Origin of the sequence: Cupriavidus laharis, from assembly GCF_914271435.1 — a bacterium.
In the GTDB taxonomy this organism is placed as follows: domain Bacteria; phylum Pseudomonadota; class Gammaproteobacteria; order Burkholderiales; family Burkholderiaceae; genus Cupriavidus; species Cupriavidus laharis.
In genome coordinates this window covers 112,035-166,431 of sequence record NZ_CAJZAI010000002.1, presented here as the reverse complement: position 1 = coordinate 166,431, position 54,397 = coordinate 112,035, and the positions used below count along the sequence as shown (strand labels likewise).

General features: G+C 66.3%; 56 protein-coding genes (2 of these 56 only partly in view). 30 read left to right on the top strand and 26 right to left on the bottom strand.

Going from position 1 to position 54,397, the window contains the following annotated elements; all coding sequences use genetic code 11:
• From LDO29_RS04610 to LDO29_RS04585, 6 genes are all read left to right on the top strand, one after another.
• Positions 1-599, top strand: partial view of a CaiB/BaiF CoA transferase family protein gene (locus tag LDO29_RS04610; protein WP_224079106.1) — the 3' portion only. 553 nt of this gene lie to the left of the window's left edge; 599 of the gene's 1,152 nt are visible here — the last part of the coding sequence; the start codon falls outside the window, past its left edge; it ends in the stop codon at positions 597-599.
• 42 nt (positions 600-641) lie between these two features.
• On the top strand, positions 642-1,409 hold the full coding sequence (locus tag LDO29_RS04605; RefSeq protein ID WP_224078616.1) for an IclR family transcriptional regulator: 768 nt from the start codon (positions 642-644) through the stop codon (positions 1,407-1,409).
• 128 nt (positions 1,410-1,537) lie between these two features.
• Complete coding sequence (locus LDO29_RS04600; protein WP_224078615.1) at positions 1,538-2,146, top strand: TetR/AcrR family transcriptional regulator; 609 nt, start codon at positions 1,538-1,540, stop codon at positions 2,144-2,146.
• 10 nt (positions 2,147-2,156) lie between these two features.
• Positions 2,157-2,636 carry a nuclear transport factor 2 family protein gene (locus LDO29_RS04595; protein ID WP_224078614.1) on the top strand — a complete coding sequence of 160 codons (480 nt, stop codon included), beginning with the start codon at positions 2,157-2,159 and terminating at the stop codon, positions 2,634-2,636.
• A 163-nt stretch (positions 2,637-2,799) separates the two neighbouring features.
• Positions 2,800-3,066 carry a PepSY domain-containing protein gene (locus tag LDO29_RS04590; RefSeq protein WP_224078613.1) on the top strand — a complete coding sequence of 89 codons (267 nt, stop codon included), beginning with the start codon at positions 2,800-2,802 and terminating at the stop codon, positions 3,064-3,066.
• Positions 3,067-3,088: 22 nt separating this feature from the next.
• On the top strand, positions 3,089-3,622 hold the full coding sequence (locus LDO29_RS04585; protein WP_224078612.1) for a cytochrome b/b6 domain-containing protein: 534 nt from the start codon (positions 3,089-3,091) through the stop codon (positions 3,620-3,622).
• A gap of 16 nt (positions 3,623-3,638) precedes the next feature.
• Here LDO29_RS04585 and LDO29_RS04580 read toward each other — a convergent pair whose 3' ends face one another.
• The 5 genes from LDO29_RS04580 to LDO29_RS04560 form a co-directional block, all read right to left on the bottom strand.
• Positions 3,639-4,670 (bottom strand): class I fructose-bisphosphate aldolase, encoded by a 1,032-nt coding sequence (locus LDO29_RS04580; RefSeq protein WP_224078611.1) that lies wholly within the window; start codon positions 4,668-4,670, stop codon positions 3,639-3,641.
• Positions 4,671-4,689: 19 nt separating this feature from the next.
• Complete coding sequence (locus tag LDO29_RS04575) at positions 4,690-5,019, bottom strand: DUF3175 domain-containing protein (protein ID WP_224078610.1); 330 nt, start codon at positions 5,017-5,019, stop codon at positions 4,690-4,692.
• Positions 5,020-5,173: 154 nt separating this feature from the next.
• A complete protein-coding gene (locus LDO29_RS04570; RefSeq protein ID WP_224078609.1) occupies positions 5,174-6,142 on the bottom strand; it encodes a Bug family tripartite tricarboxylate transporter substrate binding protein in 969 nt (322 codons plus the stop codon).
• An 83-nt stretch (positions 6,143-6,225) separates the two neighbouring features.
• On the bottom strand, positions 6,226-8,370 hold the full coding sequence (locus LDO29_RS04565) for a 3-hydroxyacyl-CoA dehydrogenase NAD-binding domain-containing protein (RefSeq protein WP_224078608.1): 2,145 nt from the start codon (positions 8,368-8,370) through the stop codon (positions 6,226-6,228).
• A 24-nt stretch (positions 8,371-8,394) separates the two neighbouring features.
• Complete coding sequence (locus LDO29_RS04560; RefSeq protein WP_224078607.1) at positions 8,395-9,606, bottom strand: acetyl-CoA C-acetyltransferase; 1,212 nt, start codon at positions 9,604-9,606, stop codon at positions 8,395-8,397.
• 90 nt (positions 9,607-9,696) lie between these two features.
• Between LDO29_RS04560 and LDO29_RS04555 the strand changes: the two genes are divergently transcribed.
• Both LDO29_RS04555 and LDO29_RS04550 read left to right on the top strand, forming a co-directional pair.
• Positions 9,697-10,515, top strand: coding sequence for an IclR family transcriptional regulator (locus LDO29_RS04555; protein WP_224078606.1), 819 nt, complete (start codon positions 9,697-9,699; stop codon positions 10,513-10,515).
• Between the two features lie 97 nt (positions 10,516-10,612).
• Entirely contained in the window at positions 10,613-12,166 is a 1,554-nt protein-coding gene (locus tag LDO29_RS04550; protein WP_224078605.1) for an AMP-binding protein, read from the top strand.
• 75 nt (positions 12,167-12,241) lie between these two features.
• Here the strand turns inward: LDO29_RS04550 and LDO29_RS04545 are convergent, their stop codons facing one another.
• Positions 12,242-12,736: a hypothetical protein gene (locus tag LDO29_RS04545; protein ID WP_224078604.1), complete on the bottom strand. Its 495-nt coding sequence runs from the start codon at positions 12,734-12,736 to the stop codon at positions 12,242-12,244.
• A gap of 270 nt (positions 12,737-13,006) precedes the next feature.
• On the opposite strand from LDO29_RS04545, the gene LDO29_RS04540 reads away from it, so the two are divergent.
• The gene (locus LDO29_RS04540; RefSeq protein ID WP_224078603.1) at positions 13,007-13,186 is read left to right on the top strand and encodes a hypothetical protein; all 180 of its coding nucleotides are present in this window, start codon (positions 13,007-13,009) and stop codon (positions 13,184-13,186) included.
• Positions 13,187-13,300: 114 nt separating this feature from the next.
• Here LDO29_RS04540 and LDO29_RS04535 read toward each other — a convergent pair whose 3' ends face one another.
• From LDO29_RS04535 to hppD, 5 genes are all read right to left on the bottom strand, one after another.
• Entirely contained in the window at positions 13,301-14,149 is an 849-nt protein-coding gene (locus tag LDO29_RS04535; protein WP_224079105.1) for a MipA/OmpV family protein, read from the bottom strand.
• A gap of 223 nt (positions 14,150-14,372) precedes the next feature.
• Entirely contained in the window at positions 14,373-15,167 is a 795-nt protein-coding gene (locus LDO29_RS04530; protein ID WP_224078602.1) for an SDR family NAD(P)-dependent oxidoreductase, read from the bottom strand.
• Positions 15,168-15,409: 242 nt separating this feature from the next.
• Positions 15,410-16,609, bottom strand: a complete 1,200-nt coding sequence (locus LDO29_RS04525; RefSeq protein ID WP_224078601.1) for an amino acid aminotransferase — start codon at positions 16,607-16,609, stop codon at positions 15,410-15,412.
• A gap of 112 nt (positions 16,610-16,721) precedes the next feature.
• A complete protein-coding gene (locus tag LDO29_RS04520) occupies positions 16,722-18,107 on the bottom strand; it encodes an amino acid permease (protein WP_224078600.1) in 1,386 nt (461 codons plus the stop codon).
• A gap of 138 nt (positions 18,108-18,245) precedes the next feature.
• Entirely contained in the window at positions 18,246-19,325 is a 1,080-nt protein-coding gene (gene hppD / locus LDO29_RS04515) for a 4-hydroxyphenylpyruvate dioxygenase (RefSeq protein WP_224078599.1), read from the bottom strand.
• Positions 19,326-19,740: 415 nt separating this feature from the next.
• Between hppD and LDO29_RS04510 the strand changes: the two genes are divergently transcribed.
• Together LDO29_RS04510 and LDO29_RS04505 are read left to right on the top strand one after the other, a co-directional pair.
• Positions 19,741-20,214, top strand: a complete 474-nt coding sequence (locus LDO29_RS04510; RefSeq protein ID WP_224078598.1) for an Lrp/AsnC family transcriptional regulator — start codon at positions 19,741-19,743, stop codon at positions 20,212-20,214.
• A 79-nt stretch (positions 20,215-20,293) separates the two neighbouring features.
• Positions 20,294-21,097: a BPL-N domain-containing protein gene (locus LDO29_RS04505; protein ID WP_224078597.1), complete on the top strand. Its 804-nt coding sequence runs from the start codon at positions 20,294-20,296 to the stop codon at positions 21,095-21,097.
• Between the two features lie 45 nt (positions 21,098-21,142).
• Here LDO29_RS04505 and LDO29_RS04500 read toward each other — a convergent pair whose 3' ends face one another.
• Both LDO29_RS04500 and LDO29_RS04495 read right to left on the bottom strand, forming a co-directional pair.
• Positions 21,143-21,910 carry a ParA family protein gene (locus LDO29_RS04500; RefSeq protein WP_224078596.1) on the bottom strand — a complete coding sequence of 256 codons (768 nt, stop codon included), beginning with the start codon at positions 21,908-21,910 and terminating at the stop codon, positions 21,143-21,145.
• Between the two features lie 137 nt (positions 21,911-22,047).
• The gene (locus LDO29_RS04495) at positions 22,048-23,112 is read right to left on the bottom strand and encodes a VWA domain-containing protein (RefSeq protein WP_224078595.1); all 1,065 of its coding nucleotides are present in this window, start codon (positions 23,110-23,112) and stop codon (positions 22,048-22,050) included.
• 75 nt (positions 23,113-23,187) lie between these two features.
• On the opposite strand from LDO29_RS04495, the gene LDO29_RS04490 reads away from it, so the two are divergent.
• Genes LDO29_RS04490 through LDO29_RS04475 form a run of 4 tightly spaced genes read left to right on the top strand, consistent with a single transcriptional unit; the run spans position 23,188 to position 27,183 of the window.
• Positions 23,188-24,111 carry a S1C family serine protease gene (locus LDO29_RS04490; protein ID WP_224078594.1) on the top strand — a complete coding sequence of 308 codons (924 nt, stop codon included), beginning with the start codon at positions 23,188-23,190 and terminating at the stop codon, positions 24,109-24,111.
• A gap of 12 nt (positions 24,112-24,123) precedes the next feature.
• Positions 24,124-25,137 carry an AAA family ATPase gene (locus LDO29_RS04485; RefSeq protein ID WP_224078593.1) on the top strand — a complete coding sequence of 338 codons (1,014 nt, stop codon included), beginning with the start codon at positions 24,124-24,126 and terminating at the stop codon, positions 25,135-25,137.
• Positions 25,115-26,125 carry a DUF58 domain-containing protein gene (locus LDO29_RS04480; RefSeq protein WP_224078592.1) on the top strand — a complete coding sequence of 337 codons (1,011 nt, stop codon included), beginning with the start codon at positions 25,115-25,117 and terminating at the stop codon, positions 26,123-26,125. Before LDO29_RS04485 ends, LDO29_RS04480 begins: the two co-directional genes overlap by 23 nt.
• Complete coding sequence (locus LDO29_RS04475; RefSeq protein WP_224078591.1) at positions 26,122-27,183, top strand: VWA domain-containing protein; 1,062 nt, start codon at positions 26,122-26,124, stop codon at positions 27,181-27,183. Before LDO29_RS04480 ends, LDO29_RS04475 begins: the two co-directional genes overlap by 4 nt.
• A 33-nt stretch (positions 27,184-27,216) precedes the next feature.
• Here the strand turns inward: LDO29_RS04475 and LDO29_RS04470 are convergent, their stop codons facing one another.
• Positions 27,217-28,101 (bottom strand): isocitrate lyase/PEP mutase family protein, encoded by an 885-nt coding sequence (locus LDO29_RS04470; RefSeq protein ID WP_224078590.1) that lies wholly within the window; start codon positions 28,099-28,101, stop codon positions 27,217-27,219.
• A gap of 721 nt (positions 28,102-28,822) precedes the next feature.
• Here LDO29_RS04470 and LDO29_RS28175 point away from each other — a divergent pair.
• The gene (locus tag LDO29_RS28175) at positions 28,823-30,376 is read left to right on the top strand and encodes a methyl-accepting chemotaxis protein (protein ID WP_290369514.1); all 1,554 of its coding nucleotides are present in this window, start codon (positions 28,823-28,825) and stop codon (positions 30,374-30,376) included.
• Positions 30,377-30,416: 40 nt separating this feature from the next.
• Here the strand turns inward: LDO29_RS28175 and LDO29_RS04455 are convergent, their stop codons facing one another.
• The 5 genes from LDO29_RS04455 to LDO29_RS04435 form a co-directional block, all read right to left on the bottom strand.
• Positions 30,417-30,638: a DUF3820 family protein gene (locus LDO29_RS04455; RefSeq protein ID WP_224078589.1), complete on the bottom strand. Its 222-nt coding sequence runs from the start codon at positions 30,636-30,638 to the stop codon at positions 30,417-30,419.
• 72 nt (positions 30,639-30,710) lie between these two features.
• On the bottom strand, positions 30,711-31,025 hold the full coding sequence (locus LDO29_RS04450; RefSeq protein WP_224078588.1) for a non-heme iron oxygenase ferredoxin subunit: 315 nt from the start codon (positions 31,023-31,025) through the stop codon (positions 30,711-30,713).
• Positions 31,026-31,048: 23 nt separating this feature from the next.
• Positions 31,049-31,519, bottom strand: a complete 471-nt coding sequence (locus LDO29_RS04445; RefSeq protein ID WP_224078587.1) for an aromatic-ring-hydroxylating dioxygenase subunit beta — start codon at positions 31,517-31,519, stop codon at positions 31,049-31,051.
• A gap of 4 nt (positions 31,520-31,523) precedes the next feature.
• Positions 31,524-32,777 carry an aromatic ring-hydroxylating dioxygenase subunit alpha gene (locus LDO29_RS04440; protein WP_224078586.1) on the bottom strand — a complete coding sequence of 418 codons (1,254 nt, stop codon included), beginning with the start codon at positions 32,775-32,777 and terminating at the stop codon, positions 31,524-31,526.
• Between the two features lie 48 nt (positions 32,778-32,825).
• Entirely contained in the window at positions 32,826-33,815 is a 990-nt protein-coding gene (locus LDO29_RS04435; RefSeq protein WP_224078585.1) for a 2Fe-2S iron-sulfur cluster-binding protein, read from the bottom strand.
• Positions 33,816-33,931: 116 nt separating this feature from the next.
• Here LDO29_RS04435 and LDO29_RS04430 point away from each other — a divergent pair, with 116 nt between their 5' ends.
• The 3 genes from LDO29_RS04430 to LDO29_RS04420 all read left to right on the top strand — a co-directional run bounded on the left by LDO29_RS04430 (position 33,932) and on the right by LDO29_RS04420 (position 36,024).
• Positions 33,932-34,834, top strand: a complete 903-nt coding sequence (locus LDO29_RS04430) for a LysR family transcriptional regulator (RefSeq protein WP_224078584.1) — start codon at positions 33,932-33,934, stop codon at positions 34,832-34,834.
• A gap of 444 nt (positions 34,835-35,278) precedes the next feature.
• Positions 35,279-35,563: a hypothetical protein gene (locus tag LDO29_RS04425; protein ID WP_224078583.1), complete on the top strand. Its 285-nt coding sequence runs from the start codon at positions 35,279-35,281 to the stop codon at positions 35,561-35,563.
• An 86-nt stretch (positions 35,564-35,649) separates the two neighbouring features.
• Positions 35,650-36,024 carry a hypothetical protein gene (locus LDO29_RS04420; protein WP_224078582.1) on the top strand — a complete coding sequence of 125 codons (375 nt, stop codon included), beginning with the start codon at positions 35,650-35,652 and terminating at the stop codon, positions 36,022-36,024.
• 16 nt (positions 36,025-36,040) lie between these two features.
• Here the strand turns inward: LDO29_RS04420 and LDO29_RS04415 are convergent, their stop codons facing one another.
• From LDO29_RS04415 to LDO29_RS04405, 3 genes are all read right to left on the bottom strand, one after another.
• Complete coding sequence (locus LDO29_RS04415) at positions 36,041-36,295, bottom strand: translation initiation factor 1 (RefSeq protein WP_224078581.1); 255 nt, start codon at positions 36,293-36,295, stop codon at positions 36,041-36,043.
• A gap of 115 nt (positions 36,296-36,410) precedes the next feature.
• Positions 36,411-36,740, bottom strand: coding sequence for a hypothetical protein (locus LDO29_RS04410; protein WP_224078580.1), 330 nt, complete (start codon positions 36,738-36,740; stop codon positions 36,411-36,413).
• Between the two features lie 333 nt (positions 36,741-37,073).
• Positions 37,074-38,912: an ATP-binding protein gene (locus tag LDO29_RS04405; RefSeq protein WP_224078579.1), complete on the bottom strand. Its 1,839-nt coding sequence runs from the start codon at positions 38,910-38,912 to the stop codon at positions 37,074-37,076.
• Positions 38,913-39,162: 250 nt separating this feature from the next.
• Between LDO29_RS04405 and LDO29_RS04400 the strand changes: the two genes are divergently transcribed.
• The 6 genes from LDO29_RS04400 to LDO29_RS04375 all read left to right on the top strand — a co-directional run bounded on the left by LDO29_RS04400 (position 39,163) and on the right by LDO29_RS04375 (position 45,434).
• Positions 39,163-41,187, top strand: coding sequence for a hybrid sensor histidine kinase/response regulator (locus tag LDO29_RS04400; RefSeq protein ID WP_224078578.1), 2,025 nt, complete (start codon positions 39,163-39,165; stop codon positions 41,185-41,187).
• 215 nt (positions 41,188-41,402) lie between these two features.
• Positions 41,403-42,026 (top strand): response regulator transcription factor, encoded by a 624-nt coding sequence (locus tag LDO29_RS04395; protein ID WP_224078577.1) that lies wholly within the window; start codon positions 41,403-41,405, stop codon positions 42,024-42,026.
• 12 nt (positions 42,027-42,038) lie between these two features.
• Positions 42,039-42,701 (top strand): Hpt domain-containing protein, encoded by a 663-nt coding sequence (locus LDO29_RS04390; RefSeq protein WP_224078576.1) that lies wholly within the window; start codon positions 42,039-42,041, stop codon positions 42,699-42,701.
• A 235-nt stretch (positions 42,702-42,936) separates the two neighbouring features.
• Entirely contained in the window at positions 42,937-43,443 is a 507-nt protein-coding gene (locus tag LDO29_RS04385) for a hypothetical protein (protein ID WP_224078575.1), read from the top strand.
• A 98-nt stretch (positions 43,444-43,541) separates the two neighbouring features.
• Positions 43,542-44,240, top strand: coding sequence for an RraA family protein (locus LDO29_RS04380; protein ID WP_224078574.1), 699 nt, complete (start codon positions 43,542-43,544; stop codon positions 44,238-44,240).
• A gap of 384 nt (positions 44,241-44,624) precedes the next feature.
• Positions 44,625-45,434 (top strand): helix-turn-helix domain-containing protein, encoded by an 810-nt coding sequence (locus tag LDO29_RS04375; protein WP_224078573.1) that lies wholly within the window; start codon positions 44,625-44,627, stop codon positions 45,432-45,434.
• Here LDO29_RS04375 and LDO29_RS04370 read toward each other — a convergent pair.
• From LDO29_RS04370 to LDO29_RS04355, 4 genes are all read right to left on the bottom strand, one after another.
• Positions 45,422-46,708 (bottom strand): cytochrome-c peroxidase, encoded by a 1,287-nt coding sequence (locus tag LDO29_RS04370; RefSeq protein WP_224078572.1) that lies wholly within the window; start codon positions 46,706-46,708, stop codon positions 45,422-45,424. The two genes, LDO29_RS04375 and LDO29_RS04370, sit on opposite strands and share 13 nt — an antisense overlap.
• Positions 46,705-47,115 (bottom strand): FixH family protein, encoded by a 411-nt coding sequence (locus LDO29_RS04365; RefSeq protein ID WP_224078571.1) that lies wholly within the window; start codon positions 47,113-47,115, stop codon positions 46,705-46,707. Before LDO29_RS04365 ends, LDO29_RS04370 begins: the two co-directional genes overlap by 4 nt.
• Positions 47,116-47,162: 47 nt before the next feature.
• Positions 47,163-47,510 (bottom strand): DUF3703 domain-containing protein, encoded by a 348-nt coding sequence (locus LDO29_RS04360; RefSeq protein WP_224078570.1) that lies wholly within the window; start codon positions 47,508-47,510, stop codon positions 47,163-47,165.
• A gap of 175 nt (positions 47,511-47,685) precedes the next feature.
• Entirely contained in the window at positions 47,686-48,429 is a 744-nt protein-coding gene (locus tag LDO29_RS04355) for an IclR family transcriptional regulator (RefSeq protein WP_224078569.1), read from the bottom strand.
• Between the two features lie 128 nt (positions 48,430-48,557).
• Here LDO29_RS04355 and LDO29_RS04350 point away from each other — a divergent pair, with 128 nt between their 5' ends.
• From LDO29_RS04350 to LDO29_RS04330, 5 genes are all read left to right on the top strand, one after another.
• Positions 48,558-50,177 (top strand): acyl-CoA carboxylase subunit beta, encoded by a 1,620-nt coding sequence (locus tag LDO29_RS04350; protein ID WP_224078568.1) that lies wholly within the window; start codon positions 48,558-48,560, stop codon positions 50,175-50,177.
• A gap of 132 nt (positions 50,178-50,309) precedes the next feature.
• Entirely contained in the window at positions 50,310-51,470 is a 1,161-nt protein-coding gene (locus LDO29_RS04345) for an acyl-CoA dehydrogenase family protein (protein ID WP_224078567.1), read from the top strand.
• 33 nt (positions 51,471-51,503) lie between these two features.
• Positions 51,504-52,349: an enoyl-CoA hydratase/isomerase family protein gene (locus LDO29_RS04340; protein WP_224078566.1), complete on the top strand. Its 846-nt coding sequence runs from the start codon at positions 51,504-51,506 to the stop codon at positions 52,347-52,349.
• 28 nt (positions 52,350-52,377) lie between these two features.
• A complete protein-coding gene (locus LDO29_RS04335) occupies positions 52,378-54,381 on the top strand; it encodes an acetyl/propionyl/methylcrotonyl-CoA carboxylase subunit alpha (RefSeq protein WP_224078565.1) in 2,004 nt (667 codons plus the stop codon).
• A protein-coding gene (locus LDO29_RS04330) for an acyclic terpene utilization AtuA family protein (RefSeq protein ID WP_224078564.1) crosses the window boundary here: on the top strand, positions 54,378-54,397 show its beginning. It continues 1,789 nt past the right edge of the window; only the first 20 of its 1,809 coding nucleotides appear in the window; its start codon is at positions 54,378-54,380; its stop codon lies beyond the right edge, outside the window. Before LDO29_RS04335 ends, LDO29_RS04330 begins: the two co-directional genes overlap by 4 nt.

The following is a 54,397-nucleotide window of genomic DNA, read 5'->3' as shown; positions in this document are numbered from 1 at the left end:
TGGCCTACACCATCCCGATGGCACTGTACGAGCGCGAGCGCTCGGGGCAGGGCCAGGCCATCGAGGTGCCGATGTTCGAGACGCTGGTGTCGTTCCTGGCGGCGGAACAGCTGGCCGGGCATACGTTCGTGCCCGAGCAAGGCCCGTGCGGCTATCCGCGCGTGATGTCGCCGCACCGCAAGCCTTACCGCACGCTGGACGGCCATATTGCGCTGCTGCCGTACACCACGCCGCAATGGGCACGCTTCTTCGCGCTGGCTGGCCACCCGGAACTCGCGCAAGACCCGCGCTACATCGACCCGGCGGCGCGCAGCGCCAATATCGACGAGCTCTACGCCACGCTGGCCGATATCGTCAGCCGCAAGACCACGGCAGAGTGGCTCGCGCTGCTGGCCGATGCCGACATTCCGCACAGCGAGGTGCCGGCCTTCGAAGACGTGGTGCAGGATCCGCACCTGCGCGCCACCGGCATGGTGTTCGAGTACGAGCACTCGACCGAAGGGCGCCTGCGCGGCATCGGCATCCCCACGCGCTTTTCGCGCACGCCCGGCAATATCCGCACGTGGGCGCAGCCGCTGCCGGCGGCGGACGAAGCCTGAACGCGTACAATCCGCGCACGGCAAGGCTGACAGGAACAGGAGATGGCGGAATCCGAGACGGGCGACAAGGCAGGGCAGGCCAGCGTGAAAACGGCGCTGCGCGTGATCGAGATCATGGAGATCTACGCGCGCGAAGGGCGCTCGCTCACGCTGACGGAGCTGGCGAAGCTGCTCGGCGCGCCGATGTCGAGCTGCCTCGGCCTGATCCGCACGCTGGCGTCGCTCGGCTATCTCTATGAAACCGGGCGGCGGCAGGGCTATTACCCCACCAGCCGCCTGCTCGATATCGCCCAGCGTATCTCCCGCAACGACCCGTTGCTCGAGCGCGTGCAGCCCGTGCTCGAAGCGTTGCGCGATGCCACCGGCGAGACCGTCATCTTCGGCAAGCTGCAGGATGACGGGCGCGTGCTCTACCTGGAAGTGCGCGAGTCCCAGAACCCGGTGCGCTACACCGCCACGCCGGGCGAACTGCGCGACGTGCATATCAACTCGATCGGCCGGGCGATCCTTGGCGCCATGCCGGACCAGGCGCGCGACGCCTTGCTGGCGAAGGTTTCGTTTCAGCCCCGCACCGCACGCACGGTGGCCTCGCGCGAGGCGCTGGAGCGTGAGCTTGTACAGTGGCAGCAGCAGGGCTGGTATCCGAACTTCGGTGAATCGTTCCCGGACCTCGGGGCGATCGCGGTGCCAGTGGAAATCGGCGGCACCGTGTACGGAATGTCGGTGGCCGGGCCGATCCATCGCGTGGAATCGAGCGCGGCGCCGATTGTCGAGGCACTGCGTCGCGGGCAGGAATCGCTGCGCGCTTAGGCCACGCCACTTCCCCAATCCCTGGCGACGCGCGGTAGATCCACCGCGAGCGCATCCGCTCGAAATTTGTATTTGACCTTGGAGAATGATCGTTCTACCATCTCCTCAAGCGGAGAACGGTCATTCTCATGAAGGTCGACACCATGTCCGACGAATTCTCGATCCAGACCAGGCTGCTCGAAGCCACCGAACAGCTGGTCTATTCCGGCGGCATCCACGCCACCGGCATGGACGCCATCGTCAAGGCGTCGGGCGTGGCCCGCAAGAGCATCTACCGGCTCTATCCGACCAAGGAAGCGCTGGTCGCGGCCGCGTTGCTGAACCGCGATGCGCGCTGGATGGCGTGGTTCATCCGCTCGACCCCGCCCACGGACGATCCGCCTGCCCGCGTGATGTCGATCTTCCCGGCGCTGCGGCAGTGGTTCGAGTCCGATGGCTTCCACGGCTGTGCCTTCATCAACGCGGCAGGCGAGACGGAAGATCCGGACAGCGAGATCCGTGCGGTCTCCCGCTTCCACAAGCAGCGGCTGCTCGACTATCTCAACGAACTGACACAGGCCTGCGGCTTGCCTGATTCGCAGGAAACGGCGCGGCAGCTGCTCGTCCTGATCGACGGCGCCACCGCCGTCGCGCTGGTCAGCGGCGATGCCAGCGCCGCCGACAGTGCCGGCAGGGCAGCGGCGCTGCTGCTCGAAGCGTCCCGGTCCGGCAACGGGCCATCTTCCTCCCACCATTGAGGTGCTCCCTATGTCTTCCAATCCCGAAATCCGCCCGCCGCTTCCGCCGTTCACGCGCGAAACCGCCATCGAGAAAGTGCGCCTTGCCGAAGACGGCTGGAACACGCGCGACCCCATGAAGGTGTCCCTGGCCTATAGCCCGGATACGCGCTGGCGCAATCGCGCCGAGTTCGCCAACGGACGCGAAGAGGCCCGCGCGTTCCTGGAACGGAAATGGAAGAAGGAGCTCGACTACCGGCTCATCAAGGAGATGTGGGCCTTCGGCGGCAACCGCATCGCCGTGCGCTTTGCCTATGAATGGCACGACGACTCCGGCAACTGGTTCCGTTCCTACGGCAACGAGAACTGGGAATTCGGCGACGATGGCCTGATGATCAACCGGTACGCCAGCATCAACGACCTGCCGATCAAGGAGTCGGAACGCAAATACCATTGGCCGCTCGGCCGACGCCCCGATGACCATCCGGGGCTGTCGGATCTTGGGCTCTGAGGCACGTCACGGCTCGACCTCACCCACGAAGCGTTGCCCGTGCTCACCGGCCGGCAAGGCGCGGCCGGGGGCAGGGTAGGGAAATCCGGTATTGAGAACAATTCCTGTTTAAACGTAGGATTCTCCAATCGCCCGTCCCGGGCGATCCCTGCCGGAGATCCTTATGCTGAAGATCATTGCCTTCGCCGCGGCCGCCGCGGTTTCCACCGGTGCGCTTGCCAGCGCCAAATGCGAGGCCCATCCCAAGGCCGAATGGATGAAGGAGGCCGACGCCAGGGCAAAGATCGAGGCGCAGGGCTATGTCATCAAGAAGTTCAAGGTGGACGGCAACTGCTACGAGATCTACGGCACCACCAAGGACGGCAAGAAGGCCGAGATCTACTTCGATACCAAGACCCTGGACATCGTGAAGTCCGAGATCGAGAAGTAGCGCCTTCCGGTTCACTGTCGCCATGCCGGACACCGCATCGGTCCGTGTCTGGGACATTGTCGTCCGCGTCACGCACTGGGGCGTGGCTGCCATCGTCTTCTGGGACCTGATCGACGATTCCGGCGGCCGATTGCACCGGGTGCTCGGCTACGTGGCCGCAGGCCTTGTGCTGGCGCGCATTCTCTGGGGTTTCGTCGGCAGCGAACATGCGCGCTTCCGCGCATGGGTGCCGCGGCCGGCCGGCGTGCTGGCCTACAGCAAGGCGCTGGTGCGGCGCCGCGCGCCGCGATTCCTGAGCCACACGCCACTGGGCGCGGTCATGATGCTGCTGATGTGGGCGCTGATCCTCGCGCTCGCCGTTACCGGCTGGATGTCCAGGCTCGATGCGCTATGGGGCGAGGACTGGCCGATCGACATTCACGCCGTGCTGGCGGACATGCTGACCGGGCTGATCGTTCTCCACGTGTTCGCCGCCATCGTGTTCAGCGCGACCGGGAAGGAGAACCTGGTGCTGGCCATGGTGACCGGGCGCAAGCGCCGGAATCCCGGCGCCTAATCCACTGCCACTGCGGTCAGGCGACTTCCTTCATCGTTTCCTGCGCCGCTTCATACTGCCCCAGGCACGCCTTGCCATTCAGCAGCGAGCGGCGCAGCAGCGCCTGCTGCGCCTGGCCGAGGTTGGCCGCCTGCCCGTGCCATGCGGCCAGCGGCGGCTCCTGCAGCGCGCGCCCGTAGGAGAAGCTCAGCGCCCAAGGCAGCGGGCCCAGCCGGTTCATGGCATCCAGGTTCGCCGTCGCCTGTTCCGGCGTCTGGCCGCCGGACAGGAAGAAGATGCCGGGCACTGCGGCAGGCACCGTGCGCTTGAGCACGCGCACGGTTTCGCTCGCCACTTCCTGCACGGACGCCTGCTGTGCGCACTGCTTGCCCGCAATGACCATGCTGGGTTTGAGCACCATGTGTTCGAACACCACCCCATAGCGATGCAGCGCGTGGAACACCGCGTGCAGCACGCGCTCGGTCACGGCCGCGCAACGCGCCATGCCATGGCTGCCGTCCATCAGCACTTCCGGCTCGACAATGGGCACGATGCCGGATGCCTGGCAGATTGCCGCATACGCGGCCAGCACCTGCGCGTTGGCTTGCACCGCAAGCGCGCCTGGCAGCGTGTCCGAGACATTGAACACCGCGCGCCACTTGGCAAAGCGGGCCCCTTGCTGTCGGTAGCCGTCCAGCCGCTTGGGCAATCCATCCAGCCCTTCGGTGATCTCGTCGCCGGGCGCATTCGAGAGCGGTACCTTGCCCTTGTCTACCTTGATGCCCGGCACGATGCCCTGGCGCAGGCAGAGCTCCGGCAACGGCGTGCCGTCTTCGGCCCGCTGGCCGAGCGTTTCCTCGTACAGGATCACGCCGCTGATATGCGCGCCCAGCCCCGGCGTGGACAGCAGCAGGCTGCGCCACGCGCGGCGGTTCTCCTCATTCGATTCCACGCCGATAGTGGCGAAGCGCTTGGCAATGGTCGGGCCGCTTTCGTCGGCCGCGAGCAGTCCTTTGCCGGGCTGCACCATTGCGTTGACCGTGGCCTGCAGTTCGCTTGCGGTATCCATGGATTCTCCTGATGTCCTGTCACGCTGCGCGCCCGAAGGCCTCGCGCAGCTTGCCCTTGGCACGCTGCAGCGTGTCCAGCTGCGTCTTCGGCAGGTTACGGCCCGCGCGGTTGATGTAGAAATTGAGCATCGACATGGCCGACTGGAATGCCGTGCCCTTGCGCCGGCGGCTGTGTTCGGCCGAACGCTTCAGCGAAGCGGCAATTTCCGTCGGGTCGGTGCGTTTGAAGATGCCGGGTTCCAGGTCGAGCGCGTCACTGTGTTCGCTCACCTGCATTGACCAGCGGCGCGCATGGCGGCCGTGGCGGCGCTGCTTGCTGGACTGTCGTGCGGATCTGGCTGTGGCCACTGTGTTACCCCGAAGCGGCTGGTCTCTATCCCAGACTAGGCGATTTCAGGGGCAGCGGGAGTGCTTGCGACGCTCTTTTGCCAATCGGCGGTCACATCCGGTCAGCGGATCGCGGGCCTTGGCCCAAGGCTCGGGCGGGCCCGCAATGCCGTCTTCAGTTCACGCGGATCTTCGCCTGCTCCACGAGCTTGCCGAAGCGCACGTACTCGCTGCGCATTCTCTGCATGGTCGCGTCGCCGTCGACGAAGCTGGCCTGCACGCCAAGGTTGGCGAACTGGCGCTTCATCTCGGGGTCGTTCATCAGCTTGCGCACGGCATTGCTGAGCGCCGTGCGCGCGGCCGGCGGCGTGGCGGCCGGGGCGAACATACCCACCCAGGCAATCACTTCCGCCGACGGATAGCCCGCTTCGGTGATGCCAGGCACCTGGGGCAGGTCAGGCAGGCGGTCGTTGGAGGTTGCGGCCAGCGCGCGCAACTGGCCTGATTTCACGCGCTGCACCGAGCCGATGGCGGTGTCGAAGGCGAACGTGACTTCGCCGGACAACACGGCCTGCACGCATTGAGCGCCGCTCTTGTAGGGCACTTCGACGATATCGGCGCCCGAGGCGACCTTGATGGCTTCGCCGGAGAGCTGCGCGGTGCTGCCGACACCGAAGGACGCATAGCTGATCTTGCCGGGCGCCTTGCGCGCCGCCTGAATCACGTCCGCCACGGTCTTGTACGGCGACTGCGGGGGCACCAGGATCAGGTTCGGGAACGAGGCCAGCGTGCCGATCGCGGCGAAGCTGCGCAGCGGGTCATACGGCACGTTGGGCATGACCTGCGGGCTGATGGTGAAGGCCGCGTTGGAGCCCAGGAACAGCGTGTAGCCATCGGGCTCGGCACGCGCGACGGCATCGGCCCCGATCATGGTGCCGGCGCCCGGGCGGTTTTCCACCACCACGGGCTGGCCCAGCGCGGCATGCAGCTTGGGGCCGATCATGCGCGCCATCAGATCGATGGTGCCGCCCGCGGCGTAGGGCACTACGAGACGGATCGGGCGGGTAGGGTAGTCGGCTGCGCTGGCCGTTGCGGCGAACGCGAGCGTGGCCAGGGCGATGCCCCAGGTCTTGATTGGCTTCATCGATGTCTCCTCCGGTTTGTCCGGCTATTTATGGTCGATTGGGCGGATGGGGCCGGCGCGTCAAAGCGGGCCGGCCCCTCTCATCAGAACAATTCGCCGCTGGCTGCCTTCTCCTTTAGCAGTCGCGGCGGCGCGAAGCGCTCGCCATAGTGCGCGGCCAGGTATTCGGCGCGCGCCACGGCTTCCTTCAGGCCGTACTGGTTGAGGTACTGGAACACGCCGCCAGTCCAGCGCGGGAAGCCAATGCCCAGCACCGAACCGATGTTGCCGTCGCCGGCACTGTCGAGCACGCCTTCCTGCAGGATGCGCACCGATTCCAGCGCCATGCAGAAGAGCAGCCGGTCCATCTTGTCCTGCTGCGGAATCTGCTCGGTCGGGCGCACGAAATGGCGGGCCAGCCCGCTCCAGAACGCCTTCGGGCCATCGGCCGGATAGTCATAGAAGCCGCCGCCGGCAGCACGGCCCTTGCGGCCGAACTTGTCCAGCATGCGCTCCATCACCGCATCGGCCGGGTGCGCGGGCAGCGGGTTGCCCTCGGCGGCGTGGGCCTTGAGCGTCTCGAGCCGGTTGTTGTACGACAGGCTCAGGCTCACTTCGTCCAGCACGGCAAGCGGCCCCACGGGGAAGCCGGCAAAGGCCGCCGCCGTCTCAATGGCCGCCGGGTCCTGGCCTTCGCCGAGCATGGCCACGCCTTCACGCGTGAAGGTGCTGAACACGCGGCTGGTGAAGAAGCCGCGGCTGTCGTTGACGACGATCGGCGTTTTGCCGAGCTGCATGACGAAGTCCAGTGCATGTGCCAGCGTTTCCTTCGAGGTCTCCTTGCCCTTGATGACTTCCACGAGCTGCATGCGGTGCACCGGAGAGAAAAAGTGCAGGCCGATGAAGCGGCCCGGGCGGCCCGATGCCTTTGCCAACCCGGTGATGGGCAGGGTGGAGGTGTTCGATGCCCAGATCGCGCGATCAGACAGCAGCGGTTCGGCGGTGCCCGTGATCTCCGCCTTGAGCGCCGGGTTCTCCGGCACGGCTTCGATCACCAGGTCCACTTGCGCAAGGTCTTCGTAGCTCGCCACCGGATGGATGCGCTCGACGACCTGGCGGCGCTGCGCGGCGTCGATCTCGCCTTTCTCCTCGCGCTTGGCGAGCAGCTTGTCGGCGTTGTCGCGGGCGCTGGCGGCCTGCTCGATGGTCGCATCCTTGACCCACACCTCGATGCCGCGCGTGGCGGCCACGTAGGCAATGCCCTTGCCCATCATGCCGGCGCCGAGTACCGCCAGCCTGCCGACCTTGCCTTTCTCGACGCCCGTCGGACGCTGCGCGCCGGACTTGATCTCGTTGGCACGGAACCAGAACGTGCCGAGGATATTCTTCGACACCTTGCCCGTGACGATCTGCACGAAGTAACGCGTCTCGATGCGGCTGGCGGTATCGAAATCGACCTGCATGCCCTCGACGGAGGCGCACAGGATCGCTTCCGGCGCCGGGTAGCAGCCTTTGGTCCTGGCGCGCACCTGTGCGGCGGCGGTCGAGATCCAGCGCTTGGCGCCTTCGCTGTCGTTCCATCCGCCCGGTGGCACGTAGCCCCTGGCGTCCCACGGCTGCGCGCTGGCGGGATGCGCGGCAATCCACGCGCGGGCCTGTTCAAGCAGCGCTTCCTGCGTCGGCGCCAGTGCATGGATCAGTCCGGCTTCGACAGCCTGCGTGGGCGACATCAGCTTGCTGTCCTGCAGGTAGGGCTGGCTTGCCGCCAGGCCAAGCAGGCGCGTCATGCGTACCACGCCGCCGGCGCCCGGCATCAGGCCGAGCGTGGCTTCGGGCAGGCCGAACTGCGCCTTGGGCTTGTCGAGCGCGATGCGGTGGTGGCAGGCCAGCGCGATCTCGAAGCCGCCGCCCAGCGCGGTGCCGTTGAGCGCTGCCACCACAGGCTTGCCCAGCGTCTCGATCTGGCGCAGCGCGCGCTTGCCGGCCTCGGTCGCGGCGAAGAGCGTTTCAGCATCCTTCGGCTGCATGCCGTAGATGCGGTTCAGGTTGCCGCCGGCAAAGAAGGTGTCTTTGGCGGAAGTGAGGATGACGCCGGCAATGCTGTCCTTCTCGGCGACGAGGCGATCCGACACCTCGGCCAGGCATTGCCGCATGGCGTCGGTCATGGTGTTGACGCTCTGGTCCGGCGCATCGAAGGTGAGGGTGACGATGCCGTCGTCGGACTTCTGGTACTGAATCGGGGCTTGCATCTTTCTGGTCTCTCCGGCAGTCGTTTACAAGCGTTCGATGACCGTGGCCACGCCCATGCCACCGGCCACACACAGCGTGGCCACGCCATAGCGCTGCTGGCGGCGTTCCAGTTCGTCGAGCAGGGTGCCGACGATGATGGCGCCGGTCGCGCCGATCGGATGGCCCATGGCGATGGCGCCGCCGTTGACGTTGATCTTTTCGAGCGGCACGCCGAGCGTCTTCGAGAAATGCAGCGGCACGGCGGCAAACGCTTCATTGACCTCGAACAGGTCGATCTGGCCGGCATCGAGCCCGGCCTTCGCCAGCGCCTTCTGCGTGGCCGGTACGGGGCCGGTCAGCATCAGCGTCGAGTCGACGGTGGCCAGGCCGGTGCCGAGGATGCGCGCACGCGGACGCAGGCCCAGTTCCTGGCCCATGCGCTCGCTGCCGACCAGCACCAGCGCGGCGCCGTCAACGATGCCTGACGAATTGCCGGCGGTGTGCACCGCATCGATGCGGTCGAGCTCGGGATAGCGCTGGCGCGCCACGGCCGCGTTGGCCACGGCAGCGGCGCCGCCGAACGCCGGCTTGAGCGTCGCCAGCGAACCCGCCGTGGTCTCTTCCCGGATGTACTCGTCATGGTCCAGCACGGTCAGGCCGCTGCCGTCGCGCACCGGCACCAGCGAGCGCGCGAAGTAGCCTTCACGCCGTGCGCGTGCCGCCAGTTCCTGCGAGCGCAGCGCGTAGCCATCCAGCTGTTCGCGAGAGAAGCCATGGAGCGCCGCCACCATGTCGGCGCTGAAGCCTTGCGGCACGTACGCGATCTTCAGGCTGGTGGCGGGGTCGTAGATCCATGCGCCGCCCGACGCACCCAGGCCCAGGCGCGACATCGACTCCACGCCGCCTGCGGCGATCAGGTCATGCCAGCCGGAGCGGACTTTCTCGGCTGCCATGTTCACCGCCTCCAGCCCGGCACCGCAGAAGCGCTGCAGGGCCATGCCCGGCACCTGGCTCCAGCCGTCCGGGCCACACAGTGCGGCAATGCGCGGCAGGCAGGAACCCTGGTCGCCGACGGCGGAGCTGATTCCCATGATCAGGTCGTCGACGCGGGCCGGATCCAGCTGCAGCCGTTCGCGCAGGGCCTCCAGCAGCGTGACCACCAGGTCGATCGGCTTGACCTCGTACAGCGCGCCCGCGCCGGGCTTGCCCTTGCCGCGCGGGGTGCGCACGGCGTCATAGATAAATGCCCCCGTCATCGTGTCTCCTCTTGATAATTGAGACAAGTGTCTCGAAAATGATTGAGATCGTCAAATAATTTGCGCATAATCAGTTTCATGAAATCAAAAATGAAACTTGAATCTCAAAATATAGAAGGCGGGCCGGAAACCGGCACCGCAGGCAATGGCAGTGCACTGGCTCGTGGCATCCACATCCTCCAGGCCTTCAGTGCGTCGGCGCCTGAGTTGAGCGCACGCGAACTGATGGCGGCCACGGGCCTGCCCAAGCCGACGCTGTTCCGCCTTGTCACGACGCTGTGCGAGGCCGGGCTGCTGCGCTATGACGACGTGGCGGGGCGCTTCCAGCCGGCGCCTGGCCTGGCGCGGCTGGCGTCGCCGCTGCTCGCGCGGGCGCATATCCGCCAGCTCGCCTTCGCGCCGATGCAGGCGCTGGCCGACCGCATGCGCGCGCAGGTGACGCTGGGCCTTGGTGCCGGCATGGACCTCGTCTTCATCGAACTCGCGCAGGCCAAGGAGTGCGAGACCGTGCGGCCGCCCATGGGTAGCCATATCTCGCTGTCGCGCACGGCGTCGGGCCGCGCCTACCTGGCCACGCTGCCGCCGGAGCATTGCCAGCGCTTTCTCGACGCCACGCACGCCGGCGACCCCGAGCACGGCGCATGGCTGGCCGACCGCCTGGCCGAGACGCAACGCGACCTGGCCGCGCGCGGCTTCTGCCTGAGCCATGGCGATCTGCATCGCCAGTTCGAGGCGGTCGCGGTGCCGGTGCGGTCGCCGACACGGGACGAGATCTATGTCTTTGCCTGCACCGTGCCGAGCTATGAACTGCGGCCCGGCCAGTTGCTGGACGAGGTCGGTCCGCGGCTGCTCGCGCTGGCCCGCAACATCGAAGCCGGCCTCGGCAGCCCGGCCACCACCTACGCCTGAGGAGCACGGCAACCCGTCATTGCTTCGCCGTTCCCGCAGAGACCCGCGCCAACGCAGCGCGGTCCGCATTCACCAAACAGAGAGAGACACCGCAGACATGGAGACACTGCACACCGTGGACCGGCTCGCCCACTGGGCCGAGGTCCAGCCCGGCAAGGCCGCCGTACGGCTGGTCGATGGCGACACCGCCACGACGCTGACCTACGCCGAACTCGATGCGCGCGCGAGCGTCGTGGCGCAATGGCTGGTCGGAACCGGCCTGCAGCCCGGCGACGGCATCGCGCTGCTGATGGAGAATCATCCTGACCTGTTCGCGCTGGCCTGGGGCGCGCGCCGCGCGGGGCTGTACTACACGCCGGTCAGCACGCACCTTAACCCGGACGAGGTGGACTACATTCTGCGCGACTGCGGCGCACGCCTGCTGGTGGCGACGCGCAAGACGGCGGCACTGGCTGGCGCGGTGGCTGACTGGGCTGGCGTGAAGTACCTGCTCGACAGCGAAGCACCCGGCTTCCTGTCGTTCACGCAGGCCATTGCCGGCTACACCGCCGGTGCGCCGCTGCCGATGCGCGAGGTCGGGCGCGATTTCCTGTACTCGTCCGGCACCACCGGCAAGCCCAAAGGCATCCGCCGCCCGCTGGTGCCATACACCGAGCGCTTCCGCGACGCCTACGATGCGTCCATCTGGCGCGAGTTCTTCGCCTTCGGCCGCGACACGGTCTACCTGACCATGGCGCCGCTGTACCATGCCGCGCCGCTGCGCAGCGTGATGCGCAATATCGACTGGGGCGGCGAGAACATCGTCTCCAGCCGCTTCGATGCGGCACGCGCACTGGAACTGATCGCACAGTACCGCGTGACCCACAGCCAGTGGGTGCCGACCATGATGATCCGCATGCTGGCGCTGCCCGATGACGTGCGCGCACGCGCCGACCTGTCGAGCATGCGCGTGGCTATCCACGCCGCCGCGCCGTGCCCACCGGACGTGAAGCAGCGCATGATCGACTGGTGGGGGCCGGTCTGGTACGAGTACTACGGCGGCTCCGAAGGCATCGGTCTGACCGCGGTCGACAGCAAGGGCTGGCTGGCCAGGCCCGGCACGGTCGGCCCCGCGCTGCTCGGCCGCATCCATATCAAGGACGACGAAGGCCGCGAACTGCCGCCGGGGCAGCAGGGCCGCATCTGGTTCTCGGGCACGCCGCGCTTCGCCTATCACAACGACGAGGCCAAGACGGCCGCCGCGTACGACGCTGACGGCTGCGCGACCTTCGGCGACATCGGCCACGTCGACGAAGACGGCTGGCTCTTCATGTCCGGCCGCCGCACCGACCTGATCCTGTCCGGCGGCGTGAACATCTATCCGCAGGAGATCGAGAACCTGCTCGCGACGTATCCTGGCGTCGCGGACGTGGCCGTGATCGGCGTGCCGCACCCGGAGTTCGGTGAAGAGGTCAAGGCCGTGATCGAACTGCAGCCCGCGCAGCAGGGCTCGCCGGAACTCGGCGCAGCGCTGCTCGACTTCTGCCGCCAGCGCCTGTCGCACGTCAAATGCCCGCGCAGCGTAGATTTCGTGCAGGCGCTGCCGCGGCTGGAGAACGGCAAGCTGTACAAGCGCGTGCTGCTGGAGCAATACACGCGCGCTGCCCGCTGATCTTGAGAGGATCGGCCTGAAGGCGCAGGACGCCTGCGAGCTGTTCTTCGATGGCGTGCGCGTGCCGCAGTCGGCTCAGCCCATTATCAGGCTGCCCACCAGTTTCTTCTCATCGCTGGTGAATTTGCGGGTGGCCTGGGCCAGGTCCGCGCTGACGCTGTTCATGGCGGCCGTCAGCGCACCGACTTCCGATCGCAAGGCCTCGATGCGCATGCGCCGCTGCTCGGGGCTGCCGGCCGTACTGTTGCTGAGTTCCTGCAGTTCCTGAACCTTCTGCTCAAGCTTCTCGCGCAGTTCGCGCAGGCGCTTGATCAGCTTCTTGACGTTGTCGGGCAGGTTGCTGTTGTCGATGTCGCTGTCCTTGGTGGACGCTTCCTTCGCAGTGCCCCGTGAAGCCAGGGCGCTGCCGGACATGGAAATCCGGACATCGGTACCGGGCTGCTTCACTGCGATGCCCGGCGCGTTGGCGGTGGCATCTGCGTTGCCGGTAACGTCCGCTGCCGCAGCGGCGCCCGAATCTTGCGTAAGCGGGGCAAGCTGACTTGCCGCCGTGGCTTCGATCCTGCTCATCGTTATCTCCAGTTGACTGACTGCTCGCGGATTGCCGCACGTCACGCTGGGGGTACGCACGCACGATGGATTGGTGTTCCGATGCCAAGGTTTATCGGCGTGCGGCTGATGATCTTAAGTCACATTGACAGGGCTTTGCGGCATCGCAAATTCCGCCTCCGGCTGAAATAATCCGTTACATAGTCGGTTGCCCGGCCCGTCAACATCCGGTGTCCGGCCCACGTTCTTAGGAGCAACGCGCAACTTCGCGCGTCCATCCGGAGACTGACAATGAAAAAAGTACTTGCCATCCTGACGCTGGGCCTGTTTGCCGCTGGTGCTTTTGCGCAAGCGCCTGCCGCCGCGCCCGAGTCGAAGGAACCTGCCAAGGTGGAAAAGAGCACGCACAAGGGCAAGACCCACGCCAGCAAGCACACCAAGAAGGCAGCCGACAAGCCTGCTGCGCAATAAGCGTCGGCCTGATGGGCCTGCTGCGCGGCGCTGTCTCGGTATGAGGCTGCGTCGCGTTTTTTATTTGGTTCCCCACAGCCCCCGCAATTCGGCGAATAACCTTTGGCCGATGCTTCAGAACTGGTAATTGACCGACAGATCGAAAGCCCCGCCGGTCGAGCTCTGCGTGAGCGGGCTACGCTTCGCATCGCCGACGAGTTGCACGACAGACGCATCGGCCGTGGCGAACCAGTGCTTGTCGAAGAACCAGACCGCGCTGATGCCGAAGCCGTAGGAGCGCATGCCGCCTCCGGGGCTGAACTGCGGGCGCCCGGGCCGGGCCTGTGACGCGCTGACGCCGTACCAGGCGTTCATGTACCGCGAGTCCGCCAGTGTCAGCGTCGGGCCCGCGAACCAGTAGAACTTCTCGGAGCTGCCCGGCAGTGGCATGTAGGCGCCGATGTCGCCGATCCAGCCATCGGAGCCGCCCAGGCTGCGGCGCGCGTCGACGCGCATCACCAGCGGGAATTCCCTGGACACCGCGTATTCGGCGAAGAGCTTGGCTTCCGGCGCCGGGTTGATGTTCTCCATGCCGTCCAGCAGCGGCGAGCTCTCCTTGGCGCGCCGGCCAAGGTTGTACGACAGCGCAATGCCCGCCCGCCAGTTCTTGCCGCGCAGGACATTGACGCCCAGGCCTTCGCCGATCGAGGCAAAGGCGATGTCGCGATAGCGGATGTCGATGCTGGGGCCGCCGATCACGATGTAGTCCGACGAGCCGTCATAGCGCGGACGCAGCATCGCCGCCGCGCCAAGGCGGACTTCCCATTCCGGTATGGTCTCTTCGAACAGCTTTTCGAGCGGCACGCCGACGGAGAATTGCCATTCGGCCAGCGGGGCCGGCGTCTGGGCCCAGGCCGGAACCGCCGTGAGCGCAAGCAGCGCAGGCAGCCATGGCGCGGCGCAGCGCGACCGCCGTGCGCGCATCATGTTTGCGGTCTCAAGGGGGGCCGGCTCTGTCAATCAGATCTCCCGTTTGTCCGTGCGATCGCCTCAGGTCAGCAGTGTATCGATTATCGGCGGCAGGTCGAGAATATATCTGTCCATCGCCAGCAAGATCGGTGCCCACGGCCCTGCCCTAACGGTGCCGCGTTCAGGCGCAGCAGCGTGCGTCAGAATTTCATCAAGTGTGTAGGGATTGTGCTACCGGTCAGGCAATGGTGTCGACCACGCCCCCATCCACGCGCAGCGCGGCGCCGGTCGTGGCCGAAGCCTGCGGCGAGCAGACATAGACGATCATGTTGGCCACTTCATCCACGGTGGCCGCGCGCTGGATGATGGAAGTGCTGCGGTGCGCCTTGACGAAATCCGCGGCCACTTCGGCCACCGGCTTGCCGGCGCGCTTCACCTCGTCGGCCAGCATTTCCTCCACGCCTTCGGACAGCGTCGGCCCCGGCAACACCGCGTTCACCGTCACGCCGGTGCCCGCGAGCCGCTTGGCGAGCCCGCGCGACACCGCGAGCTGGGCTGTCTTGGAAAAACCGTAGTGGATCATCTCGACGGGAATGTTCAGCCCGGACTCCGACGAGATGAACACGATGCGCCCCCATTTGCGCTGCACCATGCCCGGCGCATAGGCGCGCGACAGGCGCACGCCGGACATCACGTTGGTCTCGAAGAACCGCGTCCATTCGCTGTCGGGCGTCTCGAAGAAGTCCTGCGGATTGAAGATGCCGAGGTTGTTGACGAGGATGTCGACGGCCGGCACCTGCGCGAGCAGGGCCTCCACGCCTTGCACCGTGGCGAGGTCGCCGGCAAACGTGACGAGGTCCGCGCCCGATACCTCGGCGCGCAGCGTGTCCGCGGCCTTCGCCAGCGCATCGGCCTTGCGGCCGTTGAGGATGACGCGGGCGCCGGCCTGCGCCAGGCCGCGCGCCGTAGCGAAGCCGATACCGGCGGTGGAGCCCGAGACAAGGGCGGTCTTGCCCGACAAGTCGATCTTCATGGCGATACCTTCCAGGATGTGTGTCCCGCGTCAGGGGACGGAAACTCCAGAAATGGCGTAGCCGGCACGGGGCGTGCCACGGCTCGCCGACTGTGCGTTTGTACTACGAACAGGCGACGCGTGCAGGAACTGGGAGGGGACGGTGCGCGGGGCTGCGCAGCCGTGGCGCCACGAAGGCCGTGGGCCGGGAGGAGGGAGGGCAGCGGTCCGGGCAATGCCCGGACCGCGCTGTGGCGCGCGGCTTACTTGCCGCCGAGCACCGCGGCAATGGCCTTGGCCACCACCGTCACGTTGCGCTCATTGAGACCGGCCACGCACATGCGGCCCGAACGCAGCAGGTACACGCCGTGGTCTTCGCGCAGACGGTCGGCCTGATCGGCGGTGAGGCCCGTGTACGTGAACATGCCGCGCTGCGTCAGGTAGCGCGACAGCGCTTCGCCACTGACGTGGTCGCGCAGGTGGTGGTGGATGGCCTGGCGCATGCGTGCGATGCGGTTGCACATCTCGGCCAGTTCCTGCTGCCACAGCGTGCGCAGTTCGGGCGTGGTCAGCACCTTGGCTACCACGCGCGCGCCGTGCGTCGGCGGGTTGCTGTAGTTGGCGCGCACCGCACCGGTGAGCTGGCCCAGCACGTTGGCCGCCTCGGCCGCGCTGTTGCACACCACGCTCAGGCCGCCGCAGCGCTCGCCGTACAACGAGAAGTTCTTCGAGAACGAGTTGGCCACCAGGCCCGGCACGCCCTGGCGCTCCAGCTCGCGGATGGCGAACGCGTCTTCGTCCAGGCCTTCGCCAAAGCCCTGGTAGGCCATGTCGATGAACGGCAGCAGTTCCTTCGCCTTCAGCACGCCGATCAGCTGGCGCCACTGGTCCTGGTTCAGGTCCACACCGGTCGGGTTGTGGCAGCATGCGTGCAGCAGCACGATGCTCTGCTTCGGCAGCTTGCCGATGGCGTCCACCATGGCGTCGAACTTCAGGCCGCCGGTGGCACCGTCATAGTACGGATAGGTGTTGACGGTGAAGCCGGCGCGCTCGAACACCACGCGGTGGTTTTCCCAGCTCGGATCGCTGATCCAGACCTGCGACTGCGGGAAGTAGCGCTTGAGGAAATCGGCACCGACGCGCAGCGCGCCCGAACCGCCCAGCGTCTGCAGCGTGGCAATGCGGCCGGCGGCGCGGGCCGCGCTGTCTTCGCCGAACACCAGCGCCTGCACGGCGTTGCGGTAGGCCACCAGGCCCGACATCGGCAGGTAGGGGCGCGGGCCCATGTCGGCCAGCAGCGCGGCCTCGGCCTTCTCGACAGCTTCCATCACCGGCAGGCGGCCGTCGTCGTCGAAATAGATGCCGATGCTCAGGTTGACCTTTTCGGTGCGCGGGTCTTTCTGGAAGTCTTCGTTGAGCGAAAGGATCGGGTCGCCGGGAAAGGCCTCGATATGTGCAAACATGGGATTCTCAGGATTCTGGAGTCGGGCTGGGAGCGTGCGCCGCAGGGTTTGCATCGGGCGCACAGACTGAAGTGTAACCGGCGGCGCGCCATGAGGCGCCGCCGGTGTTGCCTTACTGGGTTGAGACGCTGCCTTGCAGGGCCGGCACCGCGTTCTTCTGCCGCATGCGGTAGCTGATGCCGAGCACCGCCAGCCACACCGGGATCAGGTACACCGAGATGCGCAGGCCGTCGGTCAGGTACATCACGTACAGGATGCCGCCCAGGAACGCCAGGCACAGGTAGTTGGTGAGCGGGTAGCCGAAGCTCTTGAAGCGCGTTTCCTGGCGTGCCTTGCGCTTATCGGCGCGGAACTTCAGGTGGATGATGCTGATCATGGCCCAGTTGATGATCAGGGCCGAGACCACCAGGCCCATCAGCAGCTCGAACGCCTTGCCGGGCATGAAGTAGTTGATCAGCACGCACAGGCCGGTGGCTGCCGCCGACACACCCAGCGCCGTCAGCGGAATGCCGCGCTTGCTCACCTTGAGCAGCGACTTCGGCGCATTGCCCTGCTGGGCCAGGCCGAACAGCATGCGGCTGTTGCAGTACACACCGCTGTTGTAGACCGACAGCGCCGCCGTCAGCACCACCACGTTCAGCACGTTAGCCACCCAGTTGCTGTTCAGCGCATGGAAGATCAGCACGAACGGGCTGCCGCCGGTGACGACGTTTTCCCACGGGTACAGCGACAGCAGCACCGCCAGCGCGCCCACATAGAAGATCAGGATGCGGTAGATGACCTGGTTGGTCGCCTTCGGGATGCTCTTTTCGGGCTGGTCGGCTTCCGCCGCCGTGATGCCGACGAGTTCCAGGCCGCCGAACGAGAACATGATCACCGCCATGGCCATGACCAATCCGCCCAGGCCATTCGGGAAGAAGCCGCCGTGCTGCCACAGGTTGGTGATGCTGGCCTGCGGGCCGGCATTGCCCGACATCAGCAGGTAGCCGCCGAAGCCGATCATGCCGACGATGGCCGCCACCTTGACGATCGAGAACCAGAATTCCATCTCGCCGAACGACTTCACGCTCGACAGGTTGATGGCGTTGATGATCAGGAAGAAGGCCAGCGCCGATATCCATGTGGGGATGCCGGGCCACCAGTACTGCACGTAGATGCCGACTGCCGACAGCTCGGCCATGCTCACCAGGATGTACAGCACCCAGTAGTTCCAGCCCGACATGAAGCCGGCGAAGTGGCCGCAGTACTTGTTGGCGAAGTAGCTGAAGGAGCCGGCGACGGGCTCGTCCACCACCATCTCGCCCAGTTGGCGCATGATGAAGAAGGCCACGATGCCCGCCACGGCATAGCCGAGCAGGACCGAGGGGCCGGCCATCTTGATCGTCTGGGCAATGCCCAGGAACAGCCCGGTGCCGATGGCGCCGCCCAGGGCGATCAGCTGGATGTGCCGGTTCTTCAGGCCACGCTTGAGCGTGCCGTCATTGTTGCTTTCAACCATCTGTTTTGTTTCCTCTACCCATTCTTATGGAATGGCATGCGGGGCCTGGCGTCTCTCGCTGTGGTGAGGGTGGGACGCCTGGGCCTTAAGACATCGCCGGGCGCGGGGTGCCGCGCCCGGCAACGGTGACGGGTGTGGTCAGGCCTCGACCTTGAGCGTGCCGCGCGCGATCTGATCGCGTTCCAGCGATTCGAACAGCGCCTTGAAGTTGCCTTCGCCGAAGCCGTCGTCGCCGCTGCGCTGGATGTACTCGAAGAACACCGGGCCGAGCACGGTCTTGGAGAAGATCTGCAGCAGCAGGCGCGGCTTGCCGCCTTCGGTGGTGCCGTCCAGCAGGATGCCGCGGGCCTTGAGCTGGTCGACCGGCTGGCCGTGGCCCGGCAGGCGGTTTTCCAGGGCCTGGTAGTAGTAGTCGTTCGGCGCGGTCATCAGCTCGACGCCGGCCAGTTGCAGGTTGTCGATGACTTCGATCAGGTTGTCCGTCAGGAAGGCGATGTGCTGGATGCCCTCGCCGTTGAACGCCATCAAGAATTCCTCGATCTGGCCTGCGCCCTTGGACGATTCCTCGTTCAGCGGTATGCGGATCTTGCCGTCCGGCGCGGTCATGGCCTTGGAGGTCAGGCCGGTGTACTCGCCCTTGATGTCGAAGTAGCGGATTTCGCGGAAGTTGAACAGCTTCTCGTAGAAGCTCGCCCAGTAGGCCATGCGGCCACGGTAGACGTTGTGCGTCAGGTGGTCGATCAGCTTCAGGCCGTGGCCTTCGGGGTGGCGGTCCACGCCTTCGATGAACTCGAAGTCGATGTCATAGATCGACTTGCCTTCCTCGAAGCGGTCGATCAGGTACAGCGGCGCGCCGCCGATGCCCTTGATCGCCGGCAGGCGCAGTTCCATCGGGCCGGTCGGGATTTCCACCGGCTGCGCACCCAGTTCCAGCGCGCGGGCATAAGCCTTGTGCGAGTCCTTCACGCGGAACGCCATGCCGCAGGCGCTCGGGCCGTGCTCGGCGGCAAAGTAGGCGGCGTGGCTGTGCGGCTCGCGGTTGACGATGAAGTTGACGTCGCCCTGGCGATACAGCACCACGTCCTTGGAGCGATGGCGCGCCACCAGCGTGAAGCCCATCTTCTCGAACAGCGGCTCGAGCACATTGGGGGTGGGCGAGGCGAATTCGACGAATTCGAAGCCCATCAGTTGCATCGGGTTGTCAAAGAGGTCGGCCATGGTGTCTCTCACAAGGGAAGGTAAGTGTTTTGATCTCACGCGCCGGACAGGGTGCCGCCCGGCAGCGTGGGGATAAAGGGGGGAACGGGCAAGTGCCGCAATCAGCGCGCGCGCGTCCGGGGCCGGGCGCCGTGGCGGTGGGCGTTCGGACGAGGCTGCGACGGTGAGCGAGTGGTCATGGGGCGCTTGCAGTACCGGCCGGGTGGCCGGGAAATAATATTGCGAACGGTGCGCCACGATTCTGGCTTGTGGCGCGTTCTGGCAATGTCTGGAACTCTCTTTGGCTCCTCGCTGGCATTGCTAATCTGGGATGCAGTGTATATTCTGGCCGACAAAATTGGATTTCATAACTCACGCAGGGAAACCCTGAATTACGAAATCAGATTTCATGTAATCGGACACAGGAGAAACAAAAGTGCAAGCCATCGAGCTGGACCGCACGGATCGCCGTTTGCTGGGCGTGCTGCAGGAGCAGGGCCGGGCTTCCAACCTGGAATTGGCCGAAGCGATTGCGCTGTCGCCGGCACAGACATTGCGGCGCCACCGCCGCCTGGAGGAGAGCGGCATCATCAAGCGCTACGAGGCTCGGCTGGACGCGGCCAGCCTGGGTTTCGGCGTGGTCGCGTTCATCCACGTGACCATGGAGCGCGGCCATATCCGCGACCTGTCGAACTTCAAGAGCCTGGTCGCCGAACTCGCGCAGATCCAGGAGTGCTTCTCGGTGACCGGCGACATCGACTACGTGCTGAAGGTCGTGGCCAAGGACCTGAAGTCCCTGTCGGATTTCCTGCTCGACACGCTGATGCGCATCCCGGGCGTGAGCGGCGTGAAGTCCAGCGTGTGCCTGGACGAGATCAAGTGCACCAGCGCCGTGCCGCTCGACGTTTGACGCCGTTGCGTGTGTCGGTCCGCATGTGGAATACACTCGGTGCAGAGCGCCATCGCGGCCGGACTGGCCGCCACCCAAGATGCCAAAGCCCCACATCCTGACCTACATCGATGCCGGAGCCTCCGACTGGACCGCGTGCCTGATGCGCACAATCGGCCAGCAACTCCAGTCCGGCGCCTATGAAATACGTGCGGTCATGGCATCGGACATCCGGCACGACCCCACGCTGTTCGACGACGCGGTCATGTTCGTCATGCCGGGCGGTGCCGACCTGCCATATTGCGCGAAACTCAATGGCGCGCCCAACGCCCGCATCCGGCGCTTTGTCGAGAACGGCGGCGTCTACCTGGGAATCTGCGCGGGCGCCTACTACGCCTGCCGGGAACTGGCGTTCCATGCGGGCACCCGGGGCGCGATCTGTGGCCCGCGCGAACTGAGCTTTGTCGATGCCGTCGCGGTCGGCTCGCTACCCGAACTTACCGGTGGCCGGCTCTATGACGGGACGCCGCGCACTACCGCCGCCGTCGAACTCCGGACCACCGACCGGCTGGCCGCGGCGCCGATGTCGCTCTACACGCACTACCACGGCGGCTGCCGCTTCGATTTCGGCGATGCGCCCGGTGCCGGTACGGAAGTGCTGGCCGTCTATGCGGATATTGAAGGCACGCCACCGGCAATCGTCAGTTCGCGGGTTGGCCAGGGCCGCGCGATCCTGACCGGTGTCCACCTTGAGATCTCCGATCAGGAGTGCGAGGAGGCACTGCGTGGGCACAGCGACATGGACAAGCACATGCACGTCTGCCAGCGGCTGGCCCAGACCGGCGACGCCCGGCTGGAGGTCTTCCGGCAGGTGCTGGCCCATGGCGGGCTGGCATTGGGATGACCAGTCCTGGGCTCTCAGGCGGATTCAGGCCCGCCTGACGATGCCTCAGCCAGCCAGTTCGCTGTGCAGCGCCAGATACTCCTGCGACAGCTTGTGGCGCGGATCCAGGTGGATCATCGGCGTGGCGTGCTGGTGCGATTCGCGGATCTTCACCGACGACGACAGCCGCGATTCCAGTACCGGCAGCCCTTCGCTGACCAGTTCTTCCACCAGCTTCACGGGCAGGCTGGCGCGCGGCTGGAACTGGTTGATGACGATGCCCTCGACCTGCAGCGCGTCGTTGTGGTCCTGCTGGATTTCCTTCACGTTGTCGAGCAGCGTGTACAGCGCCCGGCGCGAGAAATCATCGCAATCGAACGGGATCAGGCAGCGCTCCACCGCGATCAGCGCGGACCGCGTATAGAAGTTGAGCGCGGGCGGCGTGTCGATGTAGATCGCGTCATAGACCGACTCGAGTTCGAGCAGGGCGTCGCGCAGCTTGTAGATCTTGTACCGGGATTCGAGCTTGCCATGCAGCGCGTCGAGGTCGGGATGCGCCGGCATCACATCCAGGTTCTCGAACGGCGTGGCGTGGATGAAGGCGTTCAGGTCGACCGGCTTGAAGCTGTAGGTCAGCGAGGACTCGAAGAAGTTGGCGGCGGTCGGGCTGGCTTCCGCGGCCTTTGCGCCCATCAGGTACTGGGTCGAATTGCCTTGCGCGTCCAGGTCGACGACCAGGGTGCGCAAGCCTTCACTGGCGCTGATCGCGGCGAGATTGCATACGATGGTCGACTTGCCCACGCCACCCTTCTGATTGAACACGACGCGCCGCATTTGCCCCTCTGGAGAAAATCGTTTTAGAGGGCGAAAGCATACCCGAACTGGATGGCCTCCGGACGTGGTGCGTGGGGTCTGTGGGCAGGCGTTGACACGTGGATTCCGCCGTGTCAGGCGGGGCCTGTCCGGCACGGTCAGCGCCGGAACCACAACATCGAGAGTGCGCAAGCCGACACCAGCAGCAGGACCGACGCCGCGGCCAGCAGCGCGCTGACCTCGGTCTCGCGGCGCTCCAGCGCGAAGCGCGCGCTGAGTTCGCGGTACACCTGGCTCAGGTCCGCCGCCGATCCGGCCTGGAAGTATTCGGCCCCGGTCAGCGTCGCCACTGCGCGCAAGGCAGGCTCGTCGAGCTGCATGTAGTAGGACAGGCTCGACTCGGGCGAACTACCGCCCAGCGTGCCAAAGCCCACGGTATAAACGCGCACGCCACGCTGGGCCGCCATGCGTGCGGCATCCACCGGGTCCGGGCCGGTGGTGCGCCGGCCATCACTGAGCAGGATGACCGCGCCGTGCCGATAGGAGCCCGGTTGTGCTGGCGGCCGCTCCTGCGCGCGCTTGCGCGCGGCGTCGGCTGCGGCGGCTTCGTCGAGTGGCGTGGCCCGGCGTGCGGAAGAGAAAGGCGGATCGTCGTTGAAGAGGATCGCCTCGAGGTCGATGCCATCGTCGGGAAACAGCACCGCCAGCGCCTGGATCAGCCCGCTGCCGGTCGCCGTGCCGCGCTGGAGCTGGAACCGGTCGATCGCATCGAGCATTTCCTGCCGGTTGCTGGTGGGGCGCAGGACCACGGTTGCCGTGGCGGCGAACGAGACGATGCCGAGGCGAACGCTGGCCGGCAACCCGACGATCAGGTCCCGAGCGGCCTGCTGCGCGGCGCTCATCCGTGTAGGGGTCACGTCGGTGGCCTCCATGCTGCGCGAGACGTCCATCGCAAGGACCAGCGTGATGGTGTCGGACGGCAGCGTGACGGTCGCGGTCGGCCGCGCGCAGGCCAGCAGGGCGGCGCCGAGGGCAAACAGGAAGAGCAGCGGGGGAATGTGACGCCGGAGCCGTTGGCCGGGACCGAGCGCAGCGCGGGGCAGCGCGAGGCTGGCGTAGAGCAGGGCGGCCTTCTTGCGTCGCGCGATCAGGTACAGGTAAGCAGCTGCCAGCAACGGAAGCGCCAGCAGCAGCCAGAGCATCTGCGGCCAGAGAAACTGCATGCCCTGCTCCTTGGCGCATGGTTAAGAGGATGGTACTGTATTTTTTAAGGCAGCACGGGACCTCGGGAGCTAGCGATGAAGCGTGTGGCGATCTACGGATGGGTCTCGGCAGCGGTCGCGGTGATTGTCGCGTCGGTGCTGGGCCTTGCGTGGCTGTCACGGCCTTCGCAGCGGGCGCTCACGCAGGCCGATATCGACGCGGCCGTGCTGCATACGCTGCAGACCAAGAGCCTGCCATCGCGCACCGCGCGCGCGGCCGAGGCGATTCGCGAATCGGTGGTGGAGGTGCGCAGCTTCGCACCGGCCGAGCCGACGGAGCAAGCCGCGTCCGCACCACTTGCCAGGCGTGATCCGCGGGGCACGCGCCCGAAATCCTCGCCGCCATCCAGGCGCTCGCCGCCGGACGAGTTGGCCAAGCGGGATCCGCCTGCCGGCAAGGATCCTGCCAGGGGCAAGCGTGAAGCGAGCCACATCGGCTCGGGCGTCGTCGTGACCGAAAGCGGACTGGTCCTGACCAGCTACCACGTCGTCGCCGACGCCAAACGCGTCGAGGTCCGGTTCCACGACGGCCAGACTTCCGAGGCGTCGGTGCTGCAGGCCTTCCCGGAAAAGGACCTCGCCGTCGTCAAGCCGAAATCCATTCCCGACGACCTGCCGGCCGCGACGCTCGGCTCCAGCCGCAACCTGGCGCCGGGCTCCGAAGTCGTCGCGGTCGGCTTTCCGTTCGGCATCGGGCCGTCGGTGTCCGCCGGCGTGGTGTCGGGACTCGACCGGCAGTTCGTTTCGCCGGACAACAAGCAGAGCCTGGACAACCTGATCCAGTTCGACGCGGCCGCCAACCCCGGCAACTCGGGCGGACCACTGGTGAACATGGATGGCGAGGTGGTCGGGATCGTCACCGCCATCCTCAACCCTAACCAGAGCGGCACCTTCCTCGGCATCGGCTTTGCCGTGACGATCGAAAGTGCCGGCGTATCCATCGGATCTTCTCCTTTCTAGACGCGGAGGCCTATGAACGAGCAAGCCCATGGCGCAATGGACAGCGCCGACCTGATGGAGCGCCTGCTGTATGAGGTGAAGCGCGTGGTGGTGGGGCAGGACCACTTCCTCGAACGCGTGCTGGTGGCCATGCTTGCCGGTGGCCACCTGCTGGTGGAAGGCGTGCCGGGCCTGGCCAAGACGCTGACCGTCAACACGCTGGCCCGGACCATGAGCGGGTCCTTCAAGCGCATCCAGTTCACGCCGGACCTGCTGCCGGCGGACCTGGTCGGCACGCGCATGTACAACCAGGGCACCGGCGAGTTCTCGACCGTGCGCGGCCCGGTCTTCGCCAACCTGCTGCTGGCCGACGAGATCAACCGCGCGCCGGCCAAGGTGCAGAGCGCGCTGCTGGAGGTCATGCAGGAGAAGCAGGTCACCATTGCCGGCGAAACCCATCGCGTGCCCACGCCGTTCCTCGTCATGGCGACGCAGAATCCGATCGAGACCGAAGGCACCTATCCCTTGCCCGAGGCACAGGTCGACCGCTTCATGATGAAAGTGCTGGTCGGGTATCCGAGCGAGGAGGAAGAGGTCGTCATCGTCAACCGGGTTACCGGTCCCCGGATCAGCGTGAGCGCGATCGCCACGCCAGAGCATCTCGCAGGCCTGCAGGAAGAATGCCGCCGGGTCTACGTGGATCCGTCCCTGGTCCAGTATGCGGTGCGCGTGGTGGCGGCCACCCGCAAGCCGGCGAACTATGGCCTGGAAGAGATGGGGCGTTACATCGCCTTCGGCGCGAGCCCCCGAGCCACCATCGGCCTGACCGAAGGCGCGCGGGCGCTGGCGTTCCTGCGCGGCCGCAACTATGCCGTGCCCGAAGACGTGATCGACCTCGTGCCCGACGTGTTGCGCCACCGGCTTTCGCTGTCATACGAGGCGATGTCGGACGGCGCGACGGCGGACCAGCTCATCACGCGCATCCTGCAGGCGTTGCCGGTTCCGGAGCGCCCGCTCGAATCCCATGTTCGGGCGGCTGTTCGGTAAGCGCCCGGGCGCCGCCGGGGCGGCTGCCACCGAGGCCGCGCGTTCGGGCGCGGCACTCGCGAGCGTCGGCGCAAGGCAGACCGAGACGCTGTTGCGGCGCCTGGAATGGACGGTGGTGCGGCGCCTCGACGGGCTGCTGCAGGGCGACTACCGCACGCTGTTCCGAGGCTTCGGCCTGGATCTTGCCGACCTGCGCGAATACCGTCCCGGCGACGATGTGCGGCATATCGACTGGAACGTGACGGCGCGGCTGCAGACACCGCACGTCCGCGAGTTCCAAGAAGACCGCGACCTCTCGGCCTGGTTCGTGCTCGACCTGAGCGGATCGGTGGAATTCGGGTCCGGCACGGTGCGCAAGCGAGACCTGCTGCACGACTTCACCACCGTCATGGCCTTGCTGCTGACGCGCTATGGCAACCGTATCGGCGCCGTGCTCTACGGCGGGGCAACCGACGTGGACGCATCAATGATTCCGCCGCGCTCCGGGCGCCGTCAGTTGCTGCACCTGCTGGACCGCATGCACGCGACCCCGGCCGTGTGCCCGGGCGAGACCCGGCTGCGCGACCTGCTGGAGCGCGCGCGTGCCGTCGCCAAGCGGCGCTCGGTGATGTTCGTCGTCTCGGATTTCATCAGCAGCCCGGGCTGGCAGGCGTCGCTCGCCATGCTGGCCCGGCGCCATGAAGTCGTCGCCGTGCGGCTGGTCGATCCGCTGGAGATGGCCTTGCCCGACCTGGGGCTGGTCGTGCTGCAGGATGCCGAAACCGCGGAGCAGATGTTCGTCGACACGCATGATCCCGTCTTCCGCAAGCGCTTTGCCGCCGCCGCCGAGACGCGCGAGACCGAGCTGCGCCTCGCTTTCGCGCGCGCGGGCGTGGAATGCCTGACGCTCTCGACCTACGCGCCCATCGATCTGGCGCTGCTGCAGTTCACGCGCGAGCGCCGCTTCCGGCAAGGGGCGGCCAGAGGGGTGGCCGTGGGGGCAACATGACCGATACGATGAACCGGCTGCCCCTGTTCAGCTTTCTCTGGCCCGGCATGCTGTGGCTGCTCGCGTTCGTGCTGGTGCTGGCCGCGGGCTACGCCTGGCTCGACGCGCGCCGGCGGCGTGCGACCATGAACCATCCCGCGCTGAAATCCATCGGCTTCGCCATGAAGGGTGGCACGGGCTGGCGCCGCCATGTGCCGGCCGCGCTGACACTGCTGGCGCTGACCGCGCTGATCTTCGCCATTGCCCGCCCTCAGGCCGTGATGACGCTGCCGTCGCGCATCAAGACACTGATTCTGGTGATCGACCTGTCGGGCAGCATGCGCGCGCAGGATGTCCGCCCAAGCCGCATCCGTGCCGCCCAGCAGGCAGCAAAGGCGCTGATTGATGCCCAGCCGGCGGGTGTCAGCGTGGGTGTGGTTGCCATGGCGGGCGCGGCTGCGCTGGCACAGGCGCCCAGTCACAGCAGGGATGACGTGACGGCGGCGATCGAAGGTCTGAAGCCCCAGGGCGGCACAGCGCTGGGCAATGGCCTGCTCATCGCGCTCACGACGCTGCTGCCGGATACGACCAGCGACGCCGAACGCCTCATGAACGGCGGCGACGTCGAGCAGGCGAAAAGGCCGGGTGCGGCCGGCGACGGCGATCCCGCGACGCCGGGCTCCTATGCTTCGGGCGCGATCGTCCTGTTCTCCGACGGAGAAAACAACGCAGGCCCCGGCGCGGTACAGGCCGCGCAGCTCGCAGCCATGTACGGCGTGCGTGTCTATACCGTTGGCGTCGGCACGACCGAAGGCGTCGTGCTGTCGGCAGACGGCTGGTCGGCTCGCGTCAGGCTCGACGAAAAAGTGTTGAAGCAAGTCGCCGATGTCACCGGAGCCGAGTACTTCCGTCTCGAGGACGCCGCCGGCTTGAAGAAGGTGTACCGCGGGCTCAACATGCGGCTCGCATTCGACAAGCGCGACCAGGTTGAAGTGACGGCGTTCTTTGCTGCGGCTGGGGCATTGCTGGCGGCTTGTGCGGGGCTGCTGTCGTTGTGGTGGTTCGGGCGGGTATTGTAGGCAGGGGCCGAGCCGGGCTGACAATTCCGGCGCTCAGTCGTCGGTCTTGTAACGCGCTTCGAGTTCGTCGTACATCGGCTTCCTGACCAGGCGCTGGCGTTCGCTGAAGGGCGCCACGATGGCCGGGTCCTCGTCCATCTGGCCGTTCGACTGCAGGTTGCCGAGCGCCTGCTGCATGCCGCGCACGGCGCCCTGCAGTGCGGCGTTGGCGTAGAGCACGAGCCCGTAGCCAAGGCGCTCCAGCGCGTCGCGGCCTTGCACGGGGGTCTTGCCGCCGATGACGATATTGATCAGCAGCGGCACATCGAACAGGCCGGGCAGCCGCGAGATATCGGAGAGGTCTTCGACTGCCTCGAGAAAGAGGATATCGGCACCGGCTTCGGCAAAGCGGTGTCCACGCTCGATGGCGTCTTCGATGCCGTGCACGGCGGCAGCGTCCGTGCGCGCAACGATCTGGAAATCGGGATCATCACGCGCATCGGTCGCGGCGCGGATCTTGGCCACCATCTCGTCCGTGCCGACGACGTGCTTGCCGGCGAAGTGCCCGCATTTCTTCGGCATCACCTGGTCCTCGAGCTGGATGGCATCCGCCCCCGCGCGTTCCAGCGTGCGCACCGCATGCCGCACGTTCAGCGCATTGCCGAATCCGGTGTCGGCATCCACGAGTAGCGGCAGGTCAACGGCATCGCGCACCCGCGCCGTGTGCTCGGCAATGTCGCTCAGGCCCATGAAGCCAAGGTCGGGCAGGCCGAATGACATGTTCGTGACACCGGCGCCGGTCAGGTAGACCGCCTTGAAGCCGAGGTCTTCAATCACCCTTGCGCTCATGGCGTTGAACGCGCCGGGCATGAGCAGGCCCTTCTTCGATGCGACCTGCTGGCGGAATGCCTGTCTACGGGAGGAGGTGGTGGAAGTCATTGGCGTTCTCCTGTCAGTCGGGGTGCCTTTGGCAAGGCTGCCCAGGGGCGCGGCTGCGATGTCGGAGCGAGGCGGTGGAAGATGCCCGCTCCCATGAGTCCAGCGCGTCATGGGCGGCGGATCCTGTAGAGTACACCGCGTCCACCCAGCCGGAGACGGCTTTCCGCGGCATGAAGCGGGCCACCCGGCGGCCGGGGATCTGGCGTCCCGGCCAGCCCGCCGTGTTCCGGCGATTCAGGCAGCCCCCCTACTTTGGTAGGGATAAAATGCGGCGCGCTCATGCCGATATAACTGAACCATATTCACGTAATCGGAAGTTGATCGGAAATTAATCGGATTTTCTGATTTATCAATGCTTGATGGCAGGTAAACCTGCCGGAAATAAGCCACTGAAATGAAGCAGGCCTGTGCACCGTAAGGTGTGCGGGCTTTTTGTTCTCGACTGCTTAAGTCATTCGAAAACCATTTTCAGGGAACCGGATAAGGCAAGTGCCTGATTGATTCAGGTCAAGTCTGATTCGAGTACAAGCCACCCATAATCCTGCCAAGGGATGCGTCGATATTCCTTTGATAAACACAGGCAGTAATTGGGGAGGGGACAGGTGTGTGCCGTGCCGTTTGGCGGCGCTCGCCTGTTCATGCGGGGCCGGATCGAGGCATCAAGCGGCAGTGCTGGCATGCCAGCCACCTCACGTTATTGAAAGACTGAAGAATTCTATCCATGCTGAAAAAGATCAACATCGGCCCCCGTCTCATGCTGGGATTTTCCGGTGTCATGCTGCTGATGCTTGTGAATATCGGGTTGGCAATATCGAGCCTGCACACGCTCGGCGGAGAAGTCGAGAATATCCTGCGCAGCGACTGGGTCAAATCGGATGCGGCGGCAACCGTGAATGCGCGCGTCGCGGCAAATGCACGGCGCACCATGGAGCTCTTTTTCGCCGGGGACGAGAAAGCCATGGCTGAACTCCGCGCTCATGTCGACGGTAACAAGAAGGCCATCACCGAAGCCTTGCAGACGCTGGACAGCCTGGTCGTATTGCCGGAGGGCAAGGCACTGCTGGCCAGGGTCAAGCGTTCGCGTGCCGATTACGTCCAGTCATTCTCACGCGTGGACAAATTGCTGTCGGAGGGCCAGCGCGACCAGGCGCTGAACCTGCTGAAGTCGGAAACACTGCCGGTGCTCGACGCCTTGCAGGGATCTGTCGGCGAGCTTGCCCGGTTCCAGGCGAAGCTGGCGCGCGAACGCGGTACGGCAATCGAGGCGGACGCCGAGACCTCATCGCGCATCGTCATCGCTTGCGGCATCGCCGTCGCGATCCTTGGCTTGCTGATCGCGGGCTGGATTACGCGGTCCATCACCGGGCCGGTTGCGCATGCGGTGGAAGTGGTCCAGAACGTTGCGGGCGGCAACCTGACGTCGAAGATCCGCACCGAATCGCAGGACGAAGTCGGTCGCTTGCTGGGCGCGATGCAAACGATGCAGGATAACCTCAGCCGGATCGTCACCGACGTCCGCGATGGCTCCACGGCAGTGCTCTCTGCCTCGGACCAGATCGCCGCAGGCAATCTCGACTTGTCGTCCCGCACCGAAGAGCAGGCGAGTTCGCTGGAAGAGACTGCGGCATCCGTGGAGGAACTGACGTCCACGGTCAGGCAGAACACCGACAACGCGCGCCAGGCCAACCAGCTTGCAGCGTCCGCCTCGCAGGTAGCTGCCCGGGGCGGCGAGGTGGTGTCGCAGGTGGTCGACACGATGGGTGCGATCAACGAATCGTCGCGTAGGATTGCCGACATCATCGGCGTGATCGAGGGCATTGCGTTCCAGACCAATATCCTCGCGTTGAATGCGGCGGTGGAAGCCGCGCGCGCCGGCGAGCAGGGACGCGGCTTCGCCGTCGTGGCTGGCGAAGTGCGTAGCCTGGCGCAGCGTTCGGCTGCGGCCGCGAAGGAGATCAAGTCCCTGATCGACGACTCCGTCGCAAGGGTCGACCAGGGCAGCGATCTGGTGGGACAGGCTGGCAGCACCATGGGCGAGATCGTTCAGAGTGTCAGGCGAGTGACCGATCTCATGGCCGAGATCACCGCCGCCACGCAGGAGCAGAGTTCTGGCATCGAGCAGGTCAACCAGGCTGTCACGCAGATCGACGAGGTGACGCAGCAGAATGCCGCGCTGGTCGAGCAGGCATCCGCAGCAGCCCAGTCGATGCGGGATCAGGCGAGCAACCTCGCACGTGCCGTCAGCGTGTTCAAGCTGGCGCCTGCCATTCGTTAGAATGAGTCGGAAGCTGCGAGGTCGGTCGGTGTGCGAACCTTCAGACTCTGCCGCGCAGCGGCTTCAGCAGGCCCGTCAGTCCGTTGTGGTCGAGTTCGTGCATCAGCGCCAGCAGGCGGCCGATTTCGCCGGGCGGAAATCCCTCCCGCGCGAACCAGTTCAGGTAGTTGCCGGGCAGGTCGGCGATCAGCGTCCCTTTGTGTTTGCCGAATGGCATCTGGCGGGTGACGAGCAGGAGAAGGGAGTCGCTGTCCGGCGGCATGGCGGGTGATTTCGGGGCTGGGCAGGCATTGTAGCGCCACGCCGCAGGCGGACTGCGGCCGTCGGCGCATGGTCAGCCCAGGTCGAGAAACACCTTGTCCCCTTCGATCCTCACCGGATACGCGCGTATCGCCTCAGTCAACGGCGCGCACATCGCCGCACCGCTCCGCACATCAAACTTGCCCTGGTGCAGCGGGCACTCGATCTCGTGACCATCGAGGAATCCGTCGCAGAGCCGAGCATGCCCGTGCGTGCAGAGGTTGTCGGTGGCGAATACCTCGCCATCGATGCCGTACAGGGCGATCTCCCGGCCTTGTACTTGCACGGCAATCACATCGTCCTGCGGTACGCTGGCGAGCGGGGCTGCTTCGATCCAGGTTTCTGTCATGGGTTTGTCTCCTATTTTCCTGTCTAGATGGGGTAGATCAGCGAGTTGGGAATCATCTCGCTGTCGAAGATGCACAGACGCGAGGCGAAGCGCAGGCCTTCCGGCGTGCGCACGATCCTGTCGAGATAGCGGCCCGCATTGAACACGTCGCTGATCTGGTCAGGCTTGGTGCGCAGCACCACGTAGTTCGCTTCGGCGACGATGTAGGCGTCGGTGCTTTCGCGGACCAGCGGCGCGCCCGTTATGTGGCGCTGGTAATACGGGTCGTGGAACAGCGTTTCGCGGATGCCGAAGACGCGGTCCCTGAGCATGCCCTTGCTCTCGAGCGACATGGTGGCCAGCGGCAGGCCGCGTTCGAAGTTCTCGCGCGGCTGGATGCGGTAGAGGCAATCGTCGGTAAAGAAGTCGGGCCAGCGGTCCCATTCGCCCTGGTCCACGGCGCTCGCATAGTCGGCGTAAAGCGACAGCAGGGAGTGATACGTCGGGAAGTCCATGTCGTCAGATCTCCATCACTTTGCGCCAGTAGGCGTACATGCCGCGGATCAGCGTCTCGGTGACCATGTGTTCCGTATTCTCGGCGGTCCTTCCACCAAGTTCCGCGACCACGCGATGCCACGGCTTCTGCGAGAACCCTTCCTGCGAGCATTCGATGACCTCGCCGTCGTCGGCGGAGACAAAGCCGGCGGGACCGAAGAGGTTGGCCTGCCGCAGGCGGCGGCGCGTCATTTCCTCTGTGTCGTCCTCGAAGCCGAAGTGCGTCCAGACGAAGTCGAAGGAGTCCGGTCCGTTGGGCTGGATGTGGCGCGTCGATACCGAGTTCACCTGCTGCTGGAAGATCACGCTCGGGAAGACCGTCATCATCACGGCGGTCGGGTCACCCCACCAGGGCTCGTGGACGATGTCGAGGATGCGGTCGTCCTGCAGCGTCATCTGGTCCTTGAAGCTGGCCACACCTGATGTCACTTCGCCCTTGCCGCCCTGGCCGCGCGTGGAGACCATCGCGGCATGGCGGAACTGCGGGTCCATGACCAGGCGCGCCTTGTTGTCCGCGCGCCAGAGGCCGAACGTGACGAACCACGTGTGCAGCAGTCCGGGATGGTACGGGTCCTTGATGTTCTCCTGCATCAGCTTCCAGTTGCCCGGAATGCGCTGCTTGTTGTAGCCGAGGACCTTCAGCTTGCGGCCATTGAAGAGACGGTCGAAGTAGCCGAGGATCTCCGGCCCGAGGTAGTCCTCCAGCGGCTCCACTCTATGGTCGAACGAGGCGAACACCACGCCGCCGCGCGTGGCGACCTTCAGTTGCGTCAGGCCATGGTCCTGCGGCTTGAAGTCGGCAGGCATGCCGCCGTTGACCTTGCCGTCCTGCTTGACGCCACGGCGGAACGGCACGCCTTGCAGGTCGCCTTTCAGGTTGTAGTTCCACTGGTGGTAGGGGCAGTGGAAATCCTTGCGGTTGCCACTGCGCTCACGGCAGAACTTCATGCCCCGGTGTGCGCAGACGTTCTCGACGACGTTGATCCCGCCTTCCTGGTCGCGCACGAGGATGACAGAGCGCTCGCCGATCGTGGTCCGCTTGAAGTCGCCCGGATTCGGGATTTCAGCTTCCAGGCCCACGTAGTTCCAGTGGCCCTGGTAGAAGAACCGTTCCAGCTCGCGCTGGTAGAGCTGCTGGTCCGTGTAGATGCGGAACGGGATGCGGCTGATGCCGTCGTCGGCCCATACAGGCCGGTCTTGTGTGGGGTCGCTGGCCATGGATGTCGTCTCCATCGTTGTGGTGGTCCTCTGGATGTGGCGGGGTTGTCAGGTGCCGGTCGCGTAGAAGGCGTCTGCGTAGATGTGCGCGGGCTGCACGCCCTTGCTGCGCAGGAGCAGCGTGGCTGCGTCCACCATCGGCGGCGCGCCGCACAGGTAGGCGCGCCAGCCCTGCAGGTCGGTGAAATCGGCCGCGACGGCCTCGGTGACCAGGCCCGTGCGCAATCCGGTGTCGTCGCCCGGGATTGTCGACACGATGTCGACGCGCAGCCGTGGATGCCGTTGCGAAAGCTCGCGCAGCCAGTCAAGCCCATAGGCGTCGCGCGGCGAGCGCACACCGAAGTAGACATGGATCGGGTTGGGCAGCTCCGCCGCAATCGCGCCGCGCACGATCGACAGCACGGGGGCCAGCCCGGTGCCGCCTGCGATGCAGAGAATCGGATCGTCGTTGCGCGTGCGCAGGTATGACGTGCCGAGCGGGCCGCTGACGCGAACCGCGTCGCCAACCTTCAGCGTGTTGCGGATGTAGCTGGTGACCCGGCCGTCGGGCACCAGCCGCACATGGAATTCCAGCTCGCCGTCACTGGCCAGGCGCGCCATGGAGTACGGGCGGATATGGTCCGGCGTGAACTGCAGCATCGCGTACTGGCCCGGCGAGAACGACAGCGCCTTGGACGGCGCGAGCCGGATCATGCGGATATCGTGGGTGAGATCGGCCAGCGCGGTGACGGTCGCCTTGACGATGCGCGCAGGGTGCACGACCACCTCGTCGGGCTCGGGGATTTCGATGGTGCAGTTCCCCGTCACGACCGACTGGCATGCCAGCACGTGGCGCTGCGCGCTGTGGTCGGCGTTGTGGAACGCGTAGCCGCCGGCCTCGTGAATATCTCCGTCGATCACACGGCAGCGGCAGGTGCCGCAGCGGCCCGCCATGCAGCTGTACGAAATAGGGATGTCGTGCTTCTGCAGCGCGGTCAGCAGGTTCTCGCCGCCGGCAACGTCGAGGCGTTTGCCCAGCGGCTGGACGAGGACTTCCATGATGTCTCCGGCAAGTGTTTGTGTTCTGGCTTGGGACGAATCATGGTGCAGCGGGCAAAATTAACCAATAGAATCACGGCAATACTGGATATTCACCAAATCAATAAAGGTGAGCCGTGGAACTGAAGGATGTGGATCTGAACCTGCTTGTCGTGTTCGAGCACCTGCTGCGCGAGCGGACAGTGTCGGGTGCCGCGAAGACGCTGAACCTGAGCCAGCCCGCTGTCAGCAACGCACTGGCACGCCTGCGGCGGATGTTCGACGACGAGCTATTTGTGCGGAGCAGCAAGGGCATGCTGCCCACGCCGCTCGCGCAGGAGCTGGCGGAGCCAGTCGCTTATGCCCTTGAATCCCTGCAGGTCGCGCTGAGCCAGAAGGTCTCGTTCGACCCGCTGCGCAGCGACCGGTCATTCCGGATTGCGATGACCGATATCGGCGAAGTGCACTTCATCCCGCGGCTGATGGGAGCGCTGCGGGAGCGCGCGCCGGGTGTCGCGGTGGCGACGGTGCGCAACACGGCCGTGGACCTGGCGTCGGAGATGAGCCTGGGCAAGATCGACCTTGCGGTGGGGCCGCTGCCGGAACTCGGCTCGGAGTTCTTCCAGCGGAGGTTGTTCCGCCAGCGCTACGTGTGCATGTTCCGGCCCGGCCATGCGCTGGACAAGCGCACCGTCAGCCGGCGCGACTTCGAGGATGCGGAGCACGTTGTGGTGACCGCAGCGGGCACCGGCCATGCCCGTGTCGACGAAATCCTCGCGCAACGCGGCGTGCGGAGAAAGATTCGCCTGCGCGTGCCGCACTTTGCGGCGCTGGCCGATATCGTTGCCAGCTCGGATCTCGTGGCGACGGTGACCGAGACCTTTGCACGGCGCAGCGCCACATACTTTGGGCTCAGGTATATCGAGCATCCCATCGATCTGCCGGAAATCCAGATCAATCTGTTCTGGCACACCCGATATCATCGCGATCCCGCGAACCAGTGGTTGCGCAAGGAGTTCGTCAGCCTGTTCTCCGACTGAGCCTGAGGGGGCAGCGCAATCAGCGGCCTTCGTTCGCGGCTTCTGTTGCCAGGAGCGCCCAGCCTTGCGGGCCGTCATCCTTTGCTTCCCGGTAACGCCAGATCGCGCCGCAGTCCGAACAGCGGAATGTACTCAGGGTGACGGTGACAGATCGTGGAATCCTGCGCCGCTGCGTATCGACGATGCGTAGCGCGGGATGGCCAGGAACCCCGGCTGTGTCGGGCGTCAGTGTGAGGCAGTTTGCACAGAGCGACATGCTGGCCTCTTGCATGGAAAGGGACTCACTGTAGCACGCATGACTGGCTTTGCCCGCATATGGCATTCGCAATGCAGAGTTTCTTCGCCAGTGCTGTCGTGAAGTCGTTATCCCGGTGAAATAAAGGCACTCCTGGCCTCATAAGAGGAGTAGAGTGGGCGATAACCTCAAATACCCCGGAGCGTGCCATGGATGCTTTTCCGACTGCCACTTACAAGGGGTATGACCTTTACCCCCTGATTTACCGCCACACTGCGGAACGTGCCTGGATGGAGCGCAGGCCAGACCGGTCCTTCAATGCTGCGGTGGTGATCTGCCGTGAAGGCGGACACCCGGAAGGCGAGCAGGCGCGCACTTTTCGTCTCGACGCCACGCCCTGGGACAACGTGGGCGCGGCACGGCGCGCTGTCCTTCGCTATGCCGAGGACATTATCAACGGCGCTATTCCCGGCCAATCCGTCGTTTCTCTCTGAGTTCGTCGTCGACAGCTGTTTTCTATTGCGCCCACGAAGTCCTTGGGCAACAGCGGCGTCAGGTCGCCTGGAGCACGAGTACAGCCATGAATAATGCCGCTGCATCATCCGGCTTCCTCTGCACGCTGCCGGGGGAAGGCAAGGGAATTGCCTACCATGTTGCTGTCTGCCTTGCCGGTGCGGGCCATCCGACGGGAGTCAGGTTCACCAGCTTTGTCGGTGACGGCAGGCGGTCGTTCGAGGTGCTGACCGAGGCGGCTTCGCTTCCCGGCGCGCTTGCGTCGAGCTGCGAGGCATTGTGCCGTCTGGCCATCGGGCAGGTGGTCCGCGACCACCTCTACGAAAAAACGAGAGAAGGCGACTCCGTGCTGGACACGGATGCCATGGCCTGGGACGGTGAACTCAGGCCGGTAGGCGCCGGCGTTACCCCGGGCAGGCCACGGCAACGCTTCCCGGTTTGAAGCAGTGGACTAGGCACTAGATGCTGAATTCCGGATTGCCGTAGCGCGTCAGCAACGACTCTATCAGTGCCATGTCCTGCGTCTTCGGCGTGCGGTCTTCGACGGTGCGCGACGGACCGCAGTAGGTTGCGGTCACGTGGCGGCGTACTGTCAGCACACCAGTTTCCGGTGGCTCAACATCGACCGGCTGCCACGGTGTGTGCCGGTAACTGCCGGCAATCCAGCCGGCCGACGTCAGATGCAGTTCTTCCCATTCGTCGCTGTTCGACATGGTTTCTCCTTTGCTTAAGTGGTTCGGTGACTGACGTGCGGCGATGCATGCCCGCGTGACGCCAGGTTCCGCTGTAATGGCCTTGTGGCTGAAGCCGGGCCGTCAGTTGCAACGACTATGCGCGCCCGGGCAGTGAGCGCTGCACGCGCATTCGCGCGACGGCGCTTTCTCCGGCGCGGCGGGCGGCTTGCCTGGCTTCGGCTTCAGAGCAATGCGTGGCATGGCGCATCGTGACGTTGGCGACAATGCGTTCGGCGCCATTCCGGTATTCGGCGATCATGTAGTTCGCAAACCATACGCCTGGTTGTTGCTGGATCGGGTACACCGAAACGGTGAATGGTGTGATGTTGTGATTCAAATTGTTGCCTGTCTGGGGCGTTCGATCCTGCGGCCGCGTCTGGCGCATCCATGTGCGGTGCGGGCCCGCGGGGCGATCGAATGCCATTGATGAAACGTCAGTTGCGTCCCGCGCTTCGGCGCTGGTGAAAGAACTGGCGTGAGAGGGACCGTGCCTGCGCAAGCCGACGCGCCTGGTACATGCGCGAGCGTCGCGGAGCGGACGTGCCGCCGGTCGGTAGGGTTGTGGGCGACTGTCGCCCCGGAGGAGTCGGGTGTACGCCCGACAGACCGCTGATGCGCTTCGACTGATGTGGTCTGGCGGCCGGCACATTGACGCCGACACGCGTCGGCGAATGGCAAAGAGGTTAAATGATACCACCTTTGGGTGGTTCGCCGCTGGCCGGCCCATTCTGCACAGGCAAGCAAGCGATGGCGGGCGCTACTGTGGTGAACGGTCGCACTGCACATTCATGGCGCGGCAGATCTCGCACCATCTGTCCGGGTCGGGCCGGGCGGGTGCCGGGCCTGCAAGGCGGGCGGGCCAGGGCAGGGCCGCCTGCGCTGCGGTGGCCGGCCGTCGGCCGGCGCATGCATAGGTACGTACGGCGTCGCCCAGCGCCTGCAACCCGACCGGCTTGACCAGTACGCCATCCATGCCGGCCTGCAGGGCGGCTTGATGGTCTTCGGGCACGGCGCTGGCGGTGCATCCGATCACGGGAATCCGCGCCAGCGCGTCCTGGCGCGCACGCAGCGCTCGCGCAAACGCCAGGCCATCCATGACTGGCATCGCGCAGTCGCAGACCACCAGGTCGAACGGGCTCGCCTTGTCAGCCGAACTTTGCGCCAGCCGTGCGAGCGCTTCGCTGCCGTCGGCGGCGGTGTCCACGCGATGGCCCAGGTGTTCGAGCTGCCGTTGCAGCAACAGGCGGTTGGGCGGATGGTCATCCACGACCAGCACGTGCAGCGCTTGGCTGGCGGCGGCACAGGGGACACCGACAGGCGGTTCGGAAGCTGCGGGCACGCGAGCCGTGCGCAACCGCAAGGTTACCTGCACACGCGTGCCGGCGCCGGCTTCGCTTTCCAGGCGGATCCGGCCGCCCATGGCCGCGACCAGGCGGCGGCAGATGGCCAGGCCCAGGCCGGTACCACCGGACTCGGGCCGCGAGCGGCTGTGCGCCTGCTCGAACGGCTGGAACAGGCGCGCCTGGTCGGCTCGGGCGATGCCGATGCCGGTATCGGTGACTGTCAACATGATTTCCTGCATTCCCGCGTGCGCCTGGCCGCCGTGGAGATGCACGCGTACCTCGCCGTGGTCGGTGAAGCGGATGGCGTTGGAAACCAGGTTGCCCAGGACCTGCTTGAAGCGCAGCGGATCGACCATGTGTGCAGGCGTAACGCCCGCGTCGATGACCGGGATCAGCGGCAAGTGCTTCTGCGCGGCCACCGGCCCGAACATCTGCAGCACCTCGTCCACCAGCGCCGGCAGGCTGGCCGGCACGGCGTGGATGCGCAGTTTGCCGGCTTCCATCTTCGACAGGTCGAGGATGTCGTCGATCAGGGATAGCAGCGCCAGTGCCGAATCGTGCGCGGTCGAAAGCATGCGGTAGTCGTCGGGCGGCAGACCTGGCCGCTTCAGGGTCAGCTCCAGCATGCCGGCCACGGCGTTCATCGGTGTCCGGATCTCATGGCTCACCGACGCCAGGAAGGTGGACTTGGCGCGGCTGGCCGCTTCGGCGCGCGCCTTGGCTTCAGCCAGTTGCGCCAGCATGTCGTGGCGCTCGGTCAGGTCCACCCAGCCGCCAGCCAATGCCGTTACCGCCTCGCCAGAGCCGGGTAACGGCGCGACCCAGTTCAGCACGTGCCGCTTCGCGCCCTTGATGTGCAGGCAGCGGTCCTTGTTGAGCGGGCGGCCCGAGGCAATGACGTGCCGATAGTCCTCGGAGAGTTCCGCAATGTCGGCGATCACGCCTGTCAGCTGTTCCGGTATGTCCGGCGGCCGGCCGCGCAGCGAGGCCCGCGAGGCACCGATCAGTTCCTCGTAGCGGCGGTTGCAGGTGATCAGCCGCTGCGCGGCGTCGCGCACGTAGACAGGCTGGGGAATGCTGTCCAGCACCGCGGTATGCAGCGCCAGACGCTGCCGCAGCCTTGCGGCACTGGCCTGGCTGCGCGCGAGGCGGCGCCGCAGCACGCACAGGCGCACGCCGAGCAGCGCGGACGCGAGCGCCAGCGGCAGGCACACGGCCAGCCAGACGATGGGCGGAGGGAGGGCGGACAGCATTGGCGGTTGCAGGCGACAGGCATGGGGGATCGCACGGCGTTGCCGCCGCAGGGCGCGATCCCTGCACACACTCTATGGACGCCTGCATTGCCGTAGTTTCAGACTCGTCGGAGTCTGTCTGCAGAAATTTCCTATTCAGATGGGCGCTGTCCAAGCCGAGACGGTGAGCCGGTGGCGGCAGGTGTGACAGGCAAGACACCGGGCAACGCTATCATTGTCCTGCCCGTTCCCATCCGTGATGGAGCTTCCCATGCCCACTGCGTTGACAGTCCTGCTGCCTGCCTGCCTGGTGCTGATGGCCGCCTGGCTGCTGTACTTGCACCGGCGCCTGCGAGCGCTGGGCAGCCAGCGCGATGTGCTGGCTGCCATTGTCGATGCCGCGCCATACCCGATCGCCGCGCGCGACGAGGGTGGGCACTTCGTCGTGGCCAATGTGGCGCTGGAGACTTTTCTTGGCATCGGCCACGAGACCATGCTGGGCAGGACGATGGAAGACGCCGGCGTGCCGGACAATGTCATTGCGGCCGTGACATCCCCGATCGGCCGCGCCCGGTCGTCAGGCCAGCGTGTCGACGAGACGCTGCGCGTGAAGGATGCCGCCGGCGACTGGCGCGACCTGCTGTTTGCCACGCAGCCGCTGCGCCTGCCGGACGGCACCCAGGCGGGCACCATCTCGGCAACGATCGACATCACCGGCCAACTTGCCGCCGAACAGGCGGCACTCGATGCCAAGCGCATGCTCGACGAAATTTCCGACGCCTTGCCGGTGGCGTCGTTCCAGCTTTGCGCGGAACCTGGTGGCCGGCATTGGTTTTCGTATTTTTCCGCCAAGGCCGAGCAGTACCGGGGATGGTCCGCCGAGCGCCTGCTGGCTGTGGTCGACGGCGAGTATGCATCGGTACATCCCGACGACCGCCTGAAGATGGCGGATGCCCTGCATCAGTCTGCTGCCGCGCAGTCGGCGGCCCAGTTCGAATTGCGGATTCTGGTCGATGGCGAAACCCGCTGGCTGCGGCTGTTCGTGGGGGCACCCGTACGGACCGAAGCCGGCCTGTTGCGCTGGAGCGGCTATGCCGGCGATGCCACCGACGAACACCGTCAGCTCGAGGCGCTGGCAGCAGCGCGCGCCACTGCGGAAGAGGCGGCACAGGCCAAGGCACGCTTCCTGGCCACCATGACGCATGAGATCCGCACCCCGCTGGCAGCCGTCATCGGCGCGCTGGAATTGCTGCGCGGCAGTCCGATGAGCGCGCAGCAAGCCGGGGAGGTCGCGCTGGCCGACAATGCCGCGCGACTCCTGATGGAAATCCTCGACGGCATCCTGGACTACTCGCGCCTGGAAGCCGGCCAGCTGGAGCTGGAGTCGCTGCCGGTCGACCCCCGCGCGCTGGTCGAGACCGTGATGGCGGTGCACCGGCCCGCCGTTGCGGCCAAGGGGCTGGCGTTCGCGTTCGAAGCCGATCCGCGCGTTGCCGCGGCGTTGCTCGGGGACCCCACCCGGCTCAAGGAAATCCTGCTCAACCTGATTGGCAACGCGGTCAAGTTCACGGCGCAGGGCAGCATCACGGTCCGGCTGGACCTGCTCGAAGACCTGGGCGGGCGCCAGCGCGTGGCGCTCAGCGTTGCCGATACCGGCGTGGGCATTGCCCCGGAGCAGCAGGAGCAGCTGTTCGCGCCGTTTTCCCAGGCGGACAGCTCCATTTCGCGCCGCTTTGGCGGCAGCGGGCTGGGCCTGGCGATCTGCCGGCGCCTGGCGCAGCGGATGGGCGGCACGCTTACGCTGAACAGCCAGCCTGGAGCAGGTACGGCCATCGCGCTGTGCGTGACGCTGCCGGTGAGCGCCCTGGCGCAGGCGAAGGGGGAGCAGGCAGCGCCGCAACCGTTATCGATGGAACCGCTGGGCGTGCGCAAGGCCATCCTGGTGGTGGAAGACCATCTGCCGTTCCAGGTGATCATGCGCCGGCAGCTCGAAATGCTCGGGCAGGACTGTACTGTGGCCTCCGGCGGCGAAGCGGCGCTGGAACTGCTGCGGCAACAGCGCTTTGCGCTGGTGCTGACGGATTGCCAGATGCCCGGCATGGACGGTTTCGAGCTGGCATGCCGGATTCGGGCCTCCGGGCCGGGCCCCAATGCCGACGTGCCGATCGTCGCGCTGACGGCTTCGGCCGGTGCCGAGGTGGCCCGGCAATGCCAGGATGCGGGCATGGACGCCTGCCTTGCCAAGCCTGTGCGCATGGAGGACCTGCGCGCCTGCATTGCCCGGTGGGCATGTTAGGGCGCATCATCGTGCGACTGGCGCGGGCACGCCGGGCCTATGCGGCTTGTGAAAGTGCGTGATTCTGCTCCTGGTGTTCAATCGGGAAAAGTCGTACCGGCACTCGGAAATTTCCTGCGCCTGTGCGGAAAAATGCTGAGCACAATGATGTGCCAGACCATAAATGCCTGCCGAATCCATCCGCAGGTGATGCCATTAGCGATGGAGGGCTTGCCGTGGCCACAATCCTGATCGTCGACGACCATCCCGCGGTGCGGGTCGTGCTGAAGACGCACCTGTCCCAGGTCCTCGGCGTGACGCACGTCCTGGAGGCGGATAACGGCCAGGCTGCCGTCGAGATCGTGCGCCAGTATGCGCCGGATGTCGTGATCCTGGACCTGGACATTCCGCGCATCAACGGCCTCGACGTCATTCCCCGGCTCAAGGCCATCCAGCCGACCGTGCGCATTCTGGTGATCTCCGGCCAGGATCAGAACACCTTCGCGCCGCGCGCCCGGCAGGCCGGCGCCAACGGCTATGTCAGCAAGACCCAGGAACTGCCAGAGATTGTCCGCTGCGTCGAATCGGTGCTGGCCGGCTATTCGGTCATGCCCGACGTGGACAGCGGACGCGCCGACGGGCTGGACGAGGCGCGCCGGCTGGGCAGCCTGTCCGACAAGGAACTGGTGATCATGCAGATGCTGGCCAAGGGCATGTCCAACAAGCAGATCGGGGAGGTGCTGTTCATCTCCAACAAGACCGTCAGCACCCACAAGACCCGCATCATGGAAAAGCTGGGCGCGCGCTCGCTGGTCGACGTGATCGATTTTGCCCGGCGGCACCACATCGCCATCGGCTGACGAGGGATCGCCATGCATGACGCAATCATCCTGGCCCAGTCCGGCAGCGCCTGGAGCGAGCCGCTGGCGCAGTGGCTGTGCGACGCGGGTTTGTCGGCGCAATGCGTGACGGCCGCCGGGGCCGATGCGGTGCTGGCTGCCGCAGTGCCGCGCCTCATCGCTGGCGCTCCGGACACTGTCGCCACACCCTTGCTGCAGCGCGCGCGCCGCGAGGGGGCGCTGCTGGTCTGTGTAGGCCCCGCGCACGCGGACTTCTGCGACGATGCGCTGGCTGAGCCCGTGGCCGAAGCGGCCGTTTTCCGGCTGCTGGCCCGGCACCGGTACGTGGCCATTTCAGGCAGCGAGCGTGCTGGCCTGGCTGATGCCATTGCGCGCCAGACCTTTGGCGACGCCGCCCTTGCCGCTGAACTGGTGCAGGCACTCGCGACATCAACGGAATCCGACCTGGAAAGGCTGGAGGCGGAAGGCAACAGCCTGGAAACCTTGCGCAGCGTGGCACACCGCGTGAAGGCGTCGGCGCATCTTGCCGGCTGCCACGGGTTCCGCCGGCTCGCGCAAAGGCTGGAAGACACGGCCAGGAGCGGCGATGCCGCGCTGGCGGAGGCGGTGGCCGGGATATTTGTGCCAACCGCGTGCGAATTCCGCGCGATGCTCGTCGCCGGTTCCGGCGAATAACCGGAAATCTTATCCATACGGTAATTCACCGGATTCAAAAATCCGTGATCGGTATTATTCTTATTTAAATCCCGTGCCTGAATAAAGATATAAGAGGAATTAAATCGATCAATACATGCGGGTGCGGAATGAATAACGGAGGCCTGCATCCCGGGTAATCAGTTATCCCGGCGCGTTGCGGCTCCGGCAGGCAGTTTCGTTTGGGTTTCCATTCACGCTTGTCTGGGGACGGGTCATGAGTCACGCCGTGGCGATCATGCCGGAATCATCCTTCTGTTTCCACCTGGCCGGGTTAGCAGTACTGGTACTCCTGCTGGGTGTGGCGCGCGCAGTGTGGTTCGTGTTTTCCCGCCGCGAAGGACGGCGCGAGCGCGCCATGCAGCTCGCCGCGGCGGCCACGCGCTGCGGGCTGGCGCTCGGGGCGATGTGGACAGCCATCGTCTATGGTAGCGGCGCCCTGGAGCGGGCAGGCGCCCACAATTGCCGGCGCCTGCCCACGCCCGATGCGTCGGCGCGATACGAGGCGGAATACTGCTACCTCTCGCAGCACAAGGTACTGGTACGCGTGTACAGCGTTCGCCGCAATGTCCTGCTTGCCGAGCGTACGTTCGCGAACTCGGGCCCGGTGGGCTTGCGCTGGGATCGCGGCGTGCTCGTCTTCGATCCGGGCGCCATCGATGGCAAGGGCACGCTCATTCTGCCGCCGACCCTGCGCGACCGCTTGCTGGCCCGTCTCCCCTGAACGATGCCTGGCGCCGCAAAAGCGCGTCCATTTGCCTATGCTGGATGGCAGGACCACTGCCACGACCGCCGCCTGGCGGTAGCAAGAAGGGGGCTGCCATGCTCATTCCCGCCGTGCAACGTCCCGCCCGCGAAGTGATGGAAGCGTACCGGGGCCTGCTGCAGATGTACGACTCCGTCACCTGTGCGTTGTCTGACTGCATGGGGCGCTTCGGCGCCATGTCCGCGGCGATGCGGCCGGTGTTCGAGCCGGTGTCGTTCGCGGGCCCCGCGGTCACCGCGCGCACGCTGGCTTCCGACCTGGCTGCGCCGCTCAAGGCCATTGACGTGAGCGAGCCCGGCGACGTAGTTGTGGTCGACGCACACACGGCCGACAGCACAGCATTCTGGGGCGAGAACATGACTATGTCGGCCATGAACCGGGGCGTGGTTGCCGCCGTCATCGATGGTGCCTGCCGGGACGTCACGGAAATCCGGAGGCTCCGGTTTCCGGTGGTATGCCGCGGCATTGTGCCCAACGTGGCGGCAGTAGCCGGCTATGGCGAGGTGAACGTGCCGGTGCAATGCGGCGGCATCGCGCTGAACCCCGGCGACATCGTGGTGGGCGACGAGAACGGCGTGGTCGTGGTGCCGCTGGCGCGCGCCCAGGAAATCTTGCAGAAGGCCGAGCAGTTGCTCGAGACCGAGCATGTGCTCCAGGAAAGGCTGCGTGCAGGCGGCACCACCGTGGGCGAACTGATCGGCGTGGACGAGGTCTTTGCCAGCACCTTTGCCTACCAGCAGCGAGCCACCCGCTGAGGCGCCAGTCGGCCCGGTGCTGCCGGATCGCGGCGTCTGCTAGCGCGTTGGAAGCCGGGCCATGCGACACTTGCGCATGGCCGCAAGCAGGATTTCAGCATGGGAGCAATGGCTTTCGCCTGCTTCAGCGGCTGTGTCCCGGCTCAGCCGGGCATGGCTGGACCATGAGAGTTCGACATCATAACAAGGCATGAATCGACGCGATTCCCGACGTGACCCGGTGGTCAGGGCAAACAATGCGGGCGGTGCGCTGCTTTGCGGGAGGATCAGGAGGCCGGTCGCGAGTAGGGATCGGGCAAGCCCTGGCCTTGCACCCGGCCGCGACATCAAACGCTTGCGGGATAGGGCGTCGCTGCCCGGACGCCGGTTGTCGGGGGCTGCACGATGAGCCGCAAGCCGGAGCGATACCAGGGTGACTACGTCGCCTGGACCGGTGGCTGCATGTTCATCGGTTCAGGGGGCGGACCTGTTGCGCCGCATGCGCATTACGCGATCCAGCTGGTGATCGGAGCCCCGTCGGGCCTTCAAGTCCAGTCAGGCCATCGCGGGCAATCGATGGCTTGCCAGGGCGCGCTCGTGCCGTCCCGCGCCGTGCACAGCATAGATGTCTCGTTGTGCGACTGGACCGCGGTGCTGTTCATCGAGCCGGAGACGCTGGAAGGCCGCGCGCTGTCGGCTCGGATGGGCGGGCAAGTCGAGTTGCTTGGCGGAGAGGCGCTGGCGAGCGCGGTTGCGAGGCTGGAGCAGGCATGGCGGACGACCGGGACCGTGGAGGCGGTGCAGGACGTCGCGCAGGCACTGGTGAGCTCGCTTTCGCGGACCATCCCGCACGTGCCGTCGGATCCACGCGTATTGAAGGCGATCGAGCATATCCGTTCGCATCGCGGCGATGCGCCGAGCCTTGAGGAAGTGGCTGCGGTCGTGCACCTGTCAGCGAGCAGGTTCCGCCATGTCTTTGTCGAGCAAACCGGGATGCCGCTGAGGACCTACCAGCTCTGGCGCCGGCTGCTCAAGGCCTGGGAAATCCTCATGCAGGGGGACAACCTCGCGAATGCCGCCCACGCAGCGGGCTTTGCCGACTCGGCACACCTGTCGCGCACGTGCCGCACGATGTTCGGCCTGGCTCCCTCCGCCATGCAGATGAAGGGGCCGCTGAGCGAGCGGTTGCGCGCGCCATCCTCCTACCTGGGCTGATCGACCGCGCCGGACAGTGTGCCGAGAAATGCTGCCAGGTCCTCGACGTCCTGCGGCGATAGCCGGATGGCCTGCCGCTGTCGTGGTGCCTCGCCAGGGCGCGCCAGTTCGCTTCGCCCGATCGCGGCTTCTGGTGCTTCCACATAATGCCGGACCACGTCTTGCAGCGTTGTGATCTGCCCGGCGTGCATGTACGGCGCGCGATCCGCGACGTTGCGCAGGCTCGGCGTGCGGAACGCGCCAAGGTGCGCAGGGTCGTTTGTCGCCAGGAAATTCAGCTCGCCGCACTGTTCGGGCTTTGCGTCGCTGTACGGGCCAAGGCAATTGAACTCGTCGCGGAGCAGTTTCGGGATGGCATCGGCACGCCCGCGGTCGGGACGCCGGGGATCCAGCGGCGGGACGCCCGTGTTGTGGAAGGCATGGTCGCTCAGCATCGGGCCGTTGTGGCAGGTAATGCACTGGCCCTTGCCCAGGAAGAGCCGCAGCCCGCGCACCTCCTGGACGGTCAGCACGTCCTGGCCGGGACGGTCTGCGGCGAGGGTGGACCTGACATAACGGTCGAAGCGCGAAGGACCATACTGCACGCGGCTTTCATAGGCGGCAATGGCCTTGCCCATGTTGGCGAAGATGCGGTTCACCTGTTCCCGCGCGGCGGGCGGCAGCGCCGCCCAGGCCGCACGCTCGTCCTGCGTGCCCAGCGGCGAGGCGTCGGGCGGAAGCGACGGCATTGCCGGCAGCGGCCCGAAGACCCGCTCGTACTGCGCGGCGTATTGAGACTGCATGATCCGGGCAAACCGTACCCTGTTGCCGCCGTGCTCGGCACCGTCCTCCATGGGCCCCAGCGCCTGGGACCACAGGCTGTCCTTGCGGCCGTCCCAGAACAGGAACGGTGCGCCCGCCGCACCCATCACCGGCATGGTCCGGCGCTTGCCGGTGCCGATGCCCTGGCCCACGGGCCGTCCATCCTCGAACTGCCCGGCGGGCGTGTGGCAGCTTGCGCATGAGACGCGGCCATTGCGGCTCAGGCGCGGATCATTGAACAGCGCCCGGCCCAGGCTGGCCGCGTTGCGGCTGCGCTCATGGATATTGGATGGGTCGGCAGGCCGCGGTATCACTCGGTCCAGTTGCATGGTGGCCAGTGTCTGCAGGTCTTCCGGCACCCAGGCGTCGCGCAGTGCCGCCTGCGATGCCGATGTCGACACGCCCGCCGCGATAGCCATTGCCACCGGCATGCCCGCGAGCGCCATGCCGGCCTTGATGCCGAGCGTCTTCATTGGCGCTGCGACCGGGGGGCGATGACGATATTGAAGGCGACCTGGTCCGGTCCCGGCTCCGCGCGAATGCCAAGCCTGAGGTCCCACCAGCCGCTCATGCTGAACTTCATGCCTTCGAGGAGGTAGGTGCCGTCGTCGACCTCGCGCGTCACGCGTGGCTGCGTCGGGTAGCCGTGGCCGTGCTGCGGCATGCCGCCCGCCACCGAGAAGTGCGCGCCGTGCACGGGATTGCCATCCGGCGTCGTCAACCGGACCTTCCAGCTATGCATCTGGTTGACCGCGGGGGACGGTGCCGGCGCGACGATCGCGACCTGGTAGCGGCCACCGTCGGAAGACTTGTCGCGGGACAGGTCGAGGTCCTGTGGCGGGGTAGTGCAGCCGTAGCCGGCAAGAAGTATCGAGAACATTGCTAACGTGACCGGGAGTCTGGCAGGGGAGTACATGGGGGCGGCCTTCATTCGGCGGTGTCGATGGCATGCTGGAGATCGGCGGGAACCGGCGATGCCCGGAAGCCGCTTATGCGGGCGCTACCCGGGTTCCCGGCAGGCAGCAGGCCGAATCGCGTGAGCACGGCCGCAGCCGCGACACGCCACAGTTGTCCCGCGGCTTCCGCGATCCGGCGGTCGCGTAAAGCAAAGCGCAGCATCAGCCAGTGCACGCGCACGTGCTGGGCGGTAGACCACTGTGCGAGGACGTGGGCGCGCTCGAGGTGCCTGAAGGACGAATGGAAGTCGCCGCGCTGCGCGGCGGTGCGCGCCAGCAGAATTTCGGTGTCGATCGCCTTGAGCAGGCCGGTGGACATGCGGTACATCATGAGCTCCTGGAGAGAGTGTGTCGGTCCACAAATTGTCCGGACGCGGGCTCTCCAGCGCTTGAACGAAGGGGCTGTCCCCGCAGCCTTTTCATTCAAGCCGGCAGTTCGTTTGTTACCGCAGGAAATGGGTTCAGGGCGGGGCAGCCATGCAACGCGGCTGTCCTCAGTCTCCCAAAAACATTCCGCCAATGATCCGCCCCATCTCGTGCCGGCGCGCCACCGGCATGCGTGATGCCGCCGACACAATGCTGATGGCTGCCTCGGCATGCATGGCCATCGGCAGCGCATAGCCCACGCCGGCCACGCCGTCGGCGCCGGCGAGCGCATAGCCGTGCGCGCGGCTGCGTTCCGCGCCGCGCATCAGCTTCATCAGGCTCAGGCCGCCGGCTTCGTACTCGGCACGGTGGCGTTCGTAGTGCGCGCGGATGGTGTCGTTGTCCAGGCGTGCCAGCAGCGCCATGCTGCCGGTGCCCTGGCCCAGCAGGCGCGAACTGCCGGTCAGCATGTGGAAGGACTTGATGCGGTGGCTGCCTTCCTCCGTATGCAGGCAGTGGCCGTGGTCGCCGATGCGCACAATCAGGAAGACCGCGTCGCCGGTCAGGCGCGCCAACGCCTTCATCTTGGTCACCAGCGCGCTGCCGGGCGGGGGCCGGTTCATGGCGCGCAGCCCGAGTGACATGGCCGTGGTGCCCAGGTGCAGGCGCTTGCTGCCCGGCTCCCGCTCGATGTAGCCGGCGGCCTCCAGGAAGCGCGCCATGCGGTGCGCGGTGGTGCGGTCGATCTCCGCCTTGATGGCCAGGTCCGCCAGGGTTAACCCCGTGTCATGGTGTTCGGCCAGCAATTCCAGCAGGGCGAAGGCACGTGTAAGGCTCTGGACGCCATTGGGCGTGGATGGCTTGGCAGGCATGCGCGGCGGGCTCACGGTGGCGGAGCATTGGGTTGGGCGTGCATATTATGCACAAACTGAGCGATTGATGTTGTCCCGCGCGGCGCGGTGGTTTGCAATCAGCCCATCACGCAAACTAAGCCAGCGCCATGATTCCCATCGAGACACGCATCGACCCGTCTTCCGACTCGTTTGCCAGCCAGCGCGCCGGCATGCAGGCCCTGATCGACCGCCTGCACAGCCTGGAGCAGCGTGCCGCGGCCGCCTCCGAGCGGGCCCGCCCGGCCTTCGCCAGGCGCGGCGCGCTGCTGCCGCGCGAGCGCATCGGCCGCCTGCTCGACGCCGGCGCGCCGTTCCTGCCGATCGCGAGCCTGGCCGGCTTCGGCATGGACGACCCGAACCACGACACCTCGATCCCGGGCGGCTCGCTCGTGGCCGGCATCGGCTTCGTGTGCGGCGTGCGCTGCATGGTGCTGGCCACGGATTCCGGCATCGATGCCGGCGCCATGACCGAGGCCGGCAACATGAAGCTGATGCGCTGCCAGGAGATCGCGCTGGAGAACCGGCTGCCGTTCATCCACCTGGTCGAGTCGGCCGGCGCCAACCTGCGCAAGTACCGCGTGGACAAGTTCATCCGCGGCGGCAGCATCTTCTACAACCTGGCACGCCTGTCGGCGGCCGGCCTGCCGGTGATCACCGTGGTGCACGGATCGTCGACCGCTGGCGGTGCCTACATGCCGGGCCTGTCGGACTACGTGGTCATGGTGCGCAATCGCGCCCGCGCGTTCCTGGCCGGCCCGCCGCTGCTCAAGGCCGCCACCGGCGAGATCGCGACCGACGAGGAGCTGGGCGGCGCCGACCTGCACGCCACTGTCAGCGGCCTGGCCGAATACCTGGCTGAAGACGACGAACACGCCATTGCTACCGCGCGCGACATCGTGGCCAGCCTCGACTGGCCCGACGTGGCACTGCGCCCGGCACAGCCGGCGCGCACGCCGCGGCTGGACCCGGCCGAACTCGATGGCGTGATGACGCTGGACATGAAGCGCCCCGTGGACATGCGCGAGGTCATTGCCCGCATCGTCGACGATTCCGCGTGGCTGCCGTTCAAGCCCGACTACGGCCCCGGCACCGTGTGCGGCCATGCACGCATCGAAGGACACGCGGTAGGCTTCATTACCAACAACGGCCCGATCGACCCGGCCGGCGCGACCAAGGCCGCGCAGTTCATCCAGCTTTGCAACCAGTCGGGCACGCCGATCGTGTTCCTGCAGAACACCACGGGCTTCATCGTCGGCCGTGTATCGGAAGAGGCCGGCATGATCAAGCATGGTTCCAAGATGATCCAGGCGCTGTCGAATTCGACCGTGCCGCAGATCACGATCTACTGTGGCTCTTCGTTCGGCGCAGGCAATTTCGGCATGTGCGGCCGAGGCTTCCATCCGCGCTTCTGCTTTTCGTGGCCCAATGCACGTACCGCGGTGATGGGTGGCGAGCAGGCCGCCATGACGCTGGAGATCGTGGCGCGCCAGCAGGCCGAGCGCAAGGGCAAGCCGGTCGATGAAGCGCAGCTTGCCGCGCAGACTGCGGAGATCGTCGCGAACTTCGAGCGGCAGGCCAGCGCCTTCGTCACCAGCGGCCTGCTGCTGGACGACGGCGTGATCGATCCGCGCGATACGCGCGCCGTGCTGGCCTTCGTACTGGCCACGGCGCGTGAAGCGAACCTGCGCCAGCCGCGCGCCGTGCAGTTCGGCGTGGCCCGCCTTTGACCTATGTCCCTAGCCTACTGACCACGTCGTCTCCGCGTAGGCGGGGACCCAGCGGCTACAAAGACGCTGGATTCCCGCGTGCGCGGGAATGACGGAGGATGCCGATAGGCAGATAAATTCCTGGAGACCAACATGCTTTACACCGAAGACCACCGCAACATCATGGACAGCATCCGCCGCTTCGTGTCGGCGGAAATCGATCCGCACGTCGATGCGTGGGAAGCCGCCGAGATCTTCCCGGCGCACGAGCTGTTCAAGAAGATGGGGGACCTGGGGTTCCTGGGCATCACCAAGCCGGTCGAATACGGCGGCCTGGGTCTCGATTTCTCCTACGCCATCGCCGCGGCCGAGGCGCTCGGCTATGCGCGTGCGCAAGGCATCGGCATGGGCGTCGGCGTGCAGACCGACATGGCCACGCCGGCGCTGACCGCGTTCGGCTCCGACGCGCTCAAGCGCGAATTCCTGTCGCCGGCTATTGCCGGCGACATGGTGTGCTCGATCGGCGTATCGGAAGCCGGGGCCGGTTCCGACGTGGCCTCGCTCAAGACGCGCGCGCGCCGCGACGGCGACAACTACGTCATCACCGGCTCCAAGATGTGGATCACCAACGGCACGCAGGCCGACTGGATCTGCCTGCTGTGCAATACCTCCGAGGGCCCGGTGCACAAGAACAAGTCCCTGATCGTGGTGCCGCTCAAGGAGAACGGCAAGCGCGTGAAGGGCGTGGAAGTGCAGAAGATCAAGAAGTTCGGCATGTGGTGCTCCGACACCGCGCAGATCTTCTTCGACGAAGTGCGCGTGCCGGTGCGCAACCGCATCGGCGAAGAGGGCATGGGCTTCATCTACCAGATGAAGCAGTTCCAGGAAGAGCGCCTGAACGGCGCCGCGCGCCGCCTGGCCTGCACCGCGCTGATCGAGGAGACCGCCGAGTACCTGCGCCAGCGCATCGCATTCGGCAAGCCGCTGCTGGACAACCAGTTCATCCAGTTCAAGCTGGCCGAACTGAAGACCGAGATGGAGGCACTGCGCGCGCTGGTCTACGTGGCCACGCAGACCTATATCAACGGTGGCGAGGTGACCGAGCTGGCATCCATGGCCAAGCTCAAGGCCGGCCGCCTGTCGCGCGACGTGGCGGACTGGTGCATGCAGTTCCAGGGCGGCATGGGCTACACGTGGGATAACCACGCTTCGCGCGCCTATCGCGACTTCCGCCTGGGCTCGATCGGCGGCGGCGCCGACGAGGTGATGCTGCAGGTCATCGCCAAGCAGATGGGCCTGATGTCGCGCGGCTGAGCGCGTGTCTTTCCACCTCAACGAGACACTGCCATGCCAGATACCTCGCAGAACGATGGCGTGATCGTCCGCCGCGCCAGCGGCGTGCTGTTCGCCACGCTGAACATCCCGGCCACGCGTAATGCGCTGGCACCTGAAGTCGTCGCGGCGCTCGCCGCCGCGGTGGAACAGGCGGAGTTGGACCCCGAAGTCCGTGCGCTGGTGCTGCGCGGCGCCGGCGGCATCTTCAGCGCCGGCGGCAACGTCGGCAACTTCCAGGCGCGCCTGCAGGCCGACGCCAGCCAGGAGGACCCGGTCGCCACGCGTAACCGCCAGTTCGGCTATTTCATGGAGCGCCTGTCGGTGCTGCCGGTGCCGGTGATCGCCGCCGTGGACGGCGCGGCCATGGGTGGCGGTATGGGCCTGGCGTGCGCCGCGGACATCGTGCTGGCCACGCGCGGCGCGCGCTTCGCGCTGTCGGAGACCACGCTGGGCATCATCGCCGCGCAGATCGCGCCGTTCGTGGTGCAGCGCCTGGGCGCCGTGGCCACGCGTCGCCTTGGGCTGACCGGCGAGCGCGTCAGCGGCCAGTCCGCAGTGGCCATAGGCCTCGTCGACCAGCTTGCCGAGGACAGCGCCGAGCTGGACGCGTTGATCGCCGAATGGCTGACGCGTATCGGCCGCTGTGGCCCGCAAGCCAACCGCGTGTTCAAGACGCTGGTGGGCCGCTGCGGCCAGGAGCCGGTGGTGCCGCTGCTGGACGAGGCCTCGCGCCTGTTCGCGCAATGCATGCGCCGCGAGGGCGCCGAAGGCGTGGCGGCCTTCCGCGAGAAGCGCGACGCCGGCTGGGTGGCGCGCTTCGATGCCGACACCGTGCGCGCTGCGCAGGCCGTCGCCTGAGACTTCAAAGAGATTCACGGGATTCCTCATGCCTGCTACCCGCCGACCCTTCCATACGCTGCTCGTCGCCAATCGCGGTGAGATCGCCCTGCGCATCATGCGCTCCGCCCGCCGCCTCGGCCTGGCCACGGTGGCCGTCTATTCCGAGGCCGACCGCCACAGCCCGCATGTGGCCGCTGCGGACCGCGCCGTCTGCATCGGCGCCGCGGCGCCGCGCGAGTCGTACCTGAACATCGCGGCCATTATCGATGCCGCGCGCAGGACCGGCGCCGATGCCGTACACCCCGGCTACGGCTTCCTGGCCGAGAACGCCGAATTTGCCGAGGCCGTAGTGGCCGCCGGGCTGGTCTTTGTCGGCCCGCCGGCGCAGGCCATCCGCGCCATGGGCAACAAGGCCGAGGCCAAGCGCCTGATGCTGTCCGCCGATATGCCCTGCGTGCCTGGCTACCAGGGCACTGCGCAGGACGATGCCACGCTGCTGGCGCAGGCCGGCCAGATCGGCTTTCCGCTGATGGTCAAGGCGGCGGCCGGCGGCGGCGGGCGCGGCATGCGGCTGGTGCGCGATGCCGCGGCGTTGCCGGCTGCGCTGACCAGCGCCCGCTCTGAAGCGCAGACGGCGTTCGGCTCGGGCGAACTGATCCTGGAGCGCGCCGTGATCGCGCCGCGCCACGTGGAAATCCAGGTGTTCGCCGACACCCATGCCAATGTGATCCACCTCGGCGAGCGTGATTGCTCGGTGCAGCGCCGCCACCAGAAAGTCATCGAAGAGGCGCCGTCGCCGGCCGTAGGCCCCGCGCTGCGTGCGCGCATGGGCGAGGCCGCCGTGCGTGCCGCGCGCTCGATCGGCTACGTGGGCGCCGGCACCATGGAGTTCCTGCTCGACGGCGACGGCAACTTCTATTTCATGGAGATGAACACGCGCTTGCAGGTCGAGCACGCCGTCACCGAGGCCATCACTGGTTTCGACCTGGTCGAATGGCAGTTGCGCGTGGCAGCAGGCGAACCGCTGCCGGTCACGCAGGACGAAGTGCAGCTGAACGGCCATGCCATCGAAGTCCGCCTCACCGCCGAGGACGTGCCGGCCGGCTTCCTGCCGCAGGGCGGGCCGCTGATGCGCTGGCGCCCGCCTGCCACGGGCCGCGACGTGCGCGTGGACCATGCACTAGAAGAAGGTGGGGCCATTCCCACCCACTATGACTCGATGGTCGCCAAGCTGGTCGCGCACGGCGCCGACCGCGAAGAGGCCAGGCGCAAGCTGCTGCGCGCGGTGGAAGACTGCGTGCTGCTGGGCGTGCCGTCCAACCAGGCCTTCCTGGCCGACTGCCTCGCGAGCCCGGCGTTTGCCGGCAACGACGTCCACACCGGCTTTGTCGAAACCCATATGCAGGCTTCGCTGCAGGCCACGGTGCCGCCGCAGCACGTAGCGGCCAGCGCTGCGCTGGTAGCCGCCGGCGTGCTGGACGGCGGCAGCCGGCCTGCTGCGCTGGCGCGCGCCGCCGCCAGCGTTGCCGTGGACGCGGCTGGGCAATCGTGGCAGGCCATGCTGCGTGCCGGGCGCGACGGCTGGCATGTCAGCCTGCGCGAGCGTGATGGCGACGCGCCGGCGGGGGAATGCGTGCTGCGCGTATTGCGTGCCGATGCCGCGGCTGGTACCGCGCTGGTCGAGTGCAACGGCGTTGCATATCCGCTGGTATTTGCTACGGACAAGCATGCGCTGCACCTGTTCCAGGCCGGCCGTGCATGGAAGTTCCAGCGCCATGACCCGCGCCGCCGCCGCGATGCCGGCGATGCCGACGGCATGCTGCAGGCGCCGCTGACTGCGCGCATCGTGGCCGTGCACGTGGCCGAGGGCGACCGCGTGGAGGCCGGCCAGCCGCTGGTGGTGCTGGAAGCCATGAAGATGGAGCACATCATCGCCGCGCCGTTTGCGGGCGTGGTCGCCGAACTGGCGGCGCGCGCGGGCGGGCAGGCCAGTGCCGGTGCGCTGCTGGCCCGCGTCGAAGCCGATTCGGCAGAGAAGGAGAAGGCATGAGCGATACCGCCAAGAC

What these genes read in the sequence shown, in the direction of transcription:
- LDO29_RS04605 (WP_224078616.1), top strand. Translation starts at nt 642, where the DNA reads ATGGCGGAATCCGAGACGGGCGACAAGGCAGGGCAGGCCAGCGTGAAA.
- LDO29_RS04600 (WP_224078615.1), top strand. Translation starts at nt 1,538, where the DNA reads ATGAAGGTCGACACCATGTCCGACGAATTCTCGATCCAGACCAGGCTG.
- LDO29_RS04595 (WP_224078614.1), top strand. Translation starts at nt 2,157, where the DNA reads ATGTCTTCCAATCCCGAAATCCGCCCGCCGCTTCCGCCGTTCACGCGC.
- LDO29_RS04590 (WP_224078613.1), top strand. Translation starts at nt 2,800, where the DNA reads ATGCTGAAGATCATTGCCTTCGCCGCGGCCGCCGCGGTTTCCACCGGT.
- LDO29_RS04585 (WP_224078612.1), top strand. Translation starts at nt 3,089, where the DNA reads ATGCCGGACACCGCATCGGTCCGTGTCTGGGACATTGTCGTCCGCGTC.
- LDO29_RS04580 (WP_224078611.1), bottom strand. Translation starts at nt 4,670, where the DNA reads ATGGATACCGCAAGCGAACTGCAGGCCACGGTCAACGCAATGGTGCAG.
- LDO29_RS04570 (WP_224078609.1), bottom strand. Translation starts at nt 6,142, where the DNA reads ATGAAGCCAATCAAGACCTGGGGCATCGCCCTGGCCACGCTCGCGTTC.
- LDO29_RS04565 (WP_224078608.1), bottom strand. Translation starts at nt 8,370, where the DNA reads ATGCAAGCCCCGATTCAGTACCAGAAGTCCGACGACGGCATCGTCACC.
- LDO29_RS04560 (WP_224078607.1), bottom strand. Translation starts at nt 9,606, where the DNA reads ATGACGGGGGCATTTATCTATGACGCCGTGCGCACCCCGCGCGGCAAG.
- LDO29_RS04555 (WP_224078606.1), top strand. Translation starts at nt 9,697, where the DNA reads ATGAAACTTGAATCTCAAAATATAGAAGGCGGGCCGGAAACCGGCACC.
- LDO29_RS04550 (WP_224078605.1), top strand. Translation starts at nt 10,613, where the DNA reads ATGGAGACACTGCACACCGTGGACCGGCTCGCCCACTGGGCCGAGGTC.
- LDO29_RS04545 (WP_224078604.1), bottom strand. Translation starts at nt 12,736, where the DNA reads ATGAGCAGGATCGAAGCCACGGCGGCAAGTCAGCTTGCCCCGCTTACG.
- LDO29_RS04540 (WP_224078603.1), top strand. Translation starts at nt 13,007, where the DNA reads ATGAAAAAAGTACTTGCCATCCTGACGCTGGGCCTGTTTGCCGCTGGT.
- LDO29_RS04535 (WP_224079105.1), bottom strand. Translation starts at nt 14,149, where the DNA reads ATGCGCGCACGGCGGTCGCGCTGCGCCGCGCCATGGCTGCCTGCGCTG.
- LDO29_RS04530 (WP_224078602.1), bottom strand. Translation starts at nt 15,167, where the DNA reads ATGAAGATCGACTTGTCGGGCAAGACCGCCCTTGTCTCGGGCTCCACC.
- LDO29_RS04525 (WP_224078601.1), bottom strand. Translation starts at nt 16,609, where the DNA reads ATGTTTGCACATATCGAGGCCTTTCCCGGCGACCCGATCCTTTCGCTC.
- LDO29_RS04520 (WP_224078600.1), bottom strand. Translation starts at nt 18,107, where the DNA reads ATGGTTGAAAGCAACAATGACGGCACGCTCAAGCGTGGCCTGAAGAAC.
- hppD (WP_224078599.1), bottom strand. Translation starts at nt 19,325, where the DNA reads ATGGCCGACCTCTTTGACAACCCGATGCAACTGATGGGCTTCGAATTC.
- LDO29_RS04505 (WP_224078597.1), top strand. Translation starts at nt 20,294, where the DNA reads ATGCCAAAGCCCCACATCCTGACCTACATCGATGCCGGAGCCTCCGAC.
- LDO29_RS04500 (WP_224078596.1), bottom strand. Translation starts at nt 21,910, where the DNA reads ATGCGGCGCGTCGTGTTCAATCAGAAGGGTGGCGTGGGCAAGTCGACC.
- LDO29_RS04495 (WP_224078595.1), bottom strand. Translation starts at nt 23,112, where the DNA reads ATGCAGTTTCTCTGGCCGCAGATGCTCTGGCTGCTGCTGGCGCTTCCG.
- LDO29_RS04490 (WP_224078594.1), top strand. Translation starts at nt 23,188, where the DNA reads ATGAAGCGTGTGGCGATCTACGGATGGGTCTCGGCAGCGGTCGCGGTG.
- LDO29_RS04485 (WP_224078593.1), top strand. Translation starts at nt 24,124, where the DNA reads ATGAACGAGCAAGCCCATGGCGCAATGGACAGCGCCGACCTGATGGAG.
- LDO29_RS04480 (WP_224078592.1), top strand. Translation starts at nt 25,115, where the DNA reads ATGTTCGGGCGGCTGTTCGGTAAGCGCCCGGGCGCCGCCGGGGCGGCT.
- LDO29_RS04475 (WP_224078591.1), top strand. Translation starts at nt 26,122, where the DNA reads ATGACCGATACGATGAACCGGCTGCCCCTGTTCAGCTTTCTCTGGCCC.
- LDO29_RS04470 (WP_224078590.1), bottom strand. Translation starts at nt 28,101, where the DNA reads ATGACTTCCACCACCTCCTCCCGTAGACAGGCATTCCGCCAGCAGGTC.
- LDO29_RS28175 (WP_290369514.1), top strand. Translation starts at nt 28,823, where the DNA reads ATGCTGAAAAAGATCAACATCGGCCCCCGTCTCATGCTGGGATTTTCC.
- LDO29_RS04455 (WP_224078589.1), bottom strand. Translation starts at nt 30,638, where the DNA reads ATGCCGCCGGACAGCGACTCCCTTCTCCTGCTCGTCACCCGCCAGATG.
- LDO29_RS04450 (WP_224078588.1), bottom strand. Translation starts at nt 31,025, where the DNA reads ATGACAGAAACCTGGATCGAAGCAGCCCCGCTCGCCAGCGTACCGCAG.
- LDO29_RS04445 (WP_224078587.1), bottom strand. Translation starts at nt 31,519, where the DNA reads ATGGACTTCCCGACGTATCACTCCCTGCTGTCGCTTTACGCCGACTAT.
- LDO29_RS04440 (WP_224078586.1), bottom strand. Translation starts at nt 32,777, where the DNA reads ATGGCCAGCGACCCCACACAAGACCGGCCTGTATGGGCCGACGACGGC.
- LDO29_RS04435 (WP_224078585.1), bottom strand. Translation starts at nt 33,815, where the DNA reads ATGGAAGTCCTCGTCCAGCCGCTGGGCAAACGCCTCGACGTTGCCGGC.
- LDO29_RS04425 (WP_224078583.1), top strand. Translation starts at nt 35,279, where the DNA reads ATGGATGCTTTTCCGACTGCCACTTACAAGGGGTATGACCTTTACCCC.
- LDO29_RS04420 (WP_224078582.1), top strand. Translation starts at nt 35,650, where the DNA reads ATGAATAATGCCGCTGCATCATCCGGCTTCCTCTGCACGCTGCCGGGG.
- LDO29_RS04415 (WP_224078581.1), bottom strand. Translation starts at nt 36,295, where the DNA reads ATGTCGAACAGCGACGAATGGGAAGAACTGCATCTGACGTCGGCCGGC.
- LDO29_RS04410 (WP_224078580.1), bottom strand. Translation starts at nt 36,740, where the DNA reads ATGGCATTCGATCGCCCCGCGGGCCCGCACCGCACATGGATGCGCCAG.
- LDO29_RS04405 (WP_224078579.1), bottom strand. Translation starts at nt 38,912, where the DNA reads ATGCTGTCCGCCCTCCCTCCGCCCATCGTCTGGCTGGCCGTGTGCCTG.
- LDO29_RS04400 (WP_224078578.1), top strand. Translation starts at nt 39,163, where the DNA reads ATGCCCACTGCGTTGACAGTCCTGCTGCCTGCCTGCCTGGTGCTGATG.
- LDO29_RS04390 (WP_224078576.1), top strand. Translation starts at nt 42,039, where the DNA reads ATGCATGACGCAATCATCCTGGCCCAGTCCGGCAGCGCCTGGAGCGAG.
- LDO29_RS04385 (WP_224078575.1), top strand. Translation starts at nt 42,937, where the DNA reads ATGAGTCACGCCGTGGCGATCATGCCGGAATCATCCTTCTGTTTCCAC.
- LDO29_RS04380 (WP_224078574.1), top strand. Translation starts at nt 43,542, where the DNA reads ATGCTCATTCCCGCCGTGCAACGTCCCGCCCGCGAAGTGATGGAAGCG.
- LDO29_RS04375 (WP_224078573.1), top strand. Translation starts at nt 44,625, where the DNA reads ATGAGCCGCAAGCCGGAGCGATACCAGGGTGACTACGTCGCCTGGACC.
- LDO29_RS04370 (WP_224078572.1), bottom strand. Translation starts at nt 46,708, where the DNA reads ATGAAGACGCTCGGCATCAAGGCCGGCATGGCGCTCGCGGGCATGCCG.
- LDO29_RS04365 (WP_224078571.1), bottom strand. Translation starts at nt 47,115, where the DNA reads ATGTTCTCGATACTTCTTGCCGGCTACGGCTGCACTACCCCGCCACAG.
- LDO29_RS04360 (WP_224078570.1), bottom strand. Translation starts at nt 47,510, where the DNA reads ATGTCCACCGGCCTGCTCAAGGCGATCGACACCGAAATTCTGCTGGCG.
- LDO29_RS04355 (WP_224078569.1), bottom strand. Translation starts at nt 48,429, where the DNA reads ATGCCTGCCAAGCCATCCACGCCCAATGGCGTCCAGAGCCTTACACGT.
- LDO29_RS04350 (WP_224078568.1), top strand. Translation starts at nt 48,558, where the DNA reads ATGATTCCCATCGAGACACGCATCGACCCGTCTTCCGACTCGTTTGCC.
- LDO29_RS04345 (WP_224078567.1), top strand. Translation starts at nt 50,310, where the DNA reads ATGCTTTACACCGAAGACCACCGCAACATCATGGACAGCATCCGCCGC.
- LDO29_RS04340 (WP_224078566.1), top strand. Translation starts at nt 51,504, where the DNA reads ATGCCAGATACCTCGCAGAACGATGGCGTGATCGTCCGCCGCGCCAGC.
- LDO29_RS04335 (WP_224078565.1), top strand. Translation starts at nt 52,378, where the DNA reads ATGCCTGCTACCCGCCGACCCTTCCATACGCTGCTCGTCGCCAATCGC.